This is a genomic window from Arthrobacter hankyongi, assembly GCF_022012395.1.
GTDB lineage: Bacteria > Actinomycetota > Actinomycetes > Actinomycetales > Micrococcaceae > Crystallibacter > Crystallibacter hankyongi.
In genome coordinates, this window is the sequence record NZ_JAKLTQ010000031.1 from 1 (window position 1) to 43,103 (window position 43,103).

Genomic DNA, 43,103 nt, shown 5'->3' on the forward strand with positions numbered 1-43,103 from the left:
CGAAGACACCCACGGCAACCTGCTGGCCGTCTCCGCCGCCGCCGTCGCCGACGAAATCGCCGCCGCCGCCGACCTGGCCAAGGGCAAGGCCACCGGCCGGCCCGTCGCCCTCGTGCGCGGGCTCGGCCGCCTGGTGCTTGCCAACCTGGACGATCCGGCCGGCACCGCCCGCGCCCTGATCCGCCCCGCCGACAACGACCTCTTCCGCCTCGGCACCGACGAAGCCTACAACCAGGGCTACACCCACGGCCAGGCAGCAGCCGGCACCCTTCAGACCAGTCCGGAACACACGCGCTATTCGTCGACGGTATCGCCACTTTAATGCTGCGCCAGTCCGTCGATACGCCAACATCTATTCGCATAGGAGCCCCTACATGTCAGTTCAGGCACCCGCATCCAGCCTTCCCTCGATCACCGAAGACGAAATCTTCTCCGCCCACGTAGGTGGGAAACTGTCGGTTTCGTACACCACACCGCTTGATTCCAAGCGTGCCCTGTCCATCGCCTACACCCCGGGCGTGGCCCAGGTGTCCCGCGCCATTGCCCAAGATCCGGCCAAGCACGCGACCTACACTTGGGCCTCACGGCTGGTTGCCGTCGTCTCGGACGGCACCGCCGTGCTAGGCCTGGGCAATATCGGAGCGGGTGCGTCGCTACCTGTGATGGAGGGCAAAAGCGCACTGTTCAAGGCCTTCGGCGGGCTGGACTCCATTCCGCTGGTGCTGAACACCACCAATGTCGATGAAATCGTGGCAACTTTGGTCCACCTCCGTCCGAGCTTCGGCGCGGTGAACCTCGAGGATGTCTCCGCGCCGCGCTGCTTCGAACTGGAGGAAAAGCTCATCGAGGCGCTGGACTGCCCCGTGATGCACGATGACCAGCACGGTACCGCAGTCGTCGTCCTTGCCGCGCTGACCAACGCCGCGAAGGTGGTCGGCCGGGAGTTGTCCTCGCTCCGAGTGGTGGTCAGCGGGGCGGGCGCCGCGGGCATCGCGATCGCGGAGATCCTGATCGCCAGCGGTGTGGACGATGTCCTTCTGGTCGATTCGCGCGGCATTATTCACCGCGACCGCGACGACCTGAACCCGGTCAAGGCAAAATACGCCGCCAAAACGAACCGCAACAACATCGTGGGTGGGATCCGTGCGGCCCTCGACGGCGCAGACGTGCTGATCGGGGTGTCCTCCGCGAAAGTCACCGAAGCGGACTTGGAAGGGATGAACCAAGGCGCCATTATCTTCGCCCTGTCCAATCCCGACCCGGAGGTCATGCCCGACGTCGCGGCCCGCCATGCATCCATCGTCGCCACCGGGCGCTCGGACTTCCCGAACCAAATCAACAACGTGTTGGCCTTCCCTGGGATCTTCCGCGGGGCGCTGGACTGCGGTGCATCCAAGATCACCGCCGAGATGAAAATCGCCGCTGCCCGGGCCATAGCATCATTGGTCGATGGGGAGCTGCGCCATGACTACATCGTGCCGTCGCCCCTGGACCCACGGGTCGCTGACACGGTCGCCGCTGCCGTTGCGGCAGCTTGGCAAGGCTGAGAGGCAATATACCTATGGCGTTCCCGCGATCGGCTTCACAACCAGGCCATTCCCCGTAGCCCAGTTGCCGATCGCCGCACAAAGGTCCGTGGGCTGATAGTCGGTGCAGCCACGCATTGGCTGAATCAGAAGTTCGAAGATTTGATCGTCCCCAACAGTCTTATTGAAAGGGTTTGGATTTTGAAGGCGAATGCCAATGTTTGAGTCACTGCAAGCTCCTGCCGCAGACCCCATCTTCGCAGTGAATGCTTGCTTCCGCGCAGACATGTCTCCCCGGAAGCTGGATCTGTGCGTCGGAGTCTATCGGGATGACCATGGTTCTACGCCGGTCATGAGGGCTGTCCGTGATGCCGAAAATGTCCTCGCTCATCGTTCCGGGTCCAAGGCATATCTGGGTCTTAGCGGTAACGATACGTTCAACACCGCGATAAGCGGTCTCGTCTTGGGCGACCTGGCTGCAGTCGACAATCTGACAACAATTCAGACGATTGCCGGGACCGGTGCACTGAGAATCCTCTTTGAGCTGGTCCACTTGGCGAATCCGGGATCGACTGTCTGGTTATCGGACCCCGCCTACGCAAATCACGCGCCCGTTGCCCGGGCGGCCGGACTCAGCGTCGCGCGCTATGAATATCTCAACGACTCCGGACAGGCAGATCCAGACTTGGTTGCCTGCCAGCTGCGCAACGCGCGCCGTGGCGATGTCATGCTGCTCCAGGCCAGCGGCCACAACCCCAGCGGGGCAGATATGACCATGGACCTATGGAGGTCGCTGGCCGAAGTTGTCAGCGAGACGGGGGCGGTCCCGCTCGTGGATGCAGCATACCTGGGCCTGGGAGACTCGTTGGAAACGGATGCAGCGGGGCTCCGGTACATGGCCTGCCACGCGGAAACCATGATGATCGCCGTCAGCTGTTCCAAGACCTTCGGCCTGTACCGCGACCGCACCGGAGCCGCAATGGTTCTCGGGCCCCGCCCCGCAACAATCCGGCCAGCCCTTCAACAGATTGCACGGTCCCTTTACTCCATGCCGCCCGATCACGGAGCCACCATCGTAGCCGAAATCATGGGATCTGCGGACTTGTTTCAAAGCTGGGAGGAGGAACTTGCCGCCATGCGGCAACGGATTAGAACCAACCGCGAAAGCCTCGCCCTGGCGCTGCAGGAGGTTACCCAAACGGACCATTATGACCGCATCCAGCAGCACAAAGGGATGTTTTCAATGCTGCCGCTCACCCCGGCACAGATGCTGCAACTCAGGACCGACCACTCCATCTACGGTACCGATGACGGACGGGTGAATATCGCGGGCATCCGGACGAATGAGATTCACCGCATAGCCGAAAGCATCCATCAGGTCACCCGGCTCTAGCGATGTTGGTCCCAGCAGGCCTGGCGACCAACTCTTGGGAAAGGACTATGCGTAACCGAGCGGGAATCAGGCCGGGTGCTGCCGCCCGTCGAGGTACCGGTCGATCAGCTGCGCGCAGCGGATGAACCCCAGATGCGAGTAGGCCTGCGGGTGGTTGCCCAGATGGGTTTCCGTGGCCGGATCGTATTCCTCGGGCAGCAGGCCGGTGGGTCCGACCAGGCTGACCAGCTGGCTGAACAGCTTCTCGGCGTCGTCGAACCGCCCGACCGCCAGGTACGCCTCGATCAGCCAGGTGGTGCAAATGTGGAACCCGCCCTCGAGCCCGGGCAGGCCGTCGTCGTAATGGTAGCGGAACACCGTCGGCCCGACCCGCAGTTCCCGCTCCACCGCCGCCACCGTGTGGTGAAAGCGCGGATCACCGACGTCCAGCAGGCCGGAGAGCCCGATGTGCAGCACCGCCGCGTCCACCTCGTCGCTGTCGTAGGCCACGGTGTACGACCGGGCCGCCTCGCTCCAGCCCTCGGCCAGGACCTGCCCGCGGATGGCTGCCGCCAGCGGCGCCCAGTCCGGATCCGGTGCCCGGCCGTGCCGGCGGGCCGTTTCCAGGGCGCGGTCCAGGGTCACCCAGCACATGGTCTTGGTGTACACATGGTGGCGCGGCGGTATGCGCGCCTCCCAGATCCCGTGGTCCGGTTCGTGCCAGCGGGCGGCGACCGCGGCGGCCATCTTCTCCAGCAGCGACCATTGGAAATCCGACAGCTCGCCCCGGGCGTCGCTGAGCGTATGGATGAGCTCGGCAACCGGCCCGAAGACGTCCAGCTGCACTTGGTGGTCCGCGGCGTTGCCGATCCGCACCGGCCGCGAACCGGCATAGCCGGGCAGGTTTTCCAAGGTGGCTTCCGAGGAAAGCGGGGTGCCCGAAACCGAATACAGCGGGTGCAGCCATTCCGGCCCGGGCGCGTTCTTCAGGATGCCGTCCAGCCAGCGCAGGAAGCCGTCCGCTTCGCTGGTCGAGCCCAGCTCCGCCAGTGTGCGCACCGTCATCGAACCGTCCCGCAGCCAGCAGAACCGGTAATCCCAGTTCCTGATCCCGCCGATGCCCTCGGGCAAGGAGGTGGTCGGCGCAGCCAGGACGCCGCCGGTGGGCTCGTGCACCATGGCCCGGAGCACCAGTGCGGAACGGGCCACCAGCGACGGCTTGACCTTGGGGATGTCCAGGCTGCGGATCCAGCCGCGGGCCTGCGCCATGACCTTGGCCCGGCGCTCCGGCTCGCCGTCGGAATCCGGGACAAAAGGTGCGGTATCCCCGCAGCGCATGGTCAGGATCACGGGTCCGTCCTGCAACTGGACCTCCGCCGTCGCAGTGGCGAACCTGCCGTCCGAAGACACCTTGAAAGCGACCCCCGGGGCGTGCAAGGCAATGGGATCCGAAGTGCCCATGACCTGGACGCAGCCATCCCGTGTTTCCATATTGAACGGCGCGTTGGCATAGTCCGGGCGCGGTGCGAAGGTAATGCGGGCTGCTCCGGTGCCAGTCAGGACGCGGACCAGAGTGGTGATCCCTTCGGGCGATGGCTCCAGATAGTCGTTAACGGTCACGTCCGCCCACCGGGTCTCCACCACCATGGTGTTGTCCAGATAGCGCTGGCCCAGGACGGCAGAGGGCTTCACCGGTTCGATGCTGAAATGCCCGGCCGCATCACCGCCGAGTAGATGGGCGAAGACAGAGCCCGAGTCCGGCAATGGGTGGCTCATCCAACAAATCCTGGCATCCGGTGTGACCAGGGCCGTGGAGGAGCCGTCCGCCAGCAGCGAGTGCTGTTCCAGCCCCACCGCATCCTCGCCGAACAGCCAGGCGCGCCGCAGCTCGAAGAGGATGGCCAGCGCGCGCGCAAATGCCTCCGGATCCTGGACCCGGTGCGCCGCGTCCGTCTGCCCGCCGCCGACCCGGATGCCCAGATCGGGCCCGCGCAAGGTCCGGATGGCCGCCTCGTCGCTCTCTGCGTCGCCGGCATACAGGGCGGCGCTGACGCCCAGTTGCGAGCGCAGCCGTTCCAAGGCCGCGCCCTTGGCCGGTTCGGTGACCGACAGGTCCAGCACCGAGCCGTCCTCGATGAAGTACAGGCCGTGGTTCTCGGCGATCTGCCGGGACGCCGTCCTGACCCGTTCGAAGACCTCCGGCGGTGCGCCGCGCGTATGGACGGCGACGGCGACCGGCTTGCGTTCGATACTGACCGCCTTTTCAAATCCGACGGCCTCGACCAGCGCCGTGCCGGCCTGCTGCAGGAGCGCCTCGGTGCCCAGGCTGAGTCCGTGGGCGAACGCCATGTCGAACTCGGAACCGTGCGAGCCCACCAGATGGACTTCGGCCGGCAGCCGGGAGACCGAGGCCAGATCCCGCAGCGACCGTCCGGAAATGATGGCGGCATGGGTATTGGGCAGCGCCGCCAGCGCACGGAAGGCGACAGCAGCGCCGCCCAGCGGAAGCGTCTCGGTGGAAATGCCCTCGGCGGAGCAGAGCGTTCCACCGTAGTTGCAGGCCACCAGCAGGTTGGGGGTGCGCGCGAGCAGGCGCAGATCGGCCAGCAGCCCCGGAGACAACCTGTCCTCCGAGGCTTCGGTCTGGATAAAGGACTTCAACAGCCCCAGCGGCAGGGACTTGGTCAGCAGGGCCGCGTCCGCGACTGCCTGATTCAATGGGGTGGGCATGGGTGGACTCCTTGCACCGGCCAGCCGATTACGCACCCCAGTGTGGCGGCCGGGTATTACCCCTGAGCGATCACCATGTTGCCGTAGTGTTACTTCGGCCGCAGCCTAGAATGTGCCCATGACGAAGGCATCCAATATTGAGGCGATCGAAAACGCCACCGGCACCGATTGGGATGCCTGGGTGGAGTTCCTGGACAGCCGCGGAGGCCAGGAACTGCCGCACAAGGACATCGCCCGGCACGCCGGGGAGCGGCTGTCCGCCTCCCACCCGAACAGCGGCTGGTGGGCCCAGAGCGTCACGGTGGCCTACGAGCAGCACATCGGCCGGCGGCAGCCGGGACAGAGCTGCGACGGCGACTTCCAGGTCGGCGTGAGCAAAACCTTCAACGGCAGCATGGATGAGGCCCTGGACGCCTGGTGCACCTTGGTCGGCGGCCGCGGCGAGTTCTCCGGGATCCCGCTGGACAAGGCGCCGGCCACCAGCTCGACCGACAAGTGGCGCTACTGGCGCGCGGCGCTCTCCGACGGCAGCCGGGTCAGCCTGGACATCTACCAGAAGGCCCCGGGCAAGGCATCCATGGGTATCAGCCACACCAAGCTCGATTCCGCGCAGACCGTGGAGCACTGGCGCGCCTTCTGGCGCGGGCTGTTCAAGGAACTATAGGACCGCACGGAGGCCGGACCGCGGAGCAGTCCGCGATCCGGCCTCAGTGCGGTGGATCTCCGGGCAGGACGGCGGCCGGTATCCGGCCGCCGGCAGTCGGTCAGCTGGCCGGGTCAGCGGCGCCGGCGAACTGGGACATGTACAGCCGGTAGTAGGCCCCCTGCGCCTCGAGCAACCGGGCATGGTTGCCCTGCTCCACGATCCTGCCCTCATCCATCACCAGGATCACGTCGGCGTCCCGGATGGTGGAGAGCCGGTGCGCGATCACGAAGGAGGTCCGGTCCGTACGCAGCGCGGCCATCGCCTGCTGCACCAGCAGTTCGGTGCGGGTATCCACCGAGCTGGTGGCCTCGTCCAGGATCAGCAGGGCCGGATTGGCCAGGAACGCCCGGGCGATGGTGATCAGCTGCTTCTCGCCGGCGCTGACGTTGTTGCCCTCTTCGTCAATCACCGTGTCGTAGCCCTCCGGCAGCGCGTGCACGAAGCGGTCCACGTAGGTGGCCTTGGCCGCCGCGATGACCTCCTCCTCGGTGGCCGCCAGGTTGCCGTAGCGGATGTTCTCAAAGATGGTTCCGCCGAACAGCCAGGCGTCCTGCAGCACCATGCCCACCTTCGAGCGCAGCTCTGCCCGGCTCAGCTCGGTGATGTCCACGCCGTCGAGGGTGATGCGCCCGGCGTTGAGTTCGTAGAAGCGCATGACCAGGTTCACCAGCGTGGTCTTGCCGGCCCCGGTGGGGCCGACGATGGCCACGGTTTCCCCGGGGCGCGCCGCGAAGGACAGATCCTCGATCAGCGGCTTGTCCGGGGTGTAGCTGAACGTGACGTGCTCGAATTCCACGTGCCCGTCCATCCTGGCCGGCAGCTGCTTCGTGGCGGTGTCCGGCAGCTGCTCGTCCTCGTCCAGCAGTTCGAAGACCCGCTCGGCCGAGGCCACGCCGGACTGCAGCATGTTGGCCATGCCGGCCATCTGGCCCAGCGGCTGGGTGAACTCGCGCGAGTACTGGATGAACGCCGTCGCATCCCCCAAGGTCATGGCACCGGAGGCCACCCGCAGGCCGCCGACCACGGCGATGCCCACATAGCTGAGGTAGGAGACGAAGTTCATCACCGGCATGATCATCCCGGAGACGAACTGTGCGCCGAAGCTGGCCTTGTACAGCGCCTCGTTCTTCTCGTCGAACTCCTTGAGCACGTCCGCCTCGCGGCCGAACACCCGGACCAGGTCATGGCCGCTGAAGGCTTCCTCGATCTGCCCGTTGAGCCCGCCGGTGTTCTTCCACTGGGCGGCGAACAGCTTCTGGCTGCGGGCTCCGATCATGCCGGCGCCGACCCCGGCCAGCGGCAGCGCGACCAGTGCGATCAGCGCCAGCTGCCAGGAGACGGCGAACATCATCACGGTGATGCCCAGCACTGTGAGCACCGACATGATCAGCTGGGCGAAGGCCTGCTGCAGTGCCTGCTGGATGTTATCCACATCGTTGGTCACCCGGGAGAGCACGTCGCCGCGCTGCTTGGTATCGAAATAGTTCAGCGGCAGGCGGTTGATCTTGGCTTCCACGTCCATCCGCAGCTGCGCGACCACCCGCATCACGATCCGGTTCAGCACCCAGCCCTGGAGCCACATGAACAGCGAAGCCACCAGGTACATGCACAGGACGATGGCGATCAGCCGGCCAAGCACCAGGAAGTCGATGCCCGCGCCGGGCACCAGCGTCATCCCGGAAAGCATGTCCGCAAACTGGTCCTGGCCCTGGGCGCGCAGCCCGGCGATGACCTGCTCCTGCGTCATGCCCGCGGGCATGTCCCTGCCGATCACGCCGCTGAAGATCACATCCATGGCCCGGCCGAGGACCCGCGGGGCGACGACGTTCAGGACGACGGCGACCAGCACCATGGCCAGGACCACGATGATGCCGGCGCGCTCGGGCCGGAGCAGCCCAAGCAGCCGCTTGGCCGAGGGCCAGAATTGCTTGGCCTTCTTGGCCGGGGTGCCCCCGAACATGTCCCCGTCCGCCTCAGTGGGACGGAATTCCTCCTCGGGCAGCTCCTCATCGGGCGCCGGGGCTGCCTCCGCCAGCTGCGACTCCTTGCTCATGCCACTTCCTCCGCGCTGATCTGGGACTGGACGATTTCCTGGTACGTGGGTGAGGTTTCCAGCAGTTCCTCGTGCGTGCCCCGGGCCACGATCTCGCCGTGTTCCATGACCAGGATCTGGTCCGCGTCGGTGATGGTGGAGACCCGCTGGGCCACGATGATCACGGCGGCGTCCGTGGTCTGCTCCTTCAGCGCCGCGCGGAGCCGGGCATCGGTGGCCACGTCCAGGGCGGAGAAGGAATCGTCAAAGACGTAGACCTTGGGCTTGGCCACCAGCGCGCGGGCAATGCACAGCCGCTGCCGCTGCCCGCCCGAGACGTTGGTGCCACCCTGGGCCACGCGGGACTGCAGCCCGCCTTGCTTGGCCCGGACGAAGTCCTCGCCCTGGGCCACGGCCAGGGCCTGCCACAGCTCGTCCTCGTCCGCCGCCGGATTGCCGAAGCGCAGGTTGTGCGCGATGGTGCCGGAAAACAGGTAGGGACGCTGCGGGACCATGGCCACGCGGCCGGTGATCTCCGGGCGGGACAATTCGGTCACCGGCACGCCGTCGAGGAGCACCTGGCCGGCATCGGCGTCGAACAGCCGCGGCAGCAGGGACACCAGCGTGCTCTTGCCCGCACCGGTGCTGCCGATGATCGCCGTGGTCTGGCCAGGCCGGGCGGTAAAGCTGATATTGCTCAGTACCGGCGCCTCAGCCCCGGGATAGGCGAAGGTAACATCGCGGAACTCGACAACGCCGGCGTTGGCCGGCGGCGCCGCCGGCGCCTCGGGCTCGCGGATGGAAGGTTCGACGTCGAGCACCTCGCCGATGCGGTCCGCACACACCGAGGCACGCGGAATCATCATCGCCATAAACGTGCCCATCATGACGGCCATCAGGATCTGCAGCAGGTACTGCAGGAAGGCGGTCAGCGCCCCCACCTCCATCTCCCCGGCCTCCACCCGCAGGCCGCCGAACCACAGCACCGCGGCGGTGGAGATATGCAGGATCATGCCGATGGAGGGGAACATCAGCACGAACAGCGAGCCGATGGCCAGCGAGACGTCCGTCAGTTCCTTGTTGGCTCCCGCGAAGCGCTTGGTCTCGTGCGGTTCGCGGACGAAGGCGCGCACCACCCGGATGCCGGTGATCTGCTCCCGCAGGACTCCGTTGATCCGGTCGATCTTGGTCTGCATGGTCCGGAACAGCGGCATCAGGCGCCAGACCAGGAACCCCACCACCGCGCCGAGCAGCGGCACGGCCACCCAGACCAGCCAGGAGAGGCCGATGTCCTCGCGCAGCGCCATGATGATGCCGCCGATGCACATGATCGGCGTGGCCACCATGAAGTTCAGCCCCAGCAGCACCAGCATCTGTACCTGCTGGACGTCATTGGTGCCGCGGGTGATCAGCGACGGCGCGCCGAAGCGTCCCATCTCCCGGGCCGAATAGCCGGAGACCTTGTGGAAAACCGCGCGCCTCAGGTCGCGGCCGACAGCCATGGCGGCCTTGGCCCCGAAGTAGACGGCCGCGATGGCGGTGGCCACCTGGGCAAGGCACACCACGAGCATCAGGGCGCCGGTGCGCCAGATGAAGTCGGTGTCGCCGCGCGCCACGCCGTCGTCGATAATCCGGGCGTTCAGGCTCGGCAGGTACAGGGTGGCAATGGTGGATGCGAGCTGCAGGACAACGACGGCCAGGATCGCCGGCCCGTACGGTTTCGAATAGTCGCGGATCAATCGGAGCAGCATGCAGGGTGCTCTTTCTGGAGAGATGCGAGGGATCGCCGGGTATCCGGCCAGCAATGAGGCTACACCATCCCGCCGACAATCAAACGACGCACGCGCCCGGCGCCATCAGCGCCCGCCGAGATCCGGAAATTCCGCGCCCTGGCAGCTTCTGGACCGCCTATTGGACCCCCGGGAGATCCGCGCCACACTGGTAGGTAATTCCATCATCAGGCCGCCCGGCATCGCAGGCTACCCGCCGAATCCGAAGGACTGAGACCCATGGCCGTCCTCGCCCCTTCCCGTACCTGGATCGTGATCCTGTGCTGGCTCGCGGTCGTCTTCGAAGGCTTCGACATCGTTGCCCTCGGGGCCTCGATCCCGACGCTGCTGGACAGCCAGCACGTGGGCATGACCACCTTGGACGCCACGTTCATTGCGACCGTTTCGCTGATCGGCGTCGGCGTCGGCGCGGCGCTGATCGGTCCGGTGTCGGACCGGTTCGGCCGCCGCAGGCCCCTGATGGCAAGCGTGCTCGTCTTCTCCCTATTCACCCTCATCTTCCCGCTGATGCCGAATGTCATGATGCTGGCGCTGGCGCGCCTGATCGCAGGCCTGGGCCTTGGCGGCTGCCTGCCCGTGGCCGTGACCACGATGCAGGAGGCTTCCGCGCATGACGCGAAGGCGCATTCGAGCACGCTGACCATGACCGGCTACCACGTCGGCGCCGTTGCCGCTGCGTTCGGCGCCTTGCTGGCCGGAGTCCACTGGCCATGGATCTTCTATGCCGGCGGCGCCTTCGGCCTGGTGGTGCTCCCGCTGATGTGGGCCAAGCTCCCGGAGACCAGCCTTCATGCCGGCCCGGTTCATGCCGGCGCGGCGGAAGCTGCTCCCGCACACGAGAAGATCCGGGCCCGCGACGTGCTCAACCGCACCTACCTGCGCACCACGATCGGCCTGTGGGTCGGTGCCTTCATGGGGCTGCTGCTGGTCTACGGCCTGAATACCTGGCTGCCGCAGCTGATGCGCGACGCCGGCTACAACGTGGCCAGTTCGCTGGTCCTGCTGCTGGTGCTGAACCTGGGCGCCATTGCGGGCCTGATGATCGGCGGCAAGGTGGCGGACAGGAAGGGCGTGAAAGGGACCGCGCTGGTCTGGTTTGGTGCCTCGGCCGTCATGCTGGCTCTGCTGAGCGTGAAGATGGAAAACCAGCTGCTGCTCAACGCCGTCGTCTTGGTGACCGGCGTCTTCGTCTTCTGCTCCCAGGTGCTCATCTACGCGTTCGTGGGCTATGCCTACCCGCGCCGGATCGTCGCCTCCGGCATGGGGTTCGTGGCGGCCGTTGGACGCCTCGGTGCCATTGTCGGCCCGTGGGCCACCGGCCTGCTGGTGGTCTGGGGCATCGCCTACCCCTTCGGGTTCTACTTCTTCAGCCTCGCCGCGCTCCTCGGCCTGCTGGCCGTGGCCCTGGTGCCGAAGCCGCAGCACGCCGAAATTGCCGAACCGGAGGCGTGGCAGGAGGCGTCCGGCCACTACGCCGAGTAGCGGGGGCCGCCTTATGCACCCCTTCTGAAACTTGGGCGGGATAGATGCTGTTATCCGGCCGGTACACAGCATCTATCCCGCCCAAGTTGCGGGTGGGAGGGGGTGGGCGTGGATGTCCCGCGGACTTAGCCCGAGTACTGCTTGCGCAGCTCCGCCTTGCGGATCTTGCCGCTGGCGGTGCGGGGCAGCTCTTCCACGATCACCACGCTCTTGGGGATTTTGTAGCGGGCCAGGCGCCCCTGCAGCTGGGTCCGGATCTCTTCCTCGGTGAGGCTGTAGCCGTTGCGGACCGTGACGATGGCCCGGGGCACCTCGCCCCATTTCTCGTCCGGCACGCCGATGACCGCCACGCTGCCGACGGCCTCCAGCTCCGCAATATGCTGCTCGACCTCGGCCGGGTAGATGTTCTCGCCGCCGGAAATGATCATGTCCTTGAGCCGGTCGGAGATATAAAGGTAGCCCTCCTCGTCCACGTAGCCCATGTCGCCGGACTTGAACCACACGCCGTCGGCATAGCTGTCCGCGGTGGCGTCCGGGCGGTTCCAGTACTCCTTGATGACGTTGGGACCGGAGATCTGGATCTCCCCCACGCTGCCGGCCGGCGTGGCCTCGCCCAGCACGTTGGTGATGCGGATGTCGGTGAAGAAGTGCGGCAGCCCTGCCGAGCCGGCCTTTTCGCGCGACTTGTTCGGTGCCAGGCTGGTCGCCCCGGGAGCCGTTTCGGTCATTCCGTAGCCGCCGGAGAAGGACAGCCCGCGGCTCTCGTAGGCTTCCAGCACGCGCATCGGCACGGCCGAGCCGCCGCAGGTGAGCTTGGTCAGCGAGCTGATATCGGTCTTGTCCCAGTCCGGGTGCTCGCAGAGCATCTGGTAGGTCGTGGGTACGCCGCTGATGCTGGTCGCCCGGTACTGCTCGATCAGGTGCAGGGTCCGCCCGGGTTCGAAGCGCGGCTCCAGGATCACCGTGGCACCCTTAAGCAGCGCCGGCAGCACTCCCATGCCGAGGGAGGCCACATGGAACATCGGGGCGATCATCAGGGCCACGTCGGAACTGACCATGTCATAGTCCACCAGCACGTTGACGCTGTTCCACGTCATGTTGCCGTGCGTGAGCAGGGCGCCCTTGGGCCGGCCGGTGGTGCCGGAGGTGTAGAGGATCATCGCCGGGTCCTCGAGGGTGACTTCGACGTCGCGGTGCTCCGGGGAGCCGGCGGTGATGGCCTGCTCGAAATCCTCGACGGCGGCGCCCGCCGGGGTTTCCGCTGCCGCGTCTGCCGCTGCGTCCGTCGCCGGGGCGTCGGCGACGACGATCCGGTGCGTCAGTTCCACCTTCCGCGACCCCGGGACGGCCAGTCCGTCCAGGGACCGGGCGTGGACCAGGATGGAGCTGCCGGAATCCTGCAGCGCATATTCGATCTCCGGCGGGGCCAGCCGGGTGTTCAGCGGGACAAAAACGGCACCCAGCGTGCCGCAGGCGAAGAAGGTCTCCAGGAACGCCGGATGGTTCTCGCCCAGGTATGCCACCCGGCTGCCCTTGGCGATGCCGCGGGCCGCCAGAGCCGAGGCGAGCCGGTCCACCCGCTCCGCGAACTCGTCATAGCTCAGCTCGGCGCCGCCGCTGATCAGCGCCGTCCTGCCGGCGGACTTCACCCGGCGGCGGTGAATCCACGTTCCCACACCCTGGTTGTGCATCCTTACACGTACCCTTCACGATGTCCCCGCACCGGGGCTTGCTCCGTCCTCAGGGCTGTCCGTGAGCGCAGTCACAGCAGCCAAGCCCTACGCTAGAGGTACTTGATTGAGAAAGTCAATAGTTGTGAAAAGCATTTTCAATGCGGTGCGGCCAGGCCCGGTCCGCATTTGGACACGCCTGTGCCTGGCCGCCCACGCTGGACCGGTCAGAACACCCGCGCGGCAATCTCCGCCGGTGCCGCGAGCAGTTCCTCGATCTCGTCGTCCAGCTGGACCAGGGTCACCGAGGCTCCGGCCATGTCCAGCGACGTGCAATACTCTCCCACGTAGCTGCGGCCAACGGTGATTTCCCGGGCGGCCAGCTGCTCGTGGGCCCGGCCGTACAGCACGTAGAGCTCGCTGACCGGGGTTCCGCCCAGCCCGTTGATCATCAGCGCCACCCGGTCCCCGGCGGCAAACGGCAGGTCCCGCACCACACTCTCCAGCAGTTCGTCGATGATCTCGTTGGCCGTGGCCAGCGGGGCGCGGCGCCGGCCAGGCTCGCCGTGGATGCCCACGCCCATTTCGATCTCGTCCGCCCCAAGCTCGAACAGCGGCGAACCCTTGGCCGGAGGAGTGCAGGCGGTCAGGGCCGCACCCATCGTACGGGTCCGGGAGTTGACCTTTTGGCCGATCCGGACCAGCTCGTCCAGGTCCGCCCCGGCCTCGGCGGCCGCACCCACCGCCTTCATCACGAAGAAGTTCCCGGCCACGCCGCGCCGGCCCACGGTGAAGGTGGAATCCTCGACCGCGACGTCATCGTTGATGAACAAGGTCCGGACGTTGATGCCGTCCGCCTCGGCCAGCTCCTGCGCCATTTCGAAGGCCATCTTGTCCCCGGTGTAGTTATTCACCAGCAGCAGCACGCCCTTCGGGGAGGCCAGGGTCTTGGCGGTTTCATAGACGTAGTGCGCCGGAGGCGCGGCGAACACATCGCCGGGGCAGGCGCCGTCGAGCATGCCCCGGCCCACGGTCATGACGTGCGCCGGCTCGTGGCCGGACCCCGAGCCCTGGATGATGGTGACCTTGTCCTCGCGCGGGGCGTCCTTGCGCATGATCAGGTTGAACTCCGGCACATAGGCCAGCGTGTCCGGGTTGGCCAGGGCAATGCCCTTAAGCATCTCGGGCACAAAGTCCTTGGGATCATTGACGAACTTCTTCATGGCGTACCTCACTTCGTTGTGTTTTGCAGTTCCGGAACATTCAGTGGCCGGGCCAGCCGGCGTTGATCTGCTCCAGCATGATCGCCACAGCCATCGCCCCGGCATCCGGAGACCCGATGCTGCGATCTCCGCTGTAGCTCGCACGGCCCCGGCGCGCCGCCAGGGAGCTGGTGGCCTCGGCGGCGTCCCGCGCTGCCTTGGCGGCGGTTTCGACGGCGGCCGCACCGTCCGCGCCGTCGGCGGCGGCCTGCTCCAAGGCGTCCGCCACCGGGACGAGGGCGTCAAGCAGCGTCTTGTCCCCGACCTCGGCGCCGCCGCGCACCTTGATGCCGTCGATCGCGGCGCGCAGCATGCCCACGGCATCCGCCGCGGCCAACTGCTGCCTGCCTTTGGCCACGCCGGCGGCCCGCAGGAAGGCCGTTCCCCAGATGGGACCGGAGGTGCCGCCGATCCGGGCGGAGATCACCAGGGCGACCTTCTGCAGGAAAGTGCCGATGTCGGTCCGTTCGAAGCTGTCCCAGTCCTGCAGGACGATCTCGAAACCGCGCGCCAGCGAGTAGCCGAAGTCGCCGTCGCCGACCACGGCGTCAAGGTCGCAGAATTCCTGCTCCTTCTCCACCGCCGTCCGGGCGATGGTCCGGACGATGAATTCGGTCCGGGCAAGACTGTTGGTGCTCATGGTGCCTTCACCTCCGAGGTGTCCAGGATTGCGTTGAGCGTGGCCAGGGCGACCCGGCCGTGCGGCCGCAGGGCGAGCGGATCGGCCAGCGTTTCGGCCGGTTCGCCCGGCTCCCCCAGGGACGAGACGACCAGCGCCGCCCCGGTGAAATCCTCCCCGGCGGTGTAGCTGCTGACGGTCACGATGGTCTTCAGGCCGGCGCCGAGCGCGGCCTGCAGGCCGTTGGCGCTGTCCTCCACCACCACGACCTCCTGCCGGCCGGCCCCGAGGTCGGCGACGGCCAGTTCGTAGATGTCCGGTGCCGGCTTCTTGCGGGGCACGATATCTCCGGCATAGACCCGGAAACGGGCCGCCCGTGCCGCCCCGACCACGTGGGCCAGCACCGCCCGGACGGAAACCTCCGCCGACGTCGAGGCCACGGCCAGCTGCCAGCCGGCCGCGAGCGCCTCGTCCACGAGCCGGACGACGCCGGGCCGGCCGGGCATCCGCCCTTCCTGGACCGCCCGCGTGTAGTGCGCGGTCTTGGCCCGGTGCCAGGCGGCCAGCAGGTCCGACTGGGCCCGGGCATCCGCCGGCAGTCCGTTCGCCGCGACGAACTCCGGCGTCAGCAGGCTGGCCATGCGTTCCTTGCCGCCGCCGATCAGCAGCTTGCCGGCGTAGTCCTCCTCGCTCCAGCGCACCGGAAGCCCGAAGTCCGCAAACGTGCTGTTGAACGCCGGCAGGTGCCCGAAACGCTCGGTATCGGCCAGCACGCCGTCGCAATCAAAGATCAGCGCAGGCATGCTCACCAGGCCTTTCCGGCGCTGCCGAACTGCTTGGCCAGGCCCACCGTCAGTGTCTTCACGTCGGTTCCGACCGCGCGGAACAGCGACGGCGGATCCCAGGTGTCCGCCTGCTCGGCGCCCTTGAGGAACACCAGGCTCGAGCGCATGTACTCCTGCTTCAGGGCGGTGGATATGTTGACCTTGGCGCAGCCGCGCGCGATCAGGTCGCCGAACTGGGCGTCGGAGAGGCCGCTGCCCCCGTGCAGGGCGATCGGGATCCCGGTGGCCTGGACGATGTCGCTCACGCGCTGGACGTCCAGCACGGGGGCCTGCTTGTATTTGCCGTGCGCATTGCCGATGGCCGGGGCGAAGACATCCACGCCGGTTTCGGCGATGAAGTCCAGGGCCACCTGCAGCGGCTGGCGCACGGACTCCGCATCGGAGCCGACGCCGTCCTCGACACCGGTGATGGATTCGATCTCCCCTTCCACATGGGCGCCGCAGCGGCGTGCCTGGGCCACAACCTCGATGGTCTGGCGCTGGTTCTCGGCCACCGGAAGCTCGGAGGCATCGAAGAGCACCGAATTCCACCCGCGGTCGAGGCACTCGGTGATCACTGCCCGGTCCGGACAATGGTCCAGATGCAGGGTCACGGGCACCTCGATCCCCGCCGTCATGCCCTCCCACATCCGGAAGAGCACATCCGCCCCAATGGACCTCACGGTTTTCACCGAGGTCTGCACGATGACCGGGGAACTGGCTTCCACCGCGCCGGCCAGCACGGCTTCGAGGGTCAGGTCGTTGAAGATATTAATGGCCGGAACACCGTAGCGCCCGTCGAACGCGCGCTCCACGATGTCCTTCAATGGCACAACTGCCATATGCAACTCCTTGGGTGGGGCCGGCTGGGCCGGCGGATCTTGCCGGGCCGGCGGTCAGCCCGCCGCGGCTGCGGTCCGGGCCGCCTCGGCCCGGTAGGCGGCGAAGGCCCGGGCCCGCTGTTCGGCTCCTTCGCGGTCGCTGTCCGGGTCCGCGAAGGCGTCCAGGATCGTGTCGAAATGGGCGCGCACGCCGTCCTTGGTCTCGGGGAACGGCAGGATGTACAGTTCCTCGTTCTCGACGGCCTGCTTGACATGCCCGGCCAGCACCACAGGGTCCATGCCACCGCTGTAGAGCCGTCGCTGCAGTTCGATGAAGGCCTCATCGGAGCGGAATCCGCTGTTGGCAGCCAGATGCGCCGGCCTGGTCTGCTGGGCATCGGCGATATTGGAGCGGATGCTGGCCGGGCACAGCACCGAGACGCCGATGCCGTACTTCGGCAGGGTGAGTGCGTAGCTTTCCATCAGGTTGATGACCGCAGCCTTGGTGGCCGAATAGATGGCCGCCGTCGGACTGCCTTCGAATCCGGCCATCGAGGCCGTGGTGACGATGTGCCCGTCGCGGCCGCTGTCGATCATGCGCGGCAGGAAGGTCTGGATGCCGTTGACCACACCGTGCAGGTTCACCCCGAAGATCCAGTCGAAATCCTCGTAGGTGGCCTTCTCCAGCGGGCCGAAACTGTTGACCCCGGCCGTGTTGAACAGCAGCTGCGGCGGCCCGCCAAAGACGGATTCCACCTCGTCGGCGGCCGCGGCGTAGGCCTGGCGGTCGGAGATGTCGAGCCGGATGGCGTGGGACTCGATGCCCTCCGCGCGCAGCTTCGCCAGGGCCTCGTCCAGCGCGTCCTGGCGGATGTCGGCGATCACGATCCGGCAGCCCGCCTGGCCGAAGACCTGTGCCTGGCCGAACCCTGCCCCCGAGGCGCCCCCGGTAATGAATGCGACTTTGTCCTTGAATGTCTCCATCTGTCTCCTCCTAGCGGCCCAGCGGGATAATGCCCAGATCGTGGAGCAGGCTCACCTTGTTCCAGGAGGCCCATTCCTCGGCAATCAGCCCGTCCTCGAAACGGCACATCACCATGCCCCGGGCGGTGACCGCACGGTAGGTCGGGCGCACGCCCAGGTATTCGCCCAGGTGCGTCCCGGTGGCCTCCCAGCGGTAGGCCACGCGGTCGCCCTGGCTGATGATGTCGAACTGCAGCCGGGCAAGATCGGGGAACCCCGTGTAGAGCCGGCGCAGGCCCTCGGCCAGGCGTTCCCGGTCGTAATCACCCTTGTCACCGTGGCGTACGAACCCGGCGGTGTAATACGTGTCCAGCGAAGCCAGAGCTCCGTCAAGGCCGCCGTGGTCCAGCGAGCGCAGCAAGTGCCCGCGGTTGGCCTCTTCGACTGTCTTCTGGTCGGTCGTCATCTAATCCAAACTCCTTCACTCATGGCCCGGCCGCTGCCGGACCGGCTCCAGCCTGGCGCCGTCGAAGAACCTACCGGCCTGGTAGACCAGCGGCGCTTGACCGGAGGAATCGGCGTCCACCACCTGGCCGATGAAAATGGTGTGCGAGTAGGCGGGGATCTTGTACTTGACCTCCAGTTCGAAGTGCCCGGCCACCCCGTCCAGCACCGGCACCCCGTGGGTGCCGGGCCGCCACGGCAGGGCCGCGAACTTGTCCCCGCCGGACTTGGCGAAGTTAGCGGCCACACCCGCCTGGTCGGCGGCGAGGATGTTGACGCCGATATGGTCCGCCTCGAACACCGCGGGGTAGGACCGGGAGGATTCGTTGACGCAGACGAGCACCAGCGGCGGGTCCAGCGAAATGCTGGAAAAGGCATTCACGGCCAGTCCGTAGGGCTTGCCGCCGGCGGCAGCGGTCACCACCGTCACTCCGGTCGGGTACTGGCGGTGCACGCCGCGCACCCTCTCGCCCAGTTCGGCGCTGCGCGGATCGGCGGCAGGCTGGGCCGGTGTTGCGGTTGTTGTCTCTGTCAAGGTTCTGTCCTCCGGGGATTCGCGCGGACGCTCAGGCGTCCTGCAGTGCCGGGAAGCCGGCCTGGATGCGGGCGTGGCGTTCGCTGACCTGGGCCAGCCATTCGGCGTGGGTGGGGGCGTAGAGTTTGTTGCCGCGGATGGCTTCGAGCACGATCCGTCCCACGTCCGCCGGCTGCAGGAAACGGAAGTTCTTGCCGTTGCCGGCGATATCGACGTCGTGCAGGCCGCTGGCGTCCGCGGCGGGACGGGTACGCAGGCTGTTCATGATGTTGGTGCGCACCGGGCCGGGGATCAGCGCCGTGGCACCGACCACCGAGCCGCGCAGGGCCAGTTCCTGGGCCAGCACTTCCGTCAGTCCCAGCACGCCGGCCTTGGCGGCCACGTAGGCAGCGAGGTTCGCCGGCGGGGCGATGACCGACATGGAGGATGTGTTCACGATCTGGCCCCAGTCCGGGTTCCGTTCCAAGACGGGCAGGAAGGCATGCACGCCGTGGACCACACCGTAGAGGTTCACCTCCAGCATCCAGCGCCAGTCCGCCAGGGTGAGTTTGTCCACCGGGGCCAGGGGACCGACGCCGGCGTTATTGCAGACCACATGCACCCTGCCGTACTCGGACACCGCCCGGTCGGCGAGCGCCTGGACGCTGTCGGCGTCGGTGACGTCGGTGCGCACGCCCAGGACTCCCAGTTCCGCGGCGGTGGCGGCCAGCGCCGCGTCGTCGATATCCGCGATGATGACGTTGGCTCCTTCGGCCAGGAACGCCTCGGCAATCCCCTTGCCGATCCCGGAGGCACCACCGGTGACGACGGCGACCGACCCGGCGAATTCCACAGTCCTGCTCATCAATGTCCTCTTCCCTGCTTGTTCCGTAGTTGTTCCTGCGCGCCTGGCCGTCGGTCAGTGCAGTTCGTAGCGCTTGAGCTTGCGGTAGATTGTCGCCCGGGAAATACCGAGCTTCTCGGCCGCGGCGTTGCGGTTCCCGCCGGCCTCCCGCAGCGCGACCATCAACGCTTGGCGCTCCAGCCGTTCCATTTCCCCCAGCACACGGCCGGCCTGGCCGCGCCCGTAGCGCGCCGGCAGATCCGTCAGCCTGATCTCATGCCCGGCGGCCCGGATCCGCGACGTGGCCAGCACTTGGCGCAGCTGGCGGATATTGCCCGGCCAGTCATTGGCGACCAGTGCCGCAAGTGTCTTGGGCGCGAAGGTGTGGGGTTTCCCGTCCGCTGCTTCGAACTCCGCCAGGATGCCCCGGCACAATGCGGAGAATTCGTCCGCACGGTCCCGCAGCGGCGGGACCGGAAGGACTACGGGAAAGCTTTCCCGGACGAAGACGGCCGGGCTGTCCTCGTCCACCTGCTCGGAGGTCGTTCCCACCAGCGGGCACCGGGCCCGGGCCACCAGGTCCGCCACCGTGGTCATAAGTTCCAGCGGGATCTCCTCGATGTGGCTCAGGAGGAGCGGTACCGCCGGGTTCCCCACGGCCGCCTGCAGCGACTTCAGCCAGGCCTGTTTGTCCAGCTGCGCCACCGCGCCGTCGAGCTCGGCCGCTGGAGCCCCGGGCCGGACCAAGGCCTCCGCGGCGGCGAACCGCTTGCCGGTACCACGTTCGCCGGAGAGCAGCACCGCCTGCTTCGATTCCAGCGCGCGCCGCAGTTGGTCGCGGAAGTCCGTGCCGATGGCCCCGCCGTCGCCCCAGGGCAGCTGCGCGAAGTCCGTGCCGGCGTCCTCCGCCTCGGGTTCGAGCGTGAGCACCGCGGCGAAGTCGCCGGGGGCCTGCTCCACCGGGGTGATCTGGATCGAAACGGCGTGGCCGGAGCTGAGCCGGCGGCGAACCGTGCTGGTGCGGGAGCGGACGCTGGCCTCCTCGGCCAGGCGCCGGAGCAGGTCCTCGTCCGCCTCCCCCACCAGCGACCGTGCCTTGGTATTGGCCACGTACAAGGACTTCGTGACCCCGATGACGGCACCGCGGAACCGCCGCTGCATGCGCAGGAAGAAATCAAAGAACACCCGTTCGCCGTCGGCCCGGCTGGCCAGAAGCTGGGCCTCGATCGAGCGGCCGATTTCGACCACCAGCGGCAGCACGGCGCCCGAACCGTGCTCCCGGCGGCAGTGCACCCCAAGCGTGCCGACATAGCGCTTCGTGTAGGGGTCGCGGATGTTCACTCCGGTGGTGGTCAGCACCTCGCTGTCCATCCGGAAGTGTTCGGTCCCGGAGATGATGAACGCCCGCTGTTCCTCATGGGCGCAGCCGATGCCGTTGGTACCGATCTGGTCCTCGGCAAAGCACAGGCCCGGCCGCAGCCGGACCTGCCGGAACTGCCGGCCTTGCGGATGGTCGCCCACGACGGCGGTGAGCAGCCGGCAGCCGCGGTCGGCCAGGAAACCCCAGGAGCTCAGGTCCGCGATCTGGTCCTCCAGCCGGTTCATGATCGGCTGGGCCACCTGGGCCAGCCGGCTCTTGGGAACGAACTCCTCGTCCGCCGGGAAGACCGTGGACCACGGATCCACGCGTGCGAGCATCGAGCGCTTCCAGGACAGCAGCACATCGCTGCGCAGCTGTGGATAGTCCTCGGCCCTGATCTGCAGCGGATCCTTGGCCAGGATCTCAAGCTTCAGTTCCCGCACCCGGTCCCATTCGGCCGCCGTCGCGGGGACGTGCGGACCGGCGGACTGGAGGGTCATGAGCCCGCCACCCATCGCTGAGAAGCCATTCCGATCGCTTTCCTTCCTGCTGTGGTTCATCCCGCCGGCCGGCGGGCGGGCTGTCCGGCCGGCGGGCGGGCTGTCCGGCCGGCAGCCGGCCCCTCCGGCGTCGTGCGCAGCTGCCGGGCGGCGCTCCTAGACGGCCGCGAAGCTGACCTTGCGGCCGTTGAGGCTGCGTGCCTTGGGCAGCACCTCGCGGGCGAAGAGCTCGAGGCTGGCACGTGCCTGGTCGTACGGCATGCCGCCGAAGCACGGGGCCACGATGATTTCGAAATCCCCCAGGACGTCGCGGATCTCCTCGATCTGGCCCAGGATGCGCTCCGGGTTGCCCCACAGCGCCGTCTCCGCGTACTTGTCCGCCGCCCCCTGCAGGCCCGCCTCCTGGATGCGCTTGGCGTTGTCCGCGTAGCGCTCGTAGCCCTTGGTGGTGGCGAAGTGCTCGCCGGCCATCTCGTAGTGGTCCACGTTCGAGTGGAAGAAGCGGGAGATGTACTCGAAGTGGCGTTCCTGGGCCAGTGCGTCATCCTCGTGGCAGTACATGTTCACGTTCAGGCAGATGGGCGGGGCGACCTCGCCGTGCCGCTGTTCGAACTTCTCCCGGTAGGTGTTGAAATTGCCCATGAGATCCGGCACCGGGCGGACGATGAAGGACATCAGGCGGGCGCGCAGGTCCACCGCCGAGGTGATGGAGTCCGGCGAGCCGGCGACACAGTAGCGGCGGTCCAGGAAGGAACCGCGCGGGCCCGGACGCAGCTCCGCACGGGGCTGCGGGTAGAACGGGCCGCTGCCTTCGATGACGCCGGTCTCGACCGCTTCGAAGATCATCTGGCTGGCCTCGTCGAAGCGCTCGCGGGTTTCTTCGAGCGGAATGCGGAAGGGCACGTATTCCTGGCGGGAGAGGCCCCGGCCCACGCCCAGCAGCAGCCTGCCGCGGGAGATGGTGTCCAGCATCAGGGCCTTTTCGGCCACCCGCAGCGGGTCGTTCCAAGGGACGATCACGGCGCCGGTGCCGAGCTTGATCTGCTTGGTCTGGCCGGCGACGTTGGCCAGGAGCAGCAAATTGTCCGGGCACATGGAGTAGTCGCTGAAGTGGTGCTCGACGGCCCAGACGCTGTCATAACCCAGCGCCTCGGCACGGACGGCAAGGTCGATTTCACCGTGGTACATTTCCTCGTCGGTGAGGCTTTCATCCAGCTTGCCAAAGCCCAGGTTGATTCCGATGTCCAACATTTGTTCGTTCCCTTCGGTGGGTAATCCGGATGTAATTCAGATCACTAACTGGTAGGTCTGGACCCACGTTATCGAGGCTTTAAGGGGCCGGAAGTCTCACTTTGAGACTTCCCTTTCCTGCCGTATTTCCCCGGCTATTTCCCCGGTCCCACGGGAAAAACCGCACGCAGGCCCGGACTCCGCTAGGCAAAGCGGTGCCCGGGGCCGGTGGGAGCGGTCGGCTCAAGCGCCCGTTCCGGTGTCGAACCGGTAGATCGTGTCGGTGCGCAGGAACGCTTCGATCGCTTCGGGTCCGTTCTCGCGCCCCGTGCCGCTGGCTTTGACGCCGCCCCAGGGCGCGGACAGATCAGGCAGGTATCCGTTAATGCCAAAGGAGCCGGCCTCGATCCGGCCGGCAATTTCCATCCCCCGTTCCGCATCGCCCGTCCACACCGAACCGCCGAGGCCGTAGACGGAGTCATTGGCGATGTGGATGGCGTGCTCCTGGTCCCGGGCCGGGATGATGCAGACCACGGGGCCGAAGATCTCCTCCTGGGCAATCGGCCAACTGTTGTCGACGTCGGCGAAGACGGTGGGGGCCACGTAGAAGCCGTGGCCGGGCACCTGCCCGTCCACCCCGCCGGCAACCACCCTGGCTCCACTGGACAGACCCTGCTCGATGAAGCCGGTGACGCGCTCCCGCTGCCGGGCCGAAACGAGCGGGCCCATTGTGGTATCCGGGTGGAACGGGGATCCGACCACCTGTTCCTTGGCATAGCGGGCAAAGCCCTCCACGACCTGCTCGTAGACACCGGGGGTGGCGATGACCCGGGTCTGGGCAAAGCAGGTCTGTCCCGAGTTCATGAAGGACAGCGGCGGCAGGTTGGCCAGCGTGTGGGCCAGGTCGGCGTCATCGAGCACAATGGCCGCCGACTTGCCGCCGAGTTCGAGGCTGGCCGCCCCGAGCCGCTCCCCCACCTGGCTGGCGATGAGGCGGCCCACCGCCGTCGAACCGGTGAAGGCCACCTTGTCGACGTGCGGGTGCCGGACCAAGGCGCCGGCAAAGTCGGGACCGCCGACCGCGACGTTCACGACGCCCGCAGGCACGCCGGCCTCGGCCAGGATCGAGCCGAGCAGCGAGCCGCTGAACGCGTTCTCCTCCGCGGGCTTCACCACCACCGTGCAGCCGGCCGCCAGCGCCGGGCCGAGTTTGGTGGCCAACAGCATCATCGGGAAATTCCACGGCACAATCGCCGCGACCACGCCGACCGGGTTTCGGCGCACGATGGCACTGCCTTCGAACGCGAACGGTGCGCGGGACTGCACCGCCTCAAAGCCCCGGGCGATTCCGGCATAGTAGCGGAGCAGCCCCACCGGGCCCGCGGCGTTGTGGAACGCGGACTGGGACAGCGGCATACCCATTTCACGCGTGACGAGCCCGGCCATTTCGTCACCGCGGGCCTCCCAGGCACCGGCGATGGCCTCGAGTACCTCGGCCCGTTCGGCACCGCTGGTGCGCGACCAGGCGCCCAAGGCCCGACGGGCCGCACCCACCACGGTGTCGGCGTCTTCGGCGCCGGCCATCGCCGCGTGGCCGATGGTCTCCCCGGTGGCCGGGTCGGTCAGAGCCCGCATCCGCGTTGCGGCGGTGTCCCGCCAGGTCCCTCCCACGTACATCTGGGTTCGTTCCATCTGCGCTCTCCTCACGGCATTCTCGTTGGCGGTGTGGTGCGGCCGGCTCAGAAGACCACGATCCCCTTGACCGTGGTCCCTGCCAGGCTGTCGTCGACGGCACGCTGGATGTCCTCGAAGGGATACGTCCGGACAAAGCGGTCAAAGGCGAACTTTCCGGCCCCGTGCAGCGCGATGAGCGTGGGGATGAAGTCCTGCGGCACGGCGTCGCCCTCGACAATGCCCACGACGCGCCGTCCGAATCCCAGCACGCTGTGGTCGAGCACGATTTCCGATCCCGGACGGCCGAGGCCGATCAGCCCGGCGGTGCCGCCGACGTCGAGCACCTCGACGGCGTTACGTGCCGCATGCGGGTTGCCGCTGGTTTCCACCGAGTAGTCGGCGCCTCCGCCGGTGGCTTCGATGATCTGCGCCCGGGCGTCCTCGCCACGGGCATCGACCACATGGCTGGCGCCCAGTTCAAGCGCCAGGTCGAGCCGGCCGGGATTCACGTCGACGACCACGATGGTCGAGCAGCCGCTGGCCACGGCGGCCAGCAGGGCGCTCAGTCCCACTCCCCCTGCCCCGAAGATGGCCATGGAACTGCCGGCGCGCACCTGCAGGCTGTTGATCACGCCGCCGGCACCGGTCTGGACGCCGCAGCCCAGCGGCCCGAGCAGACGCAACAGATCGTCGGGGGTGTCGTCGGGGAGCCGGACGATGTTCCGGGGTACAGCCAGCGCGTACTCGGCGAACGAGGACTGTCCGAAAAAGTGGCCGCCGATTTCGCGGCCGTCCGCCCCACGGATGCTGCGGCTGCCGTCGGCGCGGGTTCCGAGCATGTTCAGCGGCACGAATTGGCGGCAGTGTGCCGGGCTGCCGGCGTGGCACTTATCGCAGGCGCCGCAGGAGGCGAAGGACAGGACCACCTTGTCCCCCGGGGCCAGCCCGGTCACGCCCGGGCCGACGGACTCCACGATGCCCGCCCCTTCGTGGCCGAGTACTTGCGGGGACTGCACGCCGTTGCGCACGCTCAAGTCCGTATGGCACACCCCCGTGGCCACGAGCCTGACCAGGACCTCGCCGGCGCGTGGCTGCTCGAGCGCGACTTCCTCGATCTCGAACGCCCCGCCCGCTTCATTGACGACGGCGGCCCGCATGCGGATCATCTGCACCTCTTTGTGGTTGTTCCTGACTGTCATTTCCGGTCCGCTGCGGCCCGGGTCCAACGGCCGCGCGGCGCGCGGCGGAAGAGCGAACCGGCCTTCCGTCCGCCGGCCTGGAGCAAATGCGCCAGGCCGCGCGGTTCGAACACCATCACCAGCACCAGCGCCAGCCCGTAGATGATCAGGCCGACTTGTCCCACCGGGATGCCGAACTGCCCGGATTGGCTGAAGTCCTCCTGCAGGAAGGGGATGTACTCGGCGTACTGCGTGGCCAGGATCGGGATGGAGCTGATCACCGTGGCGCCCAGCACCGGGCCCCAGGTGCTGCCCAGGCCGCCGACGACGACAATGATCAGCAGTTCCAGCCCCATGTTGATGCCGAACTGCTCGGCCTGCACGTAGCGCAGTTGGGCCATCAGCAGCCCGCCGGCCAGGCCTCCGAACGCCCCAGCCAGGATGAAGGCCATGACCTTCGCCCGCCCGGTATTGATGCCGGCGATCTGGGCGGCCGTCTCTGCCTCGCGGATGGCCACCAGGGAGCGGCCGAAGCGTGTCCGGCGCATGTTCACGACGGCGACCATGCCGGCCGCCACGCACAGCCAGATCACGATGAACAGACCCTGCTCGTAGCTGTAGCGCATCCCGCCGATGGTCAGCTCGCCGAAGTCGACGAAACCCAGCGACAGACTCGGAGCGGCCGAGATGCCGCTGTTCCCACCGGTCAGCGCCGGCGTATTGACGAAGATGAAATTGCCGACGAAGATCAGGCCCAGGCTCAGCACGATCTGGAAGACGCCTTTGAGCCGCAGCGTCAGCGGGGCGGCCACGGCGGCGGCGATCCCGCCGGCGAGGAAGGTCGCGGGCAGCCACACGAGCAGCGGCAGGTGGGCCAGACTGCCCAGCCCGACTCCGGCGAAGGCGCCAATGCCGACGAAGACGCTCTGCGCCAGGGAAATCTGTCCCGCGTAGCCGGACAGCACGTTGAGTCCGATGGCGGCAACGGCATAGATGCCGATGGTTCCGGCAAGCGACATCAGGAACGGGCTGCGATGAGGATCAGCGCCAGGGCGGTCCCGAGCACAATCCGGTCCCGGGTGGACCGGGTCAGCCGGGACTCGTCCCGGGGCCGCGGTGCCGGCTTCCGAACCGGCCGGTGTTCTGCGGTGGTGGCAACTTCGGTAAGGGCCATCGGTCTCACGCCTTCCTGGTCTGAAGTGTCTTGGCGAAGCCGCCCGGCTTGACCACCAGCAGCAGGATCATCACGACCCAGGGCAGCATCGTGGGGAAACCTTGGCCGAGGCTGTCGGGCGCGTACCCGGACGCGTAGGTCTGGACCAGTCCGAGCGCCAGGCCGCCGTAGATGCAACCGGGCAGCGAGGACAGGCCGCCGAGGATGAGTGCAGGCAGCGCGCTGAAGGCGATCTGGTCCAGGTTCGGTACCAGTCCGCCGCCGATCTCGGTGGCCAGCATCATGCCGGCCAGCACCGATGCGGCACCGCACATCGCCCACGCCGTCGCGGAGATGACGCGCGGGTTGATGCCCTGGGCTCGGGCCGCCTCGGGATCACTGGCAGCGGCCCGCATGCCGACGCCGACCTTGGTGTGCTGGATGATGACGTAAAAGACAGCCAGTAGCGCCAGGCTCAGCAGGACGGCCCAGATGTCGCGTACCGCGATGGCCACGCCGCCGAAGCGGACCACGCTGAGTCCCCAGGGATCCTCGATCAGGTAGTTCAGCGGGCCCCAGACACTGACCACCATCGCCTGCGCAATCGAGATCAGGCCCAGGCTCACCAGCAGCACCGAGAGGTGCTCGATCGACTTGTGGCCCTTGCCCGCCAGCCGGGAGAAGAGGAACCGCTCGCCCAGCATGCCCAGCGCCGTGCAGGCTGCGGCGGCCAGCACCACGGAGAGGATGAAGTCCAGCTGCCAGAGCACATGGAACTGGTAGGTAAGGTAGGCGCCCAGGAGCACGATGGCACCCGGAAACATGTTGAAGTGGCCGGTGGCTTTAAGCAGCACGGCGAAGCCGATGGCCACCAGGGCGTAGAGGATGCCCAGGGACAGTCCGGAGGCCGTGAGCTGGATGAAGTTATTCACTGGTCGCCTCTTCCATTGACAGCAGGGCGGGTGTTTGGGATCCGTCGACCGTCCCGAGATAGGCGGCGATGACGCGTTCGTTGCGCTGGATCTGATCCGGTGTCCCCAGCCCGATGGTTTCGCCGAAGTCCAGCGCCAGGATGCGGTCGGCGATCCGCATGACCATGGCCACATCGTGCTCGATCATGACGATGGTCAGCCCGAGCCGTTGCTTCAGCTCAAGCACGAAGTCAACGAACGCCTCCGTTTCCTCGTGGTTCATGCCCGCGACAGGTTCGTCGAGCAGCAGCAACTGCGGCCCGGAGGCAACCGCCTTGGCGATCTCCACGCGTTTGCGGATGCCGTAGGGCAGTGTTTCCACCACGAGGTCGCGGTATTCACGCAGGCCCATCAGCTCCATGAGTTCGTCCGCCCGGGCCCGGGCGCGCCGTTCGGAGCTGAAGGTGGCAGGCCAGCGGAACGCGGCCGATAGCGCGCCGCCGCGGATCTGCAGGTGGCTGCCGACCAGTATGTTTTCGGCCACGGTCATCGACCCGAACAATCCGAGGTTCTGGAACGTCCGGGCGATGCCCAGGTCGGCGATCTCATGTGGTTTGCGGCCGATGAGTTCGGTACCGTCGACTTTGATGGACCCGGCCGGGCGCACCAGCCCGCTGAGGCAGTTGAACAGGGACGTCTTCCCGGCGCCGTTGGGGCCCAGGATGGCGAAGAACTCGTCCTTCTCAACCGTGAAGGTGACGTCCCGCAGCGCCACGACTCCGCCAAACTCCAGTCGGAGGGATTCCACATGCAGCATCAGCGCAGAGCTCCGTTCTCCGCCCCGCGTGGGGCGGTGGGGGCTGCGACGCCCAGATAGAGGTCGCGCAGCGTGTCGTCGGCGAGCAGGGCGGCCGCGCTGCCGTGGTGCTCCACCCGCCGGCTGTCCAGGACGTAGGCATAGTTGGCCACGGACAGAGCCGCGGTGACGTTCTGTTCGATCAGCAGGACGCTGCACCCGCCGGCGTTGATATCGCGGACGATCTCCATGATCTGCTTGACGATCAGCGGGGCCAGCCCCAGCGAGGGCTCGTCCAGGAGCAGCAGCCGGGGCCCCTGCATCAGGGCCCGCCCGACGGCGAGCATTTGCTGCTCGCCGCCGGACAGCAGCCCTGCCGCCAGGTCCCGCTTCCGGCCAAGCACCGGAAACAGTTCCATGACCTGCTCCAGGGCCTTCGCGGTGCCGGCGCGCGACGTCGTATACCCGCCGGCCTTGAGATTGTCGACCACGCTCAGGTCACCGAAAATGCGGCGGCCTTCAAGTGAAATCGAGATGCCCTGGCGCACCCTGGACCAGGAACTGGACGAAGAAATGTCCGCGGAACGGTACCGGATCGAGCCTGCGCGGATGGCACCTCCGTGCAGCCCGAGCAGTCCGGAGATCGCCCGCAGCAGGGTCGTCTTGCCGGCACCGTTGACTCCCAGCAGGGCCACGATCTCGCCCTCGTGCACGGTCAGACTCACGCTCTCCAGCGCGGAGATCGAGCCTGAGCTGTAGGTGACCGAGAGATCCTGAACCGACAGCAGCGCTGGCGCCTGCAAGCGGTCGGCGTTCTGCCGCGCGGACATGGTCTCGCCGTTCATGGTTACTCCTTGTGGTGTGTTGCCGGGAGGGCGTCAGCTGTCGGAGACGGAGTCGTTGTACTCCGCGGCCACCGTTGAGTCATACCCGTACTTCTTCAGCTTCAGCCCGGTCGGGGAGCCGGAGTCCACGGTGAAGATCGACATCGTGCTGCCCGACTTGCGCTCGGTCAGGCTCGTCCCGTAGTTGAAGGCACCCCCGGCCAGGCCCAGGTCGTCCACGGTACCGAGGGAGGCTGCCACCTCGAGCAGGTGCTCACGGGACAGATCGCCGTCGGCGATGGCCTTCTTGAGCACCGCCGTCGTGGTCATGGCCGCCATGTATCCGGTCTGGTAGCTGTTGGCCATCGGCTTGGCGTTAGGATCGACGGCCTTGATGTCCTCTTCCATCTGCTTCTGGCCCGGAGCCGAGTCGTCGCCCCACTCGGTACCGGTGACGACGAAGCGCACGTTCTTCTTGATGTAGTCGGCTGCGGCGCCGGTGGCCAGGCTGGCGTTGTAGGCCGTGTTCCCGGCAATCCAGTCGGCGTCGAAGTTCAGCTGCACGGCACGCACTGCGGCGTTTTGGACGACGGCACCGACGCCGCCCAGATCGACAACCTCGCAGCCGGCGTTCTTCAGCTTCGAGATCTGCGGGGTGAAGTCCTGCAGCGCGCTGGGATAGCGCACCGTCACGCCGGTCTTCAGGCCGAGCTTCTTGGTGGCGAAGTCGAAGCCGTGCACGACTTCCGAGCCAAAATCGCTGTCTTCGGCGAGGGAGCAGTAGGTGGCATCCTTGAAGCCCTCGTCATTTGCCATGTAATCGATCGCCGCGGTGTGGTAGGTGGCGTAGAAGGCGCCGAAAGGCACCAGGTTCGGATCCGAGATCAGGCTCTGGTCCGAGGAGGCCGGGACGGCCAGGACCTTGTCCGTCTTCATCTGCGGCAGCAGCGCCTTGGTGATGGCGGTGCCGAGCACGTTGGTGAACATCAGCACATTGTTCTTCAGCGAACTGTACAGCGGGACGGCCACCGAGGGGTTGTATTCGGTATCGACGTTCTTCACCTTGACGGTGAAGCCTTCCAGCGGACCGCCGGGCTGGGTGGCGCGGTGGAAGTAGGCCTCGGAGCCGGTGATGTTGGTGGCCGCAGGCGCCCAGATACCTGAGGTGGGGACCATGGAGCCGACCGTGATGGTCTTGGTGTCGGCGTCGAACCCGGGGACACTGACCAGGGTCTTGGCACCACCCTTGCTGTCGGTATCGCTGCCGCTGCTGGATACGGCGGTGCCGGCACAGCCGGACAGCAGCAGGGCGGCGGTGGCCGCAAGCGCCAGGGTGCGTCGTGGTGCGCGCATATTTACTTCTCCTTCGAAGGAATGACGGGCAGGTGGATGTAGCTGGGATGTGCGGCGCTGCAGAAAATCTGCTGCTCCGCGGTGGTGAAGTCTTCGGCGGTCACGTCGCCGGCCGGCTTGCCGCTGCCGGAGTTGCGGTCGTAGCACGGGAAATTGGAACTGGCGATGTCGACGCGGAGCCGGTGGCCCTTCTTGAAGACCTGGCTGGTCGCGGCGAGATCGATGGTGTATTCGTAGACCTGGCCCGGCTCCACCGGTGCGGGTTCGTCCATGCCGTGGCGGTAGCGGGCGCGGACGATCCCGTCTGCCACGCCCAGGGCCCGGCCGTCGGGCCAGACGTCGATGAGCTTGGCGGTGAAGTCCGTATCTCGCGCCGACGTCGCGGCATGCAGCGTGACGCGCAGCGGCCCGGTGACTTCCATGTCCTGCTCCAGGACCGGGCCGGTGAACCGCAGGATGTCGGTGCGGGCGTCCAGCCCGCGTTGGTCCCGGGGCCCGGGCATATAGCCGGCACCGCCGTCCGGACCGCCTTGGATCAGGGTGCCGCCGCCCACGGTGGGCACCGGGTGGTGCGGATCGTGCGTGAAGCCGAGCCAGCGGTCGTCGTCGTCAGCCCCGGGGGCGGGTTCCTGCGGCGACAGGCCGCCGCCGGGCTGCAGGTACCACTTCTGCCAGTCGGTGCGCGCCAGCGGCCATTCATTCTCCACACGCCAGACATTGGCCCCCATGACGAAGATCTGCACCGTCGGCAGCGTGGTCGGCGTGCCGTCGACGCTTTCGCGCAGGAACCGCAGCTGCTGCTCTTCCAGCCGGACGGCCAGGGCCGAGCCGGCGCCGAAGAACAGCTCCCCGGCCGCCCCGGTATAGTCCGCATGCGTCCAGGGCCCGATGATCAAGTGCTGGTTGGCGCGGGCCTCGGCGCTCTCGGCACCCTGCGAGATCGTGGTGAAGTTGTCCAGGGTGCCGCGGAGGAAGAGGTCGAACCAGCCGCCCACGTGCAGCGCCGGCACCTCGGTCCGCGTCCTGCGGTCCGCGTAGCTGATCCGCTTCCAGTAATCCGGCTCGGTTTCCTGCTCCAGCCACTTGGTCCAGCTCGGCAGGACGTCGCTGATGGCGCTCAGCGCGGTCAGCGGCAGGGTGCGGTAGCTGGACTCCATGTCCCGGGTCATGGCGAAAAAGGCGCCCAGCTGGCTGCCAACGTCCTCGCCGCGGGTGGCACGCTCGCCCAGCGTCTGCGCGGTCTTGAGCGTGTGCCAGCCCAGTGCCTGGCCAAGCTGGAGCGCGCCCTGGTTGAAGACCAGTCCGTCGCGGTAGTGGTGGGTGGCCACGATCGGCACGATGGCGGCCAGCCCCTTCGGGCGGTGGCCGCTGACGGCCAGCTGGGACATGCCCAGGTAGGACGGGCCGAACATGCATACCTGTCCGTTGGACCAGGGCTGGCCGAGCAGCCACTCAATGGTGTCCAGGCCGTCCTGGGTTTCGTTTTCGAAGGCCCAGAGCTCACCTTCGGACCGTGCCGTGCCCCGGCAGTTCTGTACGACGACGGCGAAGCCCGCCTCGAGCGCCGGTGCGACCGGCAGCGTCCGGCTCATCTGCTCGTTGTACGGGGTGCGCACCAGCAGGACCGGCCGCGGCTCCCCGCTGGACCTCCGGTACACCGTGGCGGCCAGCACCACGCCGTCGCGCATCGGCACGCCGGCGGACTCGCTGGAAGTGCTGGTCAAGGTTTCGATTGTCTCGGTCATGGCGCCGTGTGTGCCTGCCTTTCATCACCGGTGATCGTGCCGCCTCCGCGGCCCGTGTGAGCCGTCTCACACAAGCTACTGGAGCATCCGAGGCGATCCCGTCTCATTTTGAGACCCCTTCCGCGGCCCGGTCCGGGCATGCGGATGCCAGTCCCCGCACAGGCAGCGGGACGGGGACAGGGTGGATTCCGTTGGAAAATTTTATTATTGGTGCTGCAACGCATTGCGGTTCAGGCCCGCGCCGCCGGCCTTACCCGGCCGGCGCGGGCCTGCGGCTGCAGCCCAGGCGCCCAGCCGTGCAGCAGCGACACTCCCCCGCCTGCCGCTGCTGCACAGATACCCGCCCGGGAACCTATTGCGGCAGCAGCGCCTCCATGTCCGGAACCTGCTCGATCAGCCCGTTCTTCAGCGAAATGTCCGCCACCTGCTGGATCGACTCCGCATTGACCTCCTGGGCGAACTTGGGCAGGGTCAACTGCTTGATCACCGCCGGGTCCAGCTGCGTGTACTCGGGCAGGATGGCGCGGACCTTGTCCGGGTTCTCCTGGGCGAACTGCTGGGATTTCTTCATGGCCCTGATGAAGGCCTGGGTTGCCTCCGGCTTCTGCCGGGCAATCTGGTCCGAGGTGAAATACACCGCCACGGTCAGGTCGTCCACCGGATGGGCATAGTTGGAGAAGACCGGCACGGCACCGTCGCCCTTGGCGATGGTCACAAACGGTTCCACTGCCGCGATCGCGTCCACGTTGCCCTTCTGCAGGGCGGCGCGCATGTCCGGGAACGGCATTTCCACGAACTCCAGCTTCTTTGCGTCCCCGCCGGCCTCGGCCACCGCCTCGCGGATGGTGGAGTCCGAAATGTTGTTCAGCGTGTTGACGGCGATCTTCCTGCCGGCCAGGTCCTGGATTTCCTTGATGTCGCTGCCCGGCTTGACCAGCACGGCGGCAAAGTCCGCGTCCTGGTCGCCCGTCGAGGAGGAACCGCTGGCCACCATCTTCAGCGGCAGTCCCTTGGAGCGGGCGATGACCAGCGAGGTGACATTGCTGAAGCCGAAGTCCATCTGGCCGGTGGTGATGGCCGGGACAATCGCGGCGCCGCCCTGCGCCTGGGTGAGCTCGACGTCGAGTCCTTCCTCCCGGAAGATGCCCTCCTTCACGCCGAGGTAGATCGGAGCGACGTCCACGATCGGGATGACACCGACGTTGATGTGGGTTAGTCCGGGACTGCCTTCGGCCGCCGGCGCGGATGCACCGCTGGAGGGACTGCCGCCGCCGCAGGCGGACAGGGCCAGGACGGCGGCGACGGCCAGGGCTGCTCTGATGTTCTTCACGTATTTGCTCCAGATTGAGAATCCACCGGCAGAGGAAGTGATGCCGGCCACACACACTATCTATGTATATAGTGTGTGGTCAAGGGATTCGGCCGGAGCCCCGCGCGATCACTCCTCGGTGAAGGTGTGGGCCAGCACCCAGGGGGTGGCTGACGGTTTCGCAGATAGTCAGGAAGATCCGCAGCAGGTCCAGCCCCGCGGCCAGCCTCCGGATGCGCGGTGATGTGGGAGTGAAGTAGGGCCGGCAGCGGCAAATATGGTCAGATAAGACTATGCGGGCCGATTTCTCCCCCAAGGATATGAGCTCCCTGGACTTCTACAAGCTGCTGACCTCGGTCATCATCCCCCGGCCGATCGCCTGGGTGTCCAGCACCAGTGCGGACGGCACCGACAATCTGGCACCACATTCCTTCTTCACGGTGGCCTCGACCAAACCGCCGATCGTCCAGTTCACGCCGACGGCACGCAAGGACACGCTGAACAACGTCGAGGCCACCGGCGAGTTCGTGGTGAATTTCGCGGCCGAGGAACTGTTCTCGAAGGTCAACGACACCGGCACCAATTTTCCGCCCGAGATGTCCGAGTTCGACGCCGCGGGCCTGACCCGGGAGCCGAGCCTCGCCGTGCGTCCCCCGCGCGTCGCCGAATCCCCGGTGGCCCTCGAGTGCAGGCTCCACGAGGTCATCCCGGTAGGCAATTCGTTCCTGGTCCTCGGGGAAGTGGTGCATGCCGCCGTCCGCACGGATATGCTTTCCGGCAGCCATCCGGAGTCCCGCCGGCTCAAGCCGCTGGCGCGGCTGGGGCGCAATGAGTGGAGCACGCTGGGCGAGATCCTCGAGATCGCCCGCATCCCCTACAGCGAGTGGGAGCAGCGCCCCTAACCCGCACCCCTCTCCGATCGACTTGCCACCTAACGACCTTTCCAGCCGCGAAAAGGTCGTGACCCGTCAAGCCGATGGGCGGGGCGGTCGATGGGAGGATCGGGGGTTATTTTTTGCGGCCGAAGACGAAGTAGGCGATCGGGCCGACGTAGTTCACAAAGCAGGCCGCCGCCCAGGCGCCCTTGGACCCGTTGATTTGCTCCGCCGGGCGTTTGCGCAGGTCCATCAGGGCTGCCGTCAGCAGCGCCAACTGGCCGGCCGCGAAGACCAGAAGGGACACCTTCTGCCGTCCGTTAAGTTCGCGCCAGGACTTCTTCCTGCGTCGCATCTTCATCGCATTCCTCCTGCCGTAACGTTGTCATCTGCGCCCAGTGTAATCCGCGCCACGGCGCATAATGGGCCCATGAGCATCATTAAAATCAACGCGATCACTGTTCCCGCGGATTCCGGCGACGAACTCGCCAAGCGCTTCGCCGCCCGTGCCGGCGCCGTGGACAACCAGGACGGCTTCGAGGGCTTCGAACTGCTCCAGCCCACCGACGAGCGCACCACCTGGCTGGTGGTGACCCGCTGGCGCGACGAGGAATCCTTCCAGGCCTGGTCCACTTCCCGCGCCTTCGCCCAGGGCCATGCGCAGGAATCCGGCGAGGCTCCGGCCCAGAAGCCCGTGGGCCTTTCCTCCGAGCTGTGGAGCTACAAAGTGGCCGGCGGCAGCGCCGGAAACACCAAGTAACCAGGAAACGGGGTAGGGCGCTCCCGCGCCCCACCCCGGACCTGTGACCGGCGGACGGTCAGGACACCTCGATGGTGACCACCGCCGGCCCGCGGGACGGCTCGGCATCGGACCGGGAACCGGTTGCCGAGGTGACCGCCCGCGAGACGCAGCAGCACATCTTTTCGGTGGCCTTCTGCTGGCGCTCGCTGTAGAACACGTCGCGGTGGTCGATGCCGCCGTCGAGCTGCAGAATGCGCACCTCGCACAGGCCGCACTCACCCTTGCGGCAGTCGAACATCATGTCCACGCCCGCGTCTTCCAGGGCCTCCAGCATGGATCGGCCCTGCCCCACCTTGGCCTCCACGCCCAGCCGCGGGATCCGGACCAGGAACTCCTCCGGGTCGTACCAGCCGGAGTTGCCGAAGGTTTCGTAGCGCAGGTTGGGCAGGTTCAGCTCCCGCTCCAGCCACGAACGCCGGACTGCGTCCATCAGCCGGATCGGCCCGCACATATACAGCTCGGTGTCCAGATCCAGGCCGGCCACCAGGGCGTCCACGTCCAGGATGCCGGACTCTTCGTCCGCATGGACGCGCAGCCTCTCCCCGTGCTCGGCCTGCAGCTCGGCCAGGTAAGCCATCGCACTCCGGCTCCTGCCGGCATAGACCAACTGGTAGTCGGCCTTGACGTTCCTCAGCACCCGGGCCATGTTCATGATCGCGGTGATGCCGATGCCGCCGGCCAGCAGCACGTAGCGTTCCGCCCCGACGCGCAGCGGGAAGTTCTGCAGCGGCTGGGTGATCCGGAGGGTGTCCCCCGGCTGCAGGGTGTGCATGTAGACGGACCCGCCCCGGGAGGCCGGCGCCTTGAACACGCTGATCACCAGGCGTTCGCCGCCGTCGTCGGCCTCGACCACCGAATAGGAGCGCTTCGCCGCCTCGCCGTCGATCTGCACATAGAGGTCGATGTGCGAGCCGGCGTCGGCGCGCTTCGGTTTTTCCGGTGCCAGTTCGATCCGCCGGATGTCCGGAGCCACGTCCCGGACCGCCACGACGACGGCGGACTGCCAGACCTCGCTGTTGGTTGCTGCCATGGTGTTTCCGCCGCCCTACAGTGCCGCCGCCAGGCGGCCCTCGGCCACCAGCATCCGTTCGATCAGCCGGCGCACCCACATGCCGCCGGCGTCGATGTTCAGGCTGTAGAACTCGTAGTCCGGGTTGGCATCGATGGCCTCCTGCTGGGCCTTGAGCATCTCCTCGTCCTCGCCGAAGACGCCGTGGACGCCGTTGCGCAGCTGCGTGGTGATCAGCTGGCTTTCCAGCCGGTAGTTGCGCATGAAGGCCCAGAAGTAGTGGCAGGTCTTGTCCGTTTCCGGGCTGATGGTATTCATCACGTAGCCGTTGACACCCTGGCTGCGGTCCCCTTCGGGGGCGCCGGTGCCGGCCTTGGCCACGCCGACGTCGATGCAGATGGTCGAGGGAGCCTCGAACCGGATGATCTGCCAGCGGTCCACCTTGCCCTCGAAGCCGGGGAACTTGTCCCGCATGTTCTTGAGCCAGAACGGCGGGGCGTCGATGTTGTGCATCCAGCGGGACACGGTAACGGTACGGTCATCGTGGGTGACCTCGAAGTCGGACTCGCTCAGCTCATCCTGGCCGATGCTGGAGGAGTGCACGAATTCCTCGTGGGTGAGGTCCATCAGGTTGTCCAACACCAGCTGGTAGTTGCAGGGCGCGTAGATGGTCTCGCCGTCGCCGGCCCATTCCTCGGAGGCCATCTGGTGCATGTCCGGGACCAGGTCCGGGTCCGCCTGGGCAGGATCACCCAGCCAGACCCAGACGAAGCGGTGCCGTTCCACCACCGGGAAGGAGGGCACCGTGGCGCTCGGGTTGATGGTCTCCTGTGCCGGCATCGAGGTGCAGCGGCCGGCCGAGTTGTACCGGATGCCGTGGTAAGGGCACTGGATCTCGTCCTTGCCTACCACCTTGCCCAGGGACAGCGGGGCGAGGCGGTGCCAGCAGGCGTCCGCCAGCGCCACGGCCTTGCCGTCCTCGGTGCGGTAGAGGGCCAGCGGACGGTCGGCGATCCGGCGGGCCATCGGCTTGCGCGTGACCTCGTGATCCCACGCGGCAACGTACCAGGCGTTCAGCGGATGGGCGAGGGTCTTATTGGTGGTGGTATTGCGGGTCTGGACTTCTGTCACAGCCATTCCTTCCCGGATGCAGGTGCTCGAAACCTCTCCAACTAACTATCTACATAGTTAGTATGCTGCGTCACAGACTATCTCCCGATATAGTGATTGGCAATACATCCGCCGCCCCGATTTCCGAAAGCCACGCATGAGCCTCCGCACCGCGCTGCTGGCGCTGCTGACGGTCGAGCCGATGACCGGCTATGACCTCTACAAGCATTTCGAATCCTCCGTGGGCTACGTCTGGCACGCCCCGGATTCGCAGATCTATCCGGAACTGCGCAAGATGGAAAAGGATGGACTGCTCCAAGGCCGCGAGGTGCCGTGGGGACAGCGCGGCCGCAAGACCGAGTACCACGTCACCGAGGCAGGGATCGCCGCGTTCCGGGACTGGATGAACGGCACCTTGGATTACAGCCGCGAGCGCGATCCGATGCACCTGAAGGCGGCCTACTTCGAATGGGCCGAGCCGGAGGCGGCCCGCCGGCAACTGCATGCCCATGAGGAGCACTACCGGGAGCGCAAGGCCCAATGGGAAGGGAAGATCCGCGAGATCGACACCGGCACCAGTGACATCCTGAACCGGCGCCTGGCCACCCTGCCGGAGAACGAACACCGTGCGGCCGCCGCATTCAAGCGGTACACCTACCAGGGGCTGGTGGCACGGGCCGAACAGGAGATCGAATGGGCCCGGCAGGGGCTGGCCCTGGTGGACGAACTGTACGGGAAATAACGGCCCGAGGCCCCGCTACCCGGCCAGCGGGACGTTGCGTTCGTAAACCCAGGGCAGGCGTGTCATGACCAGCCGGTTCCGGCCCGACGACGGCGTCCGGCCCGGTTCGTAGTCGGCGTCGCCCGACCAGGCGATGATCCGGGCCCCCTCCGAATCGTCCAGGAGCCGGCTCTGGTAGGTAGCCGGCGGCCGGCGGTGCGCCTCGGCCAGCGCCGCCTGCACGGACTCGGCCTGGAGCAGCCCGTGCAGCGTCACCCAGGTGGGCGGCACCAGCTGCACCTGTCCCTCGCCGTGCCGGCGCAGCGCTTCCCGGGGCGTAAGCCACGCGTGGGCCACGTGCTCGCCGGGATTCAGGGTAACGGGACCTTCGGGTGCCCGGCCGAGGAAGAACCAGGTATGGAAGCGCCGGGGCGCCTCGGCCGGCGGGATCCAGCAGGACAGTTCGGCCAGCCCGCCGGCGTCCAGCACCAGGCCGGTCTCCTCCCGGGTCTCCCGCACGCCCGCGCGGCGGGCCGCCCGCCGGCTGCGCGCCCGCGCGCCGTCGTCAACCTCGACGGCGGGGGCCGCGCCTTCGGTGCCTTCGGTTCCGTAATCCTGCGGATCTACCTTTCCGCCCGGAAATACCCAGGCGCCCGCGAAGGACCCGGTGTTCCGCGGCCGTTCCAGCAGCAGCACCTGGGGCCCGTCCGGGGCGTCACGCAGCAGGACCACCGTGGCGGCAGCGTCCATCCGGGGCATCGGTTCCTCCGTCGTTGAGGCAGGTAGTTGCTCCGTCGACCGTACCGCGGACCGCTCGCCCGGCGCATCCGCACCGGGTCCGGGGCTACGGCCCACCGCTCAGGTCCCGGCGGGCCACCGAGAATGCGGCCTTGGCCACCACCACGATGACCACAAGGTCCAGGAGCATCTGCATCGTCACGATGGCACGGGCCAGTTGGCTGACGGCGGCGATGTCCCCGAAACCCACCGTGGCAAAGGTGGCCGTGGTGAAATACAGGGCATCGAGCCTGTTCAGCGGCTCGTTGAAGGCGCCCGGATCCGTGTTGGACAGGGTCAGGTACGCGATGGAAAACAGCACCAGGAAGACACATACCCCCACGGTCACGGCTTCCGCGGCGGTAGCCTCGGGCACCGCCGAACGCAGGATCCTGTGCACCTGGAGCAGCAGCACCAGGATAAAGACGACCAGTCCCCCGAGCAGCCTGAGCCAGACCCCCTGGGCAATTCCCCAGTCACGGCCCTCGGCCGGCACCAGTAGGTAGACAATCACCAGCCCGATCAGGACGGTGATGATATGAACTGCGGAGCGCCGGATGGTCCGGCGGCGTGCGGCCCTGTCCAGGCTGGCGAACCTCTGCGGCGTTGAATGCACCCGGCTGTTCATGATGGCCCTACATCCATAGCTGCATCATAGGCCCTGCACCCCGCCAAATATTGGCCGGCAGATGCGGAGCGGATGCCGGCGCTTCCGGCCGGCATCCACCCTATTTTCGGTTGAGGAAGACGCTGACGTCGTCGTTGTTGATCAGGTCCGGAACGGTCCAGCCGTCGAGGTCGTATTCGGCCATGCAGGTTTCGGCGAACCCTTTCATCATGTCCGTAGTGCCCTGGGCCTGGGCGGCGAAGAGGATTTCGGCCTTGACGTTCTCGTGGTTGCCCGAATAGTTGCGTTCGTAGAGTTCATGCCGGCCGCCGAACTCGGTCCCGACCGAGTCCCAGAGCAGCTTCATCAGCTTCACCCGGTCCACCGCGGCGATGCCCTCGGAGCCGCGGATGTACTTGTCCAGGTAGGGGCGGATCTCAGGAACCTTGAAGTCCAGCGCGCTGGAGTTGAGGTAGATCAGGCCTGAAGAGACGTCCTGGTCGATGATTTCCTTGATCCGTGGGTAGCCGGTGGCCATGAACATCCGGTAGGCCAGCCCATAGTCCAGTTTCGGCAGCACGGTGCCGTTGGGACCGGGGTCGGGATTGGCCGCCATCGCGTCGGCCAGCGCGTAGAACATGTTCCGCCAGCCGATGACCTCCCCGGTCCTGGCCTGGACGCCGCGGAAGTCCTTGGTCCCGGTGATCTCCAGGGCCTTCAGGAGCAGCCCGGCGATGAAGTCGATTTTCACCGCCAGGCGGATGACGCCTTGGAAGGTGAACCGGTTGATGAAGCCGGTCTGCGGGAAGAAGTTGTTGATCTTATCGATATCCCCGTAGCAGAAGATGTTCTCCCAGGGGATGAGCACCTGGTCGAAGACGAACACCGAGTCGTTCTCGTCCAGCCGGGACGAGAGCGGGTAGTCGAACGGGGTGCCCATCACCGCGGCCTGGTAGCTGTAGGACGCGCGGGAAATCAGCTTCACCCCCGGCGCGTCCATCGGCACGGTGCAGATCAGCGCGAATTCCCTGCGCTTGATCGGCAGCCCGTAGTGCGCGATGAAGTTGTAGTTGGTGATCGCGGACCCGGTGGCCACGACCTTGGCACCCGAGACTATGACACCGTTGTCCGTCTCCTTCTCCACCTTCATGAACACGTCCCCGACCTCGTCAGGCGGCAGATTGCGGTCCACCGGCGGGTTGATGATCGCGTGGTTCCAGTACAGGACCTTCTCCTGGGACTCGCGGTACCAGCGCAGCGCGTTCTCGCTATACGGTTCGTAGAACTCCGGCATCCCGCCCAGGGTGCCCAGGAAGGCCGCCTTGTAGTCCGGGGAGCGGCCCAGCCAGCCGTAGGTCATCCGCGCCCACGTTTCGATGGCCACCCGGTCCGACCTCAGGTCCTCGACGCTGCGGGCGGCCTTGAAGAACGGGTGGGTCAGCCCGCCGGACCCGGTGTCCGTGGGCACCAGCAGCTTGTCCTGCAGGTCCGGATTGTGCAGGCCGTCGTACAGCCGCGCGACCATCCGAATGGGGTTGCGGAACGCCGGATGCGTGGTGACATCCTTGACCCGCTCGCCGTAGATCCACACCTCGCGGTCGTCTTTGAGGGAATTAATGTACTCGTCCCCGGTCATCGGCTTCAGCGGGTTGGCCGGGGTGGTGCGGGCACTCATGTCGGGAACTTCGGTCTTGTTATCGACGGCGTCAGTCATTGATCCTGTCCTTTCACGAAACGGCGGAGCCGGCACGCTAGGCGCGGCTGAGGGGCTTGAAGGCGCCGGCACCGGAGAACCAGCCCAGTTCGAGCGAGTCGCCACCGTGGTGCCAGTGGCTGGCGCCGGCCAGCGGTCCGAGCTGGCGGAACTTGCCGCCGAAGAACAGCAGCGGATCCCGGTCGGTGATCTCCAGGGTGGTGACTTCGCCGATCACGATCACGTGGTCGCCGCCGTCGTAGATATTCCACGGCTTGCATTCGAGCGTGGCCGAATTCTTCAACAGCACCGGCACATCGCCCTCAAGCCGCCATTCGGGCTCCGCGGGAAGCGGCTTGCCGGCGAAGTGCCAGGCGACGTCCAGTTGGTCCTGGGACAGGATGTTGATCGCGAACGGCGCCCCGGCCAGGTAGTGGGCGGCCTTGGAGCTGCGGGTCAGCGTCACCTGGGCCAGCGGCGGATCCAGGGACACGGCCGTGAACGCATTGACCGTGGCACCGTGCGGCACGCCCTCCGGGGAACGGCAGGTGACCACCGTGACCCCGGTGGCGAACCGGCCAAAGGTGTTGCGCAGCTCGCGCGGGTCAATGGCCGCCGGATTGCTCATGGCCGGCTTCCCGCTACTGGACCGGGTCGAGGGCGAAGTTGTAGGTGACTTCCTTGCCACCGCCGTCCGCGCGCGGCGTGGGGTCCAGGATCAGTTCGGGCTTCACGGCCGAGGCGATGTCATCGTTGATGTGGTTGTCACCCTTGAAGTACAGCTGGCTGGTGAGCAGCTCGTGCCCGGGGGCGGAGACCTTCAGGTGCAGGTGCGCCGGGCGCCAGGCATGCCAGCCCGCGGCAGCGATCAGCTGCCCGCAGGCGCCGTCGGTGGGGATCTGGTACGGCGCCGGCTGGATCGTGTTGATCTGGTAGAAGCCGTCCGCGTCGGCAATCACGGTCCCGCGCAGGTTCCACTCCGGCAGCCCGGGCGCGTACTGGGAGTAGAAGCCCAGGTCGTCCGCGTGCCAGATCTCCACATGTGCCCCGGCCAGCGGTTCGCCGTCCACGTTGGTGACCCGGCCCTGGAACAGCAGCGGGGTGCCGGCCTCGTCCTCCCGCATCGGCAGCGTCGCCGGGGACTGCAGCTGCGGCGCGTCGGGCACATAGTAGGGTCCCTCGATCGAGCCCTTGGAACCGTGCCGGTGCTCGTTGGCCACCTGCTCCACCGAATGCTCCACCCAGACATCGAGGAACAGCGGCCATTCGCCGTCCTCGCCGACCTTGATCAGCCAGGCCTTGAGGGCGTTGTACTCGTCATAGGTGACCTTCTCCCCCAGCACCGTGTCGTTCACCGCCTTGACCAGCCGGGAGGCCAGCTGATTAACCCGCTCCTGGCTGGTAGTGGCGCCGACCTGCTTGTGCTCGCGGAACCGCTCGGTGGCCCGGCTTCCGGAGGCAGCGGCGGTGGCTTCGGTTTCCTGCGTCATTGGATTCTCCCGGTGATGGCAGCCCGGCTATCCGGCTGGACCGCCGGACATCCGGGATCTGGATTGTAGTTGTGCCGGGCGCGGCTTCACCGCAGGCCCGTGCGTTTCCATGCGACGTGGTTCATCCGGGTGGTGTGATTCGGCCCACACCCCCTCAGCTCCACCCTAGAGTGGGAAATGGAAGGGAGCAAACATCCCTTAACGACGGCGGCGGCACCCGTACATGCCGGAGTGCCGCCGCCGTCGGAAAACCGCCCCGTGGACCGGTCGCCGAGTGGTTACTGGACCGGATCGAGGGCGAAGTTGTAGGTGACCTCCCGGCCGGCT

At 67.0% G+C, this 43,103-nt stretch carries 40 protein-coding genes; 8 read left to right on the forward strand and 32 right to left on the reverse strand.

The window, feature by feature from the left end; all coding sequences use genetic code 11:
• The 3 genes from LVY72_RS22960 to LVY72_RS22970 form a co-directional block, all read left to right on the forward strand.
• The coding region (locus LVY72_RS22960) for a coenzyme F420-0:L-glutamate ligase (protein ID WP_372463769.1) at positions 1–322 on the forward strand (322 nt) is incomplete at its 5' end.
• Between the two features lie 52 nt (positions 323–374).
• Positions 375–1,547: an NAD(P)-dependent malic enzyme gene (locus LVY72_RS22965; RefSeq protein ID WP_237827096.1), complete on the forward strand. Its 1,173-nt coding sequence runs from the start codon at positions 375–377 to the stop codon at positions 1,545–1,547.
• Positions 1,548–1,743: 196 nt separating this feature from the next.
• Entirely contained in the window at positions 1,744–2,919 is a 1,176-nt protein-coding gene (locus LVY72_RS22970; RefSeq protein ID WP_237827098.1) for an amino acid aminotransferase, read from the forward strand.
• Positions 2,920–2,985: 66 nt separating this feature from the next.
• On the opposite strand, the gene LVY72_RS22975 is transcribed toward LVY72_RS22970, so the two are convergent.
• Positions 2,986–5,628 (reverse strand): trehalase-like domain-containing protein, encoded by a 2,643-nt coding sequence (locus LVY72_RS22975; protein WP_237827100.1) that lies wholly within the window; start codon positions 5,626–5,628, stop codon positions 2,986–2,988.
• A gap of 118 nt (positions 5,629–5,746) precedes the next feature.
• Here LVY72_RS22975 and LVY72_RS22980 point away from each other — a divergent pair, with 118 nt between their 5' ends.
• Entirely contained in the window at positions 5,747–6,292 is a 546-nt protein-coding gene (locus LVY72_RS22980) for a hypothetical protein (RefSeq protein WP_237827102.1), read from the forward strand.
• A 100-nt stretch (positions 6,293–6,392) separates the two neighbouring features.
• Here the strand turns inward: LVY72_RS22980 and LVY72_RS22985 are convergent, their stop codons facing one another.
• The gene (locus LVY72_RS22985) at positions 6,393–8,387 is read right to left on the reverse strand and encodes an ABC transporter ATP-binding protein (protein WP_308190868.1); all 1,995 of its coding nucleotides are present in this window, start codon (positions 8,385–8,387) and stop codon (positions 6,393–6,395) included.
• Positions 8,384–10,117 carry an ABC transporter ATP-binding protein gene (locus tag LVY72_RS22990; protein ID WP_237827104.1) on the reverse strand — a complete coding sequence of 578 codons (1,734 nt, stop codon included), beginning with the start codon at positions 10,115–10,117 and terminating at the stop codon, positions 8,384–8,386. The genes LVY72_RS22985 and LVY72_RS22990 overlap by 4 nt, the downstream gene beginning before the upstream one ends.
• Before the next feature lie 258 nt (positions 10,118–10,375).
• Between LVY72_RS22990 and LVY72_RS22995 the strand changes: the two genes are divergently transcribed.
• A complete protein-coding gene (locus LVY72_RS22995) occupies positions 10,376–11,638 on the forward strand; it encodes an MFS transporter (protein WP_237827106.1) in 1,263 nt (420 codons plus the stop codon).
• 125 nt (positions 11,639–11,763) lie between these two features.
• Here LVY72_RS22995 and LVY72_RS23000 read toward each other — a convergent pair whose 3' ends face one another.
• The 21 genes from LVY72_RS23000 to LVY72_RS23100 form a co-directional block, all read right to left on the reverse strand.
• Positions 11,764–13,329 (reverse strand): acyl-CoA synthetase, encoded by a 1,566-nt coding sequence (locus tag LVY72_RS23000; protein ID WP_237827108.1) that lies wholly within the window; start codon positions 13,327–13,329, stop codon positions 11,764–11,766.
• Between the two features lie 206 nt (positions 13,330–13,535).
• Positions 13,536–14,531: a dihydroxyacetone kinase subunit DhaK gene (gene dhaK, locus LVY72_RS23005; protein ID WP_237827174.1), complete on the reverse strand. Its 996-nt coding sequence runs from the start codon at positions 14,529–14,531 to the stop codon at positions 13,536–13,538.
• A gap of 40 nt (positions 14,532–14,571) precedes the next feature.
• Positions 14,572–15,210 (reverse strand): dihydroxyacetone kinase subunit DhaL, encoded by a 639-nt coding sequence (dhaL, locus tag LVY72_RS23010; RefSeq protein ID WP_237827110.1) that lies wholly within the window; start codon positions 15,208–15,210, stop codon positions 14,572–14,574.
• A complete protein-coding gene (locus LVY72_RS23015) occupies positions 15,207–15,992 on the reverse strand; it encodes an HAD-IA family hydrolase (protein ID WP_237827112.1) in 786 nt (261 codons plus the stop codon). Before LVY72_RS23015 ends, dhaL begins: the two co-directional genes overlap by 4 nt.
• Positions 15,993–15,994: 2 nt before the next feature.
• Complete coding sequence (locus tag LVY72_RS23020; RefSeq protein WP_237827113.1) at positions 15,995–16,855, reverse strand: class II fructose-bisphosphate aldolase; 861 nt, start codon at positions 16,853–16,855, stop codon at positions 15,995–15,997.
• A gap of 54 nt (positions 16,856–16,909) precedes the next feature.
• On the reverse strand, positions 16,910–17,818 hold the full coding sequence (locus LVY72_RS23025; RefSeq protein ID WP_237827116.1) for an SDR family NAD(P)-dependent oxidoreductase: 909 nt from the start codon (positions 17,816–17,818) through the stop codon (positions 16,910–16,912).
• 10 nt (positions 17,819–17,828) lie between these two features.
• Positions 17,829–18,263, reverse strand: a complete 435-nt coding sequence (locus tag LVY72_RS23030; protein ID WP_237827118.1) for an ester cyclase — start codon at positions 18,261–18,263, stop codon at positions 17,829–17,831.
• A 15-nt stretch (positions 18,264–18,278) separates the two neighbouring features.
• Entirely contained in the window at positions 18,279–18,836 is a 558-nt protein-coding gene (locus tag LVY72_RS23035) for a flavin reductase family protein (RefSeq protein WP_237827120.1), read from the reverse strand.
• Positions 18,837–18,867: 31 nt separating this feature from the next.
• On the reverse strand, positions 18,868–19,680 hold the full coding sequence (locus tag LVY72_RS23040) for an SDR family NAD(P)-dependent oxidoreductase (RefSeq protein ID WP_237827122.1): 813 nt from the start codon (positions 19,678–19,680) through the stop codon (positions 18,868–18,870).
• A 54-nt stretch (positions 19,681–19,734) separates the two neighbouring features.
• Entirely contained in the window at positions 19,735–21,519 is a 1,785-nt protein-coding gene (locus tag LVY72_RS23045; protein ID WP_237827123.1) for a sigma-54-dependent Fis family transcriptional regulator, read from the reverse strand.
• Between the two features lie 156 nt (positions 21,520–21,675).
• Entirely contained in the window at positions 21,676–22,770 is a 1,095-nt protein-coding gene (locus LVY72_RS23050; RefSeq protein ID WP_237827125.1) for an LLM class flavin-dependent oxidoreductase, read from the reverse strand.
• 222 nt (positions 22,771–22,992) lie between these two features.
• Entirely contained in the window at positions 22,993–24,441 is a 1,449-nt protein-coding gene (locus LVY72_RS23055; RefSeq protein WP_237827127.1) for an aldehyde dehydrogenase, read from the reverse strand.
• A gap of 47 nt (positions 24,442–24,488) precedes the next feature.
• Positions 24,489–25,622, reverse strand: coding sequence for an NAD(P)-dependent alcohol dehydrogenase (locus LVY72_RS23060; protein WP_237827130.1), 1,134 nt, complete (start codon positions 25,620–25,622; stop codon positions 24,489–24,491).
• Positions 25,619–26,620, reverse strand: a complete 1,002-nt coding sequence (locus tag LVY72_RS23065) for a branched-chain amino acid ABC transporter permease (RefSeq protein ID WP_237827132.1) — start codon at positions 26,618–26,620, stop codon at positions 25,619–25,621. Before LVY72_RS23065 ends, LVY72_RS23060 begins: the two co-directional genes overlap by 4 nt.
• Complete coding sequence (locus LVY72_RS23070) at positions 26,620–26,775, reverse strand: hypothetical protein (RefSeq protein WP_237827134.1); 156 nt, start codon at positions 26,773–26,775, stop codon at positions 26,620–26,622. The genes LVY72_RS23065 and LVY72_RS23070 overlap by 1 nt, the downstream gene beginning before the upstream one ends.
• A gap of 5 nt (positions 26,776–26,780) precedes the next feature.
• Positions 26,781–27,686 carry a branched-chain amino acid ABC transporter permease gene (locus LVY72_RS23075; protein WP_237827136.1) on the reverse strand — a complete coding sequence of 302 codons (906 nt, stop codon included), beginning with the start codon at positions 27,684–27,686 and terminating at the stop codon, positions 26,781–26,783.
• A complete protein-coding gene (locus LVY72_RS23080) occupies positions 27,679–28,482 on the reverse strand; it encodes an ABC transporter ATP-binding protein (RefSeq protein ID WP_237827137.1) in 804 nt (267 codons plus the stop codon). The genes LVY72_RS23075 and LVY72_RS23080 overlap by 8 nt, the downstream gene beginning before the upstream one ends.
• On the reverse strand, positions 28,482–29,306 hold the full coding sequence (locus LVY72_RS23085) for an ABC transporter ATP-binding protein (RefSeq protein WP_237827139.1): 825 nt from the start codon (positions 29,304–29,306) through the stop codon (positions 28,482–28,484). Before LVY72_RS23085 ends, LVY72_RS23080 begins: the two co-directional genes overlap by 1 nt.
• Before the next feature lie 33 nt (positions 29,307–29,339).
• Positions 29,340–30,638 (reverse strand): ABC transporter substrate-binding protein, encoded by a 1,299-nt coding sequence (locus tag LVY72_RS23090; RefSeq protein WP_237827141.1) that lies wholly within the window; start codon positions 30,636–30,638, stop codon positions 29,340–29,342.
• A 2-nt stretch (positions 30,639–30,640) separates the two neighbouring features.
• Positions 30,641–32,383, reverse strand: coding sequence for a CocE/NonD family hydrolase (locus tag LVY72_RS23095; protein WP_237827144.1), 1,743 nt, complete (start codon positions 32,381–32,383; stop codon positions 30,641–30,643).
• Between the two features lie 352 nt (positions 32,384–32,735).
• Positions 32,736–33,713 (reverse strand): ABC transporter substrate-binding protein, encoded by a 978-nt coding sequence (locus LVY72_RS23100; RefSeq protein WP_237827147.1) that lies wholly within the window; start codon positions 33,711–33,713, stop codon positions 32,736–32,738.
• 299 nt (positions 33,714–34,012) lie between these two features.
• Between LVY72_RS23100 and LVY72_RS23105 the strand changes: the two genes are divergently transcribed.
• The gene (locus LVY72_RS23105) at positions 34,013–34,594 is read left to right on the forward strand and encodes a flavin reductase family protein (protein WP_237827150.1); all 582 of its coding nucleotides are present in this window, start codon (positions 34,013–34,015) and stop codon (positions 34,592–34,594) included.
• Between the two features lie 106 nt (positions 34,595–34,700).
• Here the strand turns inward: LVY72_RS23105 and LVY72_RS23110 are convergent, their stop codons facing one another.
• A complete protein-coding gene (locus LVY72_RS23110; protein WP_237827152.1) occupies positions 34,701–34,928 on the reverse strand; it encodes a PLD nuclease N-terminal domain-containing protein in 228 nt (75 codons plus the stop codon).
• Positions 34,929–34,997: 69 nt separating this feature from the next.
• Here LVY72_RS23110 and LVY72_RS23115 point away from each other — a divergent pair, with 69 nt between their 5' ends.
• The gene (locus LVY72_RS23115) at positions 34,998–35,327 is read left to right on the forward strand and encodes an antibiotic biosynthesis monooxygenase family protein (protein ID WP_237827154.1); all 330 of its coding nucleotides are present in this window, start codon (positions 34,998–35,000) and stop codon (positions 35,325–35,327) included.
• A 58-nt stretch (positions 35,328–35,385) separates the two neighbouring features.
• Here the strand turns inward: LVY72_RS23115 and LVY72_RS23120 are convergent, their stop codons facing one another.
• The gene (locus LVY72_RS23120) at positions 35,386–36,399 is read right to left on the reverse strand and encodes a PDR/VanB family oxidoreductase (protein WP_237827156.1); all 1,014 of its coding nucleotides are present in this window, start codon (positions 36,397–36,399) and stop codon (positions 35,386–35,388) included.
• Between the two features lie 15 nt (positions 36,400–36,414).
• Positions 36,415–37,509: an aromatic ring-hydroxylating oxygenase subunit alpha gene (locus tag LVY72_RS23125; RefSeq protein WP_237827158.1), complete on the reverse strand. Its 1,095-nt coding sequence runs from the start codon at positions 37,507–37,509 to the stop codon at positions 36,415–36,417.
• A gap of 136 nt (positions 37,510–37,645) precedes the next feature.
• On the opposite strand from LVY72_RS23125, the gene LVY72_RS23130 reads away from it, so the two are divergent.
• Positions 37,646–38,230, forward strand: a complete 585-nt coding sequence (locus LVY72_RS23130) for a PadR family transcriptional regulator (protein WP_237827160.1) — start codon at positions 37,646–37,648, stop codon at positions 38,228–38,230.
• A gap of 15 nt (positions 38,231–38,245) precedes the next feature.
• Here LVY72_RS23130 and LVY72_RS23135 read toward each other — a convergent pair whose 3' ends face one another.
• From LVY72_RS23135 to catA, 5 genes are all read right to left on the reverse strand, one after another.
• The gene (locus tag LVY72_RS23135) at positions 38,246–38,968 is read right to left on the reverse strand and encodes an NUDIX hydrolase (RefSeq protein ID WP_237827163.1); all 723 of its coding nucleotides are present in this window, start codon (positions 38,966–38,968) and stop codon (positions 38,246–38,248) included.
• 85 nt (positions 38,969–39,053) lie between these two features.
• On the reverse strand, positions 39,054–39,614 hold the full coding sequence (locus LVY72_RS23140) for a potassium channel family protein (RefSeq protein ID WP_237827165.1): 561 nt from the start codon (positions 39,612–39,614) through the stop codon (positions 39,054–39,056).
• Positions 39,615–39,714: 100 nt separating this feature from the next.
• On the reverse strand, positions 39,715–41,307 hold the full coding sequence (locus LVY72_RS23145; protein ID WP_237827167.1) for a 4-hydroxyphenylacetate 3-hydroxylase family protein: 1,593 nt from the start codon (positions 41,305–41,307) through the stop codon (positions 39,715–39,717).
• Positions 41,308–41,344: 37 nt separating this feature from the next.
• Positions 41,345–41,914, reverse strand: a complete 570-nt coding sequence (locus LVY72_RS23150) for a flavin reductase family protein (protein WP_237827169.1) — start codon at positions 41,912–41,914, stop codon at positions 41,345–41,347.
• A gap of 13 nt (positions 41,915–41,927) precedes the next feature.
• Positions 41,928–42,776 carry a catechol 1,2-dioxygenase gene (gene catA, locus LVY72_RS23155; RefSeq protein ID WP_237827171.1) on the reverse strand — a complete coding sequence of 283 codons (849 nt, stop codon included), beginning with the start codon at positions 42,774–42,776 and terminating at the stop codon, positions 41,928–41,930.
• Positions 42,777–43,103: the final 327 nt, after the last annotated feature.

Excerpts from the sequence above, each read along its gene's own strand:
- LVY72_RS22965 (WP_237827096.1), top strand. The coding sequence starts at position 375 with ATGTCAGTTCAGGCACCCGCATCCAGCCTTCCCTCGATCACCGAAGAC.
- LVY72_RS22970 (WP_237827098.1), top strand. The coding sequence starts at position 1,744 with ATGTTTGAGTCACTGCAAGCTCCTGCCGCAGACCCCATCTTCGCAGTG.
- LVY72_RS22975 (WP_237827100.1), bottom strand. The coding sequence starts at position 5,628 with ATGCCCACCCCATTGAATCAGGCAGTCGCGGACGCGGCCCTGCTGACC.
- LVY72_RS22980 (WP_237827102.1), top strand. The coding sequence starts at position 5,747 with ATGACGAAGGCATCCAATATTGAGGCGATCGAAAACGCCACCGGCACC.
- LVY72_RS22985 (WP_308190868.1), bottom strand. The coding sequence starts at position 8,387 with ATGAGCAAGGAGTCGCAGCTGGCGGAGGCAGCCCCGGCGCCCGATGAG.
- LVY72_RS22990 (WP_237827104.1), bottom strand. The coding sequence starts at position 10,117 with ATGCTGCTCCGATTGATCCGCGACTATTCGAAACCGTACGGGCCGGCG.
- LVY72_RS22995 (WP_237827106.1), top strand. The coding sequence starts at position 10,376 with ATGGCCGTCCTCGCCCCTTCCCGTACCTGGATCGTGATCCTGTGCTGG.
- LVY72_RS23000 (WP_237827108.1), bottom strand. The coding sequence starts at position 13,329 with ATGCACAACCAGGGTGTGGGAACGTGGATTCACCGCCGCCGGGTGAAG.
- dhaK (WP_237827174.1), bottom strand. The coding sequence starts at position 14,531 with ATGAAGAAGTTCGTCAATGATCCCAAGGACTTTGTGCCCGAGATGCTT.
- dhaL (WP_237827110.1), bottom strand. The coding sequence starts at position 15,210 with ATGAGCACCAACAGTCTTGCCCGGACCGAATTCATCGTCCGGACCATC.
- LVY72_RS23015 (WP_237827112.1), bottom strand. The coding sequence starts at position 15,992 with ATGCCTGCGCTGATCTTTGATTGCGACGGCGTGCTGGCCGATACCGAG.
- LVY72_RS23020 (WP_237827113.1), bottom strand. The coding sequence starts at position 16,855 with ATGGCAGTTGTGCCATTGAAGGACATCGTGGAGCGCGCGTTCGACGGG.
- LVY72_RS23025 (WP_237827116.1), bottom strand. The coding sequence starts at position 17,818 with ATGGAGACATTCAAGGACAAAGTCGCATTCATTACCGGGGGCGCCTCG.
- LVY72_RS23030 (WP_237827118.1), bottom strand. The coding sequence starts at position 18,263 with ATGACGACCGACCAGAAGACAGTCGAAGAGGCCAACCGCGGGCACTTG.
- LVY72_RS23040 (WP_237827122.1), bottom strand. The coding sequence starts at position 19,680 with ATGAGCAGGACTGTGGAATTCGCCGGGTCGGTCGCCGTCGTCACCGGT.
- LVY72_RS23045 (WP_237827123.1), bottom strand. The coding sequence starts at position 21,519 with ATGACCCTCCAGTCCGCCGGTCCGCACGTCCCCGCGACGGCGGCCGAA.
- LVY72_RS23050 (WP_237827125.1), bottom strand. The coding sequence starts at position 22,770 with ATGTTGGACATCGGAATCAACCTGGGCTTTGGCAAGCTGGATGAAAGC.
- LVY72_RS23055 (WP_237827127.1), bottom strand. The coding sequence starts at position 24,441 with ATGGAACGAACCCAGATGTACGTGGGAGGGACCTGGCGGGACACCGCC.
- LVY72_RS23060 (WP_237827130.1), bottom strand. The coding sequence starts at position 25,622 with ATGACAGTCAGGAACAACCACAAAGAGGTGCAGATGATCCGCATGCGG.
- LVY72_RS23065 (WP_237827132.1), bottom strand. The coding sequence starts at position 26,620 with ATGTCGCTTGCCGGAACCATCGGCATCTATGCCGTTGCCGCCATCGGA.
- LVY72_RS23070 (WP_237827134.1), bottom strand. The coding sequence starts at position 26,775 with ATGGCCCTTACCGAAGTTGCCACCACCGCAGAACACCGGCCGGTTCGG.
- LVY72_RS23080 (WP_237827137.1), bottom strand. The coding sequence starts at position 28,482 with ATGCTGCATGTGGAATCCCTCCGACTGGAGTTTGGCGGAGTCGTGGCG.
- LVY72_RS23085 (WP_237827139.1), bottom strand. The coding sequence starts at position 29,306 with ATGAACGGCGAGACCATGTCCGCGCGGCAGAACGCCGACCGCTTGCAG.
- LVY72_RS23090 (WP_237827141.1), bottom strand. The coding sequence starts at position 30,638 with ATGCGCGCACCACGACGCACCCTGGCGCTTGCGGCCACCGCCGCCCTG.
- LVY72_RS23095 (WP_237827144.1), bottom strand. The coding sequence starts at position 32,383 with ATGACCGAGACAATCGAAACCTTGACCAGCACTTCCAGCGAGTCCGCC.
- LVY72_RS23105 (WP_237827150.1), top strand. The coding sequence starts at position 34,013 with ATGAGCTCCCTGGACTTCTACAAGCTGCTGACCTCGGTCATCATCCCC.
- LVY72_RS23110 (WP_237827152.1), bottom strand. The coding sequence starts at position 34,928 with ATGAAGATGCGACGCAGGAAGAAGTCCTGGCGCGAACTTAACGGACGG.
- LVY72_RS23115 (WP_237827154.1), top strand. The coding sequence starts at position 34,998 with ATGAGCATCATTAAAATCAACGCGATCACTGTTCCCGCGGATTCCGGC.
- LVY72_RS23120 (WP_237827156.1), bottom strand. The coding sequence starts at position 36,399 with ATGGCAGCAACCAACAGCGAGGTCTGGCAGTCCGCCGTCGTCGTGGCG.
- LVY72_RS23130 (WP_237827160.1), top strand. The coding sequence starts at position 37,646 with ATGAGCCTCCGCACCGCGCTGCTGGCGCTGCTGACGGTCGAGCCGATG.
- LVY72_RS23135 (WP_237827163.1), bottom strand. The coding sequence starts at position 38,968 with ATGCCCCGGATGGACGCTGCCGCCACGGTGGTCCTGCTGCGTGACGCC.
- LVY72_RS23140 (WP_237827165.1), bottom strand. The coding sequence starts at position 39,614 with ATGAACAGCCGGGTGCATTCAACGCCGCAGAGGTTCGCCAGCCTGGAC.
- LVY72_RS23145 (WP_237827167.1), bottom strand. The coding sequence starts at position 41,307 with ATGACTGACGCCGTCGATAACAAGACCGAAGTTCCCGACATGAGTGCC.
- LVY72_RS23150 (WP_237827169.1), bottom strand. The coding sequence starts at position 41,914 with ATGAGCAATCCGGCGGCCATTGACCCGCGCGAGCTGCGCAACACCTTT.
- catA (WP_237827171.1), bottom strand. The coding sequence starts at position 42,776 with ATGACGCAGGAAACCGAAGCCACCGCCGCTGCCTCCGGAAGCCGGGCC.